We start from the raw sequence: 56,353 nt of genomic DNA, 5'->3' as shown, positions 1-56,353 counted from the left end.
TGGGGCAAGCGCCTGATCGATTGGTTGAATACCTACACCTTCCCCGAAGAGATGAAATTCGGCTCGCCCGAATATGCTTTGGAAATTGCCAAGCGCTATCTGGACCTGACAGCTGCACACGGGACAACAACGATGTGCAGCTTCTGCACCATCCATCCCGAGAGCGTTGACGCCTTCTTTACCGCAGCACAGGAGCGCGGACAGCGGGTCGTGGCAGGCAAGACCTGCATGGACCGGAACGCGCCCGAAGGCCTGCAAGACACTGCGCAAACCGGGTATGATCAGTCCAAGGCACTGCTGGAAAAGTGGCACGGTACTGGCAGAATCTCTTACGCCATCACGCCCCGCTTTTCGCCCACATCCACCCCGGACCAGTTGGAGGCAATGGGTGCACTTTGGGCGGAACATCCCGACTGTTTGATGCAGACCCATCTCAGCGAACAAACGGATGAGATCGAATGGGTCCGGTCATTGTTCCCGAATGCGCGCGATTATCTCGATACCTACGAGCAATTCGGCCTTCTGGGGGGTCGCGGCTTGTATGGTCATGTCATTCATCTGGAGGATCGTGAACGTGATCGCCTGCGCGAGGTGGACGCAGCGCTGATTCACTGCCCGACCTCCAACACGTTTATTGGTTCGGGCTTGTTTGACATGAATGGCTTGATTTCCGATGGCCATCGCGTGGGCCTGGCCACAGATACAGGTGGCGGATCCAGCTTCTCGATGCTGCGCACCATGGCCGCTGCCTACGAGATCGGACAGCTGCGTGGTCGTCCGCTGCATCCGGCACAATTGCTGTGGCTGGGTACGGTCGGATCTGCGCGTACGCTGCGCATGGATGACTGCATTGGCAACATCGCACCCGGCATGGAGGCTGATCTGGTTGTTCTGAACCTGGCCTCAACGCCTGCAATCGCCCAGCGTGAAGCCAATGCGGACGATCTGTGGGAAGCCGTATTCCCGACAATCATGATGGGCGATGACCGCGCGATTTCCGATGTCTGGATCAGCGGTCGAGCGGTCACGCACCAAACATAGTTTAGTTCTGCAAGGCCATCGCCAGCCTGTTCTGGCGTTCGATGACACGAGGCAAATCGATGGTCGTGATATGACCGTCGCGCACAATCTGCCTTCCTTCGACAAACAGGTGTTTGACCCGCATCGGTCCCGCCAACAGCAGAGCGGCGGGATCCCAGCTGCCCGCGCTCTCAATGCTTCGCATGTTCCAAATAGCGATATCCGCGCGTTTCCCACGCTGCAGCCGCCCACAATCCGGACGGCCCAGAACATCAGCGCCACCACGGGTCGCGATTTCCAGCGCTTCCCGGGAAGACATCGCATCAGCCCCGTTCGCAACACGCTGCAACAGCATGGCCTGTCGCGCCTCAAGCATCAGGTTGCCGTTGTCGTTGCTCGCTGAACCATCAGCGCCCAATCCAACATTTACTCCCTGATCCCGCATCGCACGGACAGGCGCGATACCTGAACCCAACCGACAGTTCGAACATGGGCAATGCGCAACCCCGGTCCCCGTTCTGGCGAACAGATCAATCTCAGCCCCGTCCAACTTGACGCAATGCGCATGCCAGACATCCGGACCGGTCCAGCCCAGCTCTTCGGCATATTGTCCGGGACGACATCCGAACTGCGCCTCGGAATAGGCGATGTCTTCGTCATTTTCGGCAAGGTGGGTGTGCAACATCACACCCTTGTCACGCGCCAACAAAGCGGCGTCGCGCATCAGATCCCGGCTGACCGAGAACGGAGAACAGGGTGCAAGACCCACACGGCACATGGAACCCTCAGACGGATCATGAAAGGCGTCTACCACGCGGATCATGTCTTCGAGTATGTCCGCTTCTGCTTCGACCAGACTGTCCGGGGGCAAACCACCGTCACTTTCGCCAATGCTCATTGCGCCTCGCGTAGGCTGAAAACGCAGCCCCAATTCGGACGCGGCGGCGATTGTGTCGTCAAGTCTCGATCCATTCGGGTAGAGATAAAGATGGTCTGAACTGAGGGTACAGCCGGACAAAGCCAGTTCTGCCAACCCGATCTGCGCCGAGGTGAACATCTCGGTCGGGCCAAAACGAGCCCAGATTGGATAGAGTGTTTTAAGCCACCCAAACAGCAATGCATCCTGTCCACCGGGAACCGCGCGTGTCAGAGTTTGGTAAAGATGGTGGTGCGTGTTCACGAGGCCCGGTGTGACGACGCAACCGGATGCATCGTGAACCTCTCCCGTTGTGGTAAGCCCATGGCCGATCTGGGAAATTTGACCATCCCGGATCAAAATATCTGCGCCAGTCAATTCCTGGCGTGTGTCATCCATGGTGAGGATGGTGTCAGCGTTTTTAATGAGGATTTCGGACACTCTTCGCACTCCTGCATATGCCCGTCTCATGCCAAGAATGCGAAGGCCGGTGGAAAACGGGCTTAAGAACCGGCCAGGATATGTTTAGTCGAGCGACCCCGATGCAGCAATAGAATTCAGAAGTTCCGCAAAATCTCTAAGGCAGCAGCGTGAATATCCGGATTTGCCGCTGCAAGCGCCCGCCCGCCATTATGTGCAGGCTCACCTTGCCAATCCGTCACGACACCGCCTGCTGCCTGGATCAGACCAATCGGTGCCTGAATGTCATAGGAATTCAAACCTGCTTCGATCACAAGATCCACCTGCCCCGCGGCCAGCAGTGCGTAGGCGTAACAATCCATGCCATAGCGCGTCAGCTTAACGTGTTGGGCGACGGCCCTGAATGCCTCTGCTTCGGTTGGCGTGCCGACTTCGGGAAAGGTGGTGAACAGAATCGCGTCGTTCAGATCGCGGGTGGATCGGGTACCCAAGGGAGAATTACCTTGCGGACCGATCATGTGGGCAACATCGCCGCCACCCACAAACCGTTCTCCAATATATGGCTGATCAATGACCCCGAGTATTGGTCCGTTTGCTTCGCTAAGCGCAATCAGCACACCCCATGTGGGTGTGCCGCTGATGAAGCCTCGCGTGCCGTCGATTGGGTCGAGAACCCAGGTTCGACCGCTTGTGCCATCGTTGTGACCGAACTCTTCACCCAAAATCCCGTCATTCGGGCGAAATTCAGCCAAAACTGCGCGCATCGCTTTTTCGGCTTCGCGATCCGCAACTGTGACCGGGTCGAAACCGGCAGAAAGTTTGTTGTCTGTTTCCAGATTCGATTGCCGAAAATAAGGGAGTATAGCCGCACGCGCTGCGTCGGCCATTTTATCGGCAACCTCAAGATCGCTAAGCTGAGTGTTCTGCATGCACTACCCGTGCGTTCAGATCACCCAAGTGTCAAGCGCTTGTCTCAGGCAACGTCGCTGAGCACGCGAGCGAGTTCGAACAGACGGCGGCGCTGGTTCTCAGGAATTGCGTAGTACGAACGCACCAGATCAAGCGCTTCTTTGTCGCCCATCAGGTCGGCAGGAACCGATTTCTTGTCGGCATCTTCCTTCTGAACCTCTTCCAGGCCTTCAAAGAAAAAGCTAACCGGAACGTCCAATGCCTCGGCGATATCCCAAAGGCGTGATGCGCTGATCCGGTTGGCACCCGTCTCATACTTCTGGATTTGCTGAAACTTGATACCAACTTGCTGCGCCAACTGCTGCTGGGTCATGCCAATCAGCCAGCGGCGATGCCGGACACGCTTGCCCACATGGACATCGACGGGATGGGTCATTGGTATTCTCCTCTACTACACACACAACCGTCCGGGAAACGCGACATCAGTCATGACCGCTAAGCTAGCGAGTCAGCAATTAAGAACTCCCTAATTCGGATCGTGCCCCCCGAAACAGCACTATGCGCCAATATTGCCGCTTTTGGGATTTTTTTCAAGAAGGTTGAGTCCGTAACAAAGTACAAAGGTTTGTGGTTGTGCCGCGACCGAAATTGCTATCGTCGTTTCCACAAAAGAAACAAAGGGTTTCCCCAGACGCGCGCTGCGTGGCTTTCCCGAACGATTGACAATCCGACCATCTCACCGGCCTATGTCGCCAAGACGGAGAGCATTCATGTTGGCGTATCGAATTCAATCAGCCGGCGCTAAAGCCGAGCTTTGTGATGTAGACCTCCCCACCCCGGGCGAAGGCCAGGTGCGCGTGGCCATTCGCGCCTGCGGCCTGAACTTTGCGGATCTGCTGATGCAGAAGGGAACTTATCAGGATACCCCGGCCGCTCCGTTTACGCAGGGCATGGAAATTGCGGGTGTCGTCGACGATATCGGTCCCAATGTCTCTCATCTGAAAAAAAGGGATCGCGTCGCGATCTATTCCGGGCAAGGCGGATTGGCGGAGTTTGGCGTCTTTGACGCAAGCCGCGCAATTCCCCTGCCCGAATCCACAAGCTTTGAGGACGCTGCAGCCGTTCAGATTGCATATGGGACCAGCCACATTGCGCTGGACCATCGCGCACATCTCAGACCGGGTGAAACGCTTTTGGTTACCGGGGCCGCAGGTGGAGTTGGCCTGACTGCCGTAGAAATCGGAAAACTGATGGGCGCCACTGTGATCGCACAGGCCCGGGGTGAGGATAAGCTGGCCGTTGCACAAGCCGCTGGCGCAGATCACTTGATTGATGCGGACGAAGATTTGCGTGAGCGGGTCAAGTCGCTTGGGGGCGCAGACGTGGTTTATGACGCCATCGGCGGCGATGTATTCAAGGCGGCCTTTCGCGCCACGAATCCCGAGGGGCGCCTGCTGCCCATCGGTTTCGCCGGTGGAGACGTACCGCAGATTCCGGCCAACCATCTGCTGGTCAAGAATCTGACCGTGATTGGTTTTTACATCGGCGGGTATCTGAATTTTCGCCCCGAAATTGTTCGGAACAGCTTTGACACTCTGTTCCGCTGGCACGCAGAAGGACGGATCAAACCGCATATCAGCCACACCCTTCCGCTGAAGAACGTGGCTGAAGGCATGACACTTCTGAAAGAGCGCAAATCTACCGGCAAAATCGTGATTACGCCCTGAGTTCCCTCAGCCGACAACAGCCTTGAGGGGCACTCCGCCAAGCAACCGGAAATTCTGACGAACCAACGAGGCCAACGCCTCGACAACCGCGCCGCGCCCTGCGTCACCGCCATATAAGTTGATCACATGTGCAGGCAGTTCCGGCAGCACACCTCCGGATTCGATTTTTTCCAGGTGTGCGGCCTCGGTTCCCTCGAGCATTGCGTGAACTGCAAGATCGGCACTCACAGTTGCTTCGATCGTGCGGTCATTTTCGGTCTCAACCGACAGCTCCCATGGAATACCAGCGGCATCCAGAGCCGAGATCACTTGAGGCCTGAACATGCACCGACGACCCAGCGCGAGAGGTATCGGGCGACGACGCCATGCCGAACCGCCCGGCGCGCCAATCCAGCGTAAAGGCAACTCTGCGACGGTTTCACCTCCGTCCGGGGCCGATGCCTCGGTCGTCAGGATCACGTCACATTCACCGCGCCGGAACATCTCCTTAAGTTGCAGGGTATAAGACGACACCAGTTGCACCCTGACGCGCGGAAAATCAGCGTTGAAGCGCTGCAGAACGCGAGGAATAGCCGGATACACGATGTCATGCGGCACACCCAGCACCACCTCACCCTCGAAAGCCTGATCGGTAAGCTTCGAAATCACCTCGTCATTCAAAGCCACCATACGCCGAGCGTAGGCAAGCAACTGTTCACCAGATGCGGTAAGCGCAATCGTCCGGCCACTGCGATCCAGCAGTTCCAGCCCTAACAATTCCTCCAGCCGTTTGAGCTGCATCGATACGGCCGACTGTGTCAGGTGCAGGAACCCGGCAGCACGAGTCACGCCGCCATGGTCAGCGACAGCCACGAATGACCGCAGGGTTGTTATATCCAAATTTCGCATGTTCAAGAATCCTTATGGTTCTCGTCATAAACATTCATTTTTAAAATGTGTCACGTTGCGCCATATAAATCAAGGAAGTTGATGAAAAGCAGAAAAAGCATCACAGAGCAAGGAAAGGACAAAGATTATGACCCAAGTTGCTGTTTCAAAGAAATGCGCACACCGGAAACCGTCCAAAGGCCTTGGATTGTGGACCCTTTTAGGCCTGGCTCGGCAGCGTCGCAGCCTTGCCAAACTTGACGACCGCGCCCTTGAAGACATCGGAGTTTCCCGCGCAGAGGCGGACACCGAAGCCGCCCGCCCGTTTTGGGACGCGCCTGTTAACTGGCACAAACGACTGTATTAAATGACCTGAAAGCACAATTTGGCGACTGCGACACGTCAGTCGCCAAAATTGCTGACAGATTCAGCGTGTTTTAGGCGTAAAACTCTTGAAACATGTGTCTCACTCTCCGATATTTGCAGGGAAATCGGTTCGCAATTGCGAACTGAGCAAAGACTTTCGAAGGGAGACCCTTAATGGCACAATTCGATACGATCCGGACGGCGACCGGTGCGCGCGCTGCCGAGATTGACGAGGGCCTGCGCGCCCACATGAACAAAGTCTACGGCACAATGTCCGTAGGCATGCTGATCACATTTGCGGCGGCCTGGGCGATTTCCGGCCTGGCAACCACAACTGATCCCTCGGCGGCCGCAGCGCAGTTGAGCGAGACCAAGTATCTGACTTCGCTTGGATACGCACTGTTCGCCTCGCCCCTTAAATGGGTGATCATGTTCGCCCCGCTGGCCTTCATCTTTGGCTTCAGCGCCGGGATCAACCGCCTGTCCGCAGCCGGTGCACAGACGGTGTTCTATCTGTTTGCCGCTGTCATGGGTGTATCGATCAGCTGGATTTTCCTGGTCTTCACCGGCCAGTCAATCATTCAGGTGTTCCTGATCACGGCAATCGCCTTCGCGGGCCTTTCGCTGTACGGGTATACGACCAAAAAAGACCTGTCCGCGATGGGCACGTTCCTGATCATGGGTGTAATCGGCCTGATCGTTGCAATGGTCGTGAACATCTTCCTGGCTTCTTCGGCCGTCGCCTTTGCCATCTCGGTCCTAGGCGTGCTGATCTTCGCGGGCCTGACGGCGTACGACACTCAGAACATTAAGAACACCTACCTGCAGATGGCCCATTCGGGCGATCAGGAATGGTTGGGTAAAGCCGCGATCATGGGCGCGTTGAGCCTGTATCTGGACTTTATCAACATGTTCATGTTCCTGCTGCAGCTGTTCGGCAACCGCGAATAACGCGGCACCAAATTCAAAGCGAAAGGGCGGGTCCAAAAGACCCGCCCTTTTTTGTTTGGAGCTTTCTCGATGACCATAGTCAAAATTCCGCCCTCGCAGTCTCATCGGCTTTTGCCCTTACTGCATCAGGTCCATGACTTGCATTTGATGCACCAACCAGATCGATATGCACCTCTACCCGAAGATCGAGACATGATTGCACATCTGCAAACCTGGCTTTCTCAACATGACATACATGCCTTGGGTTTTGAGAAGGGCGGCGCGTTGTTGGGATACACCATTATCGAAATCGAAAATCGCGATGCGACCCCGTTCCGTGCATCGGAAACGCGTGCAATGGTCCACCATATCTGCGTCGATTCTGAACAACGCAGACAGGGCATTGGCCTGGCACTGTTGGAGGCTGCCCGCGCCATGCTGCGTGAAGCTGGAGGGCAGGTTCTGGCGATCACCTATGCCGAGTTCAATTCGGCTTCGGCAGGATTGGTGGAACGTGCTGGTTTGCGTCCTGTCATGCATTTCGCAGAGTGGCGTTCAGACAATTGACCGCAACGAAAAGCCCCTGTCGTAGCTGACAGGGGCCATGCAAGACTAATTTTGGATTCTGCTCAGCTGCAGTTCAGCGGAACAGCGAAACCCGAACTACGTGAGGAGTTTCCTTTGCGATAGACATCGCCTGCAGGCAAGCAGCCTGTAAAGCGCTCGGTCTCGCTACCGAAGATTGAGCCGAGGGAGTTGTCTACATGACCGCTCTCTGTACGCAATACCCCGAACAAGGTACCGTTTACGCTGACCGTGCTGAGGAAAAGGTTGATTTGGTCGCCAGACAGCTGCACCGCATTGGATACGTTTTTTCCGCCATTCGTAATCGCCACACCCGCAACCTTGGACAGCTCGGTCTTATCGGTAGCGACCCTGATCGTCGGCAGCTCTGCCAGTTCGGCCGGTACGTTCGTCTCGGGTGGCAGGAAGGCGACCGCCCCATTCACATCCGCAACATCTCGCGGTTCTCCATCAATACCCGTAAAGCCGATGCCCTCACGGTTGAACGGATCCTCGCAGGCCGAAAGTGTCAGAACTGCAATAGCAGGCAATATGATTTTTTTCATGGCGGTCAACATTTTGTAGCGATTTGCTGAAGCGTAGCGGCAGGTGAACTGAAAATGCAAGCCACGCACGAACAGATTGGCTTGCATGCTGATGCGCTGTTGCAACGGCTTACGGCAGATGCGGCGACAGCACCAAAGATACCAACAAGTTCTCAGTCAATTAAAAAAGGGCTCTGCGATCACAGAGCCCTTTCCGAGAAATGTCTATGTAAGACGGCAGATTACTTGATCTTGCCTTCTTTGTACTCGACATGCTTGCGGACAACCGGGTCGTATTTACGAACGGTCATCTTTTCAGTCATGGTGCGCGCATTTTTCTTGGTCACGTAGAAGTGGCCCGTGCCCGCGGTCGAGTTCAGACGGATCTTGATTGTCGTCGGCTTCGCCATGGTTATCTCCTGCGTCCGAAAAGGCAGGGGCCTTTCGGTTGAATTCCTATGAGCGTGCGCTTTTACCCGCTGGCACGCCCGAGTCAACCAGAATCGGCCAACAAGCATCACAAATCATTTGATACGAACTGGCGCTTTCCCGCGCAGTGGTTTGGAGAGTTCACGGATCCGTGATAATCTCTGCCCACTCCACAATGCCAAGAAGCCAATTGCGGGCTCAATTTGCGAGGTATCAGAAACGGGCAACAAACTCTGTCAGCAGGGTTTTTAGGTTCGATTTTTCTTGGGGGGCTATCATGACTGAATGGACTATTCAGGGCGAAGAACTGGCCAATTGCAATTGCAACTTCGGTTGCCCATGCCAGTTCAGCGTTCTTCCAACCCATGGGAACTGTGAGGCTGTTGTGGTCTTTGACATTATGAGCGGGCGGTACGGGGACACGGATCTTGCCGGCGTTCGAGCTGCGGGTGTTTATTACTGGCCTGGCCCTATTCATGAGGGCAACGGCCAGATGCAGCTGATCATTGACGACAAGGCCAATGCTGATCAGAGGGCTGCCCTACAAGCCATAATGACGGGCGAAGACACCGATGAGATGGCGACCATGTGGTACGTTTACAGTGCGATGGCACCCACGAAGCATGAAACACTCTTTATCCCAATCGAACTCAACTGGGATCGCGAAGAGCGCAGGGGCTATGCCAGAGCTCCGGGAGTATTTGACGTCGAGGTCAACCCGATCCCGCATATTGTATCGGGCGCACCGCATCGTGCCTCAATCCAGTTGCCAAACGGATTTGAGTATCGCCATGCCGAAGCTGCGTCGGGATCCGCCAAAACCAATGGCGGAGCAATCAGCCTGACATTCGACGCTACGCATGCACATCTGGCTCACCTGAATATCTCGGGCCACGGTGTGATCGGCGCGTAGCCGGAGCGATCCTGTGTCTATCAATTCCAAGCCGCCCCAAACCGGGGCGGTCGAGAGCCTGTTAAGGCATGATCGCACAATTGTTCTGTTCAGTGTCTGCCTGATTCTGTTGGGTGCATCCTGGTACACTATCGCGGGCGTTGGCATGGAAATGTCCGCCATTCAGATGACACGCATGGCTGGCCCAATAGGCGAACCGATGTCGATGGGTGCTGCACCGCACTGGAGCGCCACCTATTGGGTGCTCATCTTTCTGATGTGGTGGGTGATGATGATCGCGATGATGACACCCAGCGCCGCGCCGACCGTCCTGCTCTATGTTGCGATCAAACGAATGGGGTCTGAAAAGGACCAGGTCGCCCTGCTCGGCCTCGTTTTCCTGTCGGGTTATCTCATAGCGTGGGCTGCCTTCAGCGCGCTTGCAACGGGCGCTCAATGGGGTTTGGAGCACATTGGGCTGTCGGATGGGCCGATGATGACAATCCGGTCCAAGACCTTTGCAGGATTCGTATTAGTTGCAGCCGGCGTCTATCAGCTTTCAAGCCTGAAAACCGCTTGTCTACGTCACTGCCAAAGCCCCGCACAATTCCTCGCAAAGCATCATCGTTCCGGCGCGACAGGAGCGCTTCGCACCGGCACGCTACACGGGCTTTATTGCCTTGGCTGCTGTTGGGCGTTGATGGCCCTTCTCTTTGTGGGTGGCATCATGAACCTGCTCTGGATCGTTGGGATAGCACTGTATGTGGCGTTGGAAAAATTGCTTCCTCGCGCCCAGTGGGTTGCCCCTGCGACAGGGATTGTCCTGATCGCTTTTGGTGTCTGGCTGATCTCTGCTCCGATCTTTTCAGCAAGCTGAGTAAATTATCCGGCCAGGGGACCGGCCCAATCAATGGTCCCAAAACCCTCTCGTTAGGAGATCGATATGCCTATTTTCATTACCTACGCGTCATATTCACATGCGGGCGTCAAAGGGATGCTGAAGAAGCCGGAAAATCGCACTGGCCCCGTAAAGGCATTGTTGGAAAAAGTCGGCGGCAGACTGATTTCGTTTTATGTCACGACCGGCAGAAACGATGTGGTTGTCATTAGCGAAGCCCCGGATGGTACGGACGCTGTCGCCGTCGGAATGGCTGTCGCTGCTTCGGGCGCAGTTTCGGATGTAGAAACCGTACGCGCCTGGACCGCAGAGGACTTTGTGGCAATCACCGAAAAGGCTGCTGAACTGACCGGTGTCTACACACCTCCGGGAGGTTGAGGAAAACTTGCGCGGAGGGCCTGTAAGCCGGATCCTGTTCAGGGGTTACCCCCTTCGATGACCATTCATCTAGGCCGTGCATTGCTGCACGGCTCCAGCTGCCAACCCGGTCCCTCTCGGCCAAGGCATGCCTAGCGGCGGTATCGGCTTACGCCGACCGGCCCGCGCGGGGACCCTATTCGGCATTGCTCCCGGTGGGGCTTGCCGTGCCATCCCTGTTGCCAAGGACGCGGTGGGCTCTTACCCCACCGTTTCATCCTTACTCTGGATTGCCGGAGGCGAACCTCTGAATCACCAAAGCGGTTTGTTTTCTGTGGCGCTTTCCGTCGGGTTTCCCCGCCCGGGCGTTACCCGGCACCGTTGCCTTGTGGAGTCCGGACTTTCCTCTCGGGTTTGCACCCCAGCGGCCATCCGGCCCTCCGCGCCGGGAGTGGGTATGCCTAAGGCGTGACAACGTCAAGTGTAGACGGTGACGAAGGGGACAGCTCCTTGTTTGCCAACAGCCAATTCAACCCTTTGGCATTTGCAGCTAAGTGAAGCGCAGTCAGGTCCGGCGAATAGTATTGCGAAGCGGGGAAAGATCAGTCGGCTCTAATGGCCCTTTCGCCCAGGGGCGGTATCTTAGCCGAACAGCGGCCAACAGAACCTCGTCATCGGCTTCGGCTGTGAACCCTGCATCATGCGCTAAAGCACGAAACGATTGCATCGCTGCAGCTTGCGGATTTTCACCAAAGCTGCGTTGTTGCGCCAGTTTCTTCCGTTCTAGTCTTTGCCAGTCAAAACGTGCTCCGGGATCGAACTTGCGACCGGGCGCCATGTCAGAATGACCAATCACCCCATCAGGAGCTATGCCCCACCTATCCATGATGTCCTGAAGCAGATTCTCCAGAGCTGCCATTTGGAGTTCGGAAAACGGGTGATCGCCACGATTGTCGAGCTCGATTCCGATTGAACGGGAGTTGATATCCTTTTGGCCTCGCCATTCCCCTGCGCCAGCGTGCCACGCGCGGTCTTCCTCACGAACCATCTGCCAAAGGCGCCCATCGCCAGCGATCAGGTAATGCGCCGACACCTCGGCGGCCGGGTCGCACAGGCGTTCAAGCGCCGCCTCGGCAGAATCCATGGCTGTATAGTGGATGACCACCAAAGACGGTTCGAGACCATCCCGGCGTGGTCCGAAATTAGGGGACGGGTGCCAGATCGGCACCAGCGACTCAGTTGTTGACCGCACTGCGGAACGGGCTTGGATCCCAGCTGCACGCAAATCCATCACCGTCGGGATCCAGACCTTTGCGATCCCGCTGCGGGCCACCATTGGACAGGAATGCGATCTGCGCCTGATCCGATGATGGGTACTGAGCACAGTTCCGTTCAGCTTTGGCCTGCAGGTTAAAACCAGCGCGGCTGTAAAGCTGCGTACCAACCGGGTTAGATGTGCTCAGCGCATATTGTACAATATTGGGCTGACCATCCTGGCTACGCTGAGGCACCGCGGTTGGCGCGACCACTTCATAGGTCTGGCGGTTCTGTTCAATCCGCGCGGCGTCAGATTCGATGCTACGCCGGTTGGATACAGCGCCGAAATCCTGTTCGTCAGATATACCGGTATTGCTCGAAGGAGCTACGGTTGTGGACGATACCGTCTGCCCCGACGTGCTCGCCAGTGCGGCGGCCGTCTGATTTGCGATGTCGCCAGCGCTGTCACCGGTGGTCGGCGGTATCGCTGTCGCCGCACCTTGCGCCGACAGCGGTTGCTGCGAGACTTCGGACGGAGGCAGAAGCGGATTTCCCGCAACACCCTGCCCTGCCAGCTGCGCTTCGCGCTGCGCCTGATACTGGGGCGTGTTGAAACCTGTCCCGGCAACTGGTGCCACGGTCTCACATCCAGCGATTAGCCCAATGGCCGAGATCAGAAGCAATTTGCGCATTTGGCTGCTCCGCTCTGCTTAGTTTTGTTGCCCTGAGGCTTACCACCATTTCCCGGGCTTGGCCACAAACCCTGCGGCCTCTTCAAGGGCGTAGGCGGTGTTAAGCAGGTCACCTTCTTCCCACGGGCGACCGATCAACTGCAGCCCCAATGGCAGACCTTGTGTGTCCAGACCAGCAGGCACCGAAATACCGGGCAGACCAGCCAGGTTTACGGTCACCGTGAACACGTCGTTCAAATACATTTGAACAGGGTCAGCCTCGGTCATTTCACCCAGACCGAAAGAGGCCGAAGGCGTGGCCGGGGTCAGGATGGCGTCGATACCTGCGGCAAAGACATCTTCAAAGTCTTTCTTGATCAGGTTCCGCACCTTACGTGCACGGTTGTAGTAGGCATCATAGAAACCAGCCGACAGAACATAGGTTCCGACCATGACACGGCGCTGAACTTCGTGGCCAAAGCCCTCGGCACGGGTCTTTTCATACATCTCGGTGATGCCATCACCCTGCGCCAGCGTGGCACGGCGGCCATAGCGCACACCGTCATAGCGGGCGAGGTTCGACGAAGCCTCGGCCGGAGCGATCACATAATATGCAGGCAGCGCATATTTCGTGTGCGGCAGAGAAATATCGACAATCTCGGCACCTGCTGCTTTCAGCATTTCAGCGCCATCGGCCCACAGCTTCTCAATCTCGGCGGGCATGCCCTCCATGCGGTATTCCTTAGGGATACCGATTTTCTTGCCCTTGATGTCACCGGTCAGCATCGCCTCAAAATTCGGGACGGCCAGTTCCGCGCTGGTGGAATCCTTCGAGTCGTGACCGCACATCGCTTCGAGCATGATTGCCGCGTCGCGCACGTTCTTGGTCATCGGACCGGCCTGATCCAGCGAAGATGCAAACGCGATGATGCCCCAGCGAGAGCAGCGTCCGTAGGTTGGCTTGATACCGGTGATGCCGGTAAAGGCAGCAGGCTGGCGGATCGAACCACCAGTATCAGTACCGGTGGCAGCAAGGCACAGATCTGCAGCCACAGCAGAGGCAGAACCACCCGATGAGCCGCCCGGCGTAAGCTGCGCGTCGTCGTTACCACGGCGCCACGGGCTGACCGCGTTGCCGTAGATCGATGTTTCGTTGGACGAACCCATGGCAAACTCGTCCATGTTCAGCTTACCCAACATTACCGCGCCTGAATCGGCCAGTTGTTGGGAGACAGTGGATTCGTATTCAGGCTTGAAACCTTCAAGAATTTTCGAAGCCGCCTGTGAGGGGACACCCTTGGTGCAGAACAGGTCCTTGATACCAATAGGCAAGCCACACATTGAAGGGGCATCACCACCCTTGATCCGCTCATCCGCCGCCTTGGCGCGCTCGAGCGCGATCTCGGGCGTTTTGTGGACAAAAGCGTTCAGCGCATCTGCGTCATCAATCGCCTTCAGGCAGGATTCTGTCAGCTCGACAGAGGTTACGTCACCAGCGCGCAACGCGTCACGAGCATCGGCCAGGCCCAGTTTGTTCAGATCGCTCATGTCTTACTCCACAACCTTGGGAACGGCGAAAAAGCCTTCGCGTGCATCGGGGGCATTGGCCAGAATCTTGTCCTGCTGATTGCCATCGGTGACCACATCCTCACGACGTTTCAGGCGCATCGGCTCGACCGAAACCATCGGCTCAACGCCTTCGACGTCTACTTCATTCAATTGCTCGATGAACCCAAGAATGGTGTTGAATTCAGATGCCAGCGCCGGCAGCGCGTCATCCTCGACCTTGATCCGGGCCAGTTTGGCCACCTTGGCGGCGGTGCTTTGGTCAATCGACATGGGAACCCTCATATGCGTTACCCGGCATTTACCTGTCTGCCGCAGCAGTCGCAAGACCACTGGCAAACACTGTGCACAATGAACTCCCTGCCTTGTTCGAGTCGTCTTAGGAGTTGACCTAATCAGATTTGAATACCTGCTATGCACAGAAGTGAACCCGTTAGTTCACTTTCTCCATTGAAGACCGGCGGTGCCAACACTTAATGAAGTGAACGGAACAGTTCAGTTTGGAGAACGGCCATGAAATCCCTGATGATCACCCTTTCACTGACACTTGCAACATTGTCTGCGCCAGCAATGGCTCTGGGCATTCCTGATACCAACTTGACCCCCTTGCTGACTTTCCCCGACCAGTCGGCCGATCAGGTAACTCAGGATAAGTCTGCCATTCGCAAATAACCGGATGATGATTGCAAGATGGCCGGGCCATTCCCTCCCCTATGGCCCGGCCCTGATACATATCTCTAAAACTCGCCCCCTAAATCCGGCCTATTTATTCTCTGCTTCGCTTCTTTTCGATTGAATGCTGCAATCCGCTCAGCCATTCATTAACGTGAACAGATCAAGCTATCGCGGCGACATGCGGCACTACGCCTGAAGCCAAGCAAGGACCGGAGCGAAAAATGAGCGCGCGGATGCAAAAAGTGCTGGACGCCATTGATGCGGCCAACTCTGCCGATCCCAACATGGATGATAACCAGCCTGAGACTCTGCTCTATGGAAAGCGGATGACTGCAGAACTGAATCGCCTGTTCCCAGGCGCCTCGGAACCTTTGCAGATCGCAGCACGCGGGCAACATGTCGAACGCTGGAAACTTGCACGATCTGAGTATCCGGTAGGTCGGACCGGATATCTTACATGGCGGCGCGCTCAAGGCGAACATCATGCTCAGGTTGTCGCATATTTGATGGCGCGGGCGGGTTACGAACCGGATCAGATTGATGCAGTGGGACGCATGCTGCGCAAGCAAGGCATCAAAAGAGACGCCGAAGTGCAGGCCCTGGAAGATGTGATCTGCTTTGTCTTCCTGAAGTGGTATTTTCAGCCCTTCGCCTCCAAGCATTCGGCTGAAAAGATTCAGAGCATTGTCGAAAAAACAGCACGCAAAATGTCTGATGAAGGTCGTGCGCGTGTCCTCAAAGAATTTGATTTGCCCGATCAGCTTGCATCGGCTTTTCGAAACTGAATAGCTCGCAAATATAGTATCATTTAGAGATTAACCTCGAATTTACCAATTGCCTGTCTTTTTGTTCAAAAGACATTTCCAAAACTGAGTCTGCCATGCCCAAAAAACTGTTTCTGCTAATTGGTCTGATCAGCTTCCTGATGGGATGCCAGGAAGTTCCGTCAAGCACGCCCGACGCAAAAGTTATTGCTGTTGGCGACTCGCTTATGGCGTGGAATTCCATGTCAGGTTCAGCCATTCCGGACGTCGTCGAAGAGAGGATCGGCGCACCAGTTCTGGACCGATCGGCCTCGGCGGCATGGATGCAAACAAGATTCACCGACGATGGAAAGCCAACCTCAGGTGTTCAGGCTCAGTTCATCGAGGGTCAGTGGGACTGGGCCATTGTAAACGGTGGCGGCAACGACCTGATGCTTGGGTGCGGTTGTTCAAGATGCGGACCCGTTCTGAACAAGATGATTTCGGCCGATGGGCAATCCGGGCAAGTTCCCAGCTTCCTGCGCGAAATCCGTAAGACTGGCACGAAAGTAATTTATGTCGGCTATCTGCGAAGCCCTGAACTGATTACTCCGATTGAGCATTGCAAAAGCGAAGGTGACGAGTTTGAAGCGCGCATAGCGAAACTTGCCGAGCATGATGACGGCATCATCTATGTCTCTGCTCAGGATGTCGCAAAACCGGGCGATGCCTCATATTTCTCGTTCGATTTGATTCATCCGTCCCGCAAGTCGAGCCGCATCATCGGTGAGCGTGTCGCGAAGATTATCAAGAGCTCCAACTCCTGACAGCCACTACATCACAGCTATGAAAATCGGCTGCGCACCACAGCTCTGCGATACACCTCGATCATCCATCCCAGCATGATGGCATTGAGAATATGCCACATAAAATGTGTACCCAGCGGCAAGCGGTTGCACATAGGCTCATCCAGTGCACGGAAAGTGATAGAGGCGATCAGGATCACTGCACCGATAGCCAATCCGTGCGCGGTTTGCGGATCTCTGCCGCGCAGCAAAGCGGCATAGATCAGGATCAAAAGAGGCACCGGCGCATAGGCCGCCGATCCACCGATCCCCGGAATAAATTGGAAAAGCGGAATTGTCAGTGCTGCGTAGGGAAAGAACAACGCGGTCAATCCCAAAGCCTGCCACGTTTTCAGTTTCCAGATGTCCCGATTTACAGCGTAGATATAGACCAGAATGAACAATAAAATTGGGGTTGTATCAGCAATCGCGGCCCAGACCCGGGCATGCGTATGGAACAAATAGCTGCCTACCCCAATGATCGCCAGCAACGCTACCAGCAGGTTCGCCAAAGGCATCCCCTGCCCGCGCACACGCAACCACATAATCAAGGCCGCAACCAGAAAAGCAGCATTTGTTACTGCGTTTACCGGCTCGGCCCAATAGGCGGGCGACAACCGTTCGCAGTATCCATCTATTTCACGCATCCATTCCATAGATTTTTACATAGTGGATGCTAGGCTGCGGCTAAACCACTTTCAGGAGGACAATTATGAATATCGTTTGGCTGGGGCATGGCAGCTTTCGTATTGAGGTCGCGGGACAGGTTCTTTTGATCGATCCATGGCTGACCGGGAACCCTTCACTTTCTGAACAACATCATGACGAAGCAGTTCAGGATGCAACTCACATTCTCCTAACCCATGCCCATTTCGATCATGTCGTCGATGTGCTGCCTTTGGCCAAACACCTGAGAATTCCAGTGGTCGGACAATACGATTTGATGGGCTACTGGAGCGAGGCCGAAGGAATTGAGACCATTGGCTTCAATAAGGGGGGGACAGTGAACCTGAACGGCATCAAGGTCACCATGGTACCCGCTTCGCACAGCTCCACGTTTTCAACACCGGACGGGGTGCGCACAGGCGGAACCGAAGTTGGATTCATGATCGCCGCAGAGGGGCACATGCTCTATGTTTCAGGCGATACTGACATCATGGCAGACATGGATTGGATGGGTGATTATTATAAACCCGACATCGCAATCCTGTCTGCAGGTGGCCACTTTACGATGGACATGAAGGGCGCGGCTTATGCAGCCAAGCGATACTTTGATTTCAAGACCGTAATCCCCTGCCACTACAAGACATTTCCGATTCTGGAACAATCTGCTGAAGACCTGATCAATGGCCTACCCGGCGTCAATGTGATCGAACCTGAAGTGATGAAGGCCATCAAGATCTGAAGTATTTACGACTAAGGTGTGCGGCGAGTCGATCGGTGCAAAGTATCAGTCGCCGCACCCAGCCTTTCGCTGCGCGAGAAAGAAACTCCTCAGCATATCGGCGGCTTCATCTGCAGCAATGCCGTCATAGATCTCAGGGGTGTGGTGCGCCTGTGGGTGCGAAAACACCCGCGCCCCATGCGCAACGCCGCCAGACTTCGGATCAGACGCCCCATAGTAAATTCGGCGTATGCGTACTGCGGCCAACGCTGCCGCGCACATGGCACAAGGTTCAAGGGTCACGTAGAGATCATGATCCGGCAGACGTTCGGAACCAGTCGCGGCGCAGGCCGCGCGCAAGGCCAGAATTTCAGCGTGTGCGGTGGGGTCTTTCATTTCCCGGGTCCGATTGCCTGCAGATGCGACGACCTGACCATCCCTCGACACAATGACCGCTCCAACCGGGACTTCCCCCCGGTCTGCCGCTGCGCGCGCTTCCTGCAGCGCAAGTTCCATATGCGATCTGAATGTCATGCCCTTGACTGCCCCAGAAACCCGGCTTTCGCAAGTCGCCGGGATGCGTTATGGCCTTAGGATGAGCAACACTCCTCCTCCCGGCGACCGGATCGCCAAAGTACTGGCCCGCGCTGGCATCGCCTCGCGCCGCGAGGCTGAACGCATGATCGAAGCCGGCCGTGTGACGGTGAATGGTAAGGCGATTGACAGCCCTGCCCTGAACGTCACAGCCCGGGACAAGATCACGGTCGATGGCAAACCCGTTTCCGAGCCCGAGCCCGCCCGGTTGTGGCTGTATCACAAGCCTGTGGGACTGGTGACAACAACACGAGATGAAAAAGGTCGAACAACGATCTTCGACGAGTTGCCCGAGGATATGCCCCGGGTGATGAGTGTCGGGCGACTGGACCTGAATTCCGAAGGCCTGTTGTTGCTGACAAACGATGGCGGCATCAAACGCAAACTGGAACTTCCGGCAACCGGCTGGCTCCGCAAATATCGGGTCCGGATCAATGGCCGCCCGAAAGATGAAGACTTTGCGCCACTTCGCAAAGGTCTTGTGATTGACGGGCAAAAGTTTCAGCCAATGACGGTTGGGCTTGATCGGCAGCAAGGTGCAAACGCCTGGCTGACTATCGGGCTGCGCGAAGGCAAAAACCGCGAAATTCGGCGCGCCATGGAAGACATCGGCTATAGCGTAAACCGCCTGCTGCGTGTGTCCTACGGACCTTTTCAGCTGGGAGATCTGAAACCGGGTGAAGTCGAAGAGATCCGGCGTCGCGTGCTGCGTGACCAGCTGGGGTTAGAAGCAGAGCCCGATAAGAAACCCAAAGCCAAACGGCCACAGCGTCCGCAAAGGAAAAAGGCCCCCGGCGGCAAGAATCCTCGCAATTGACGTTGGTTATGCAACCTTCCCCCTAGCGCCGGACCGGTGCTTCCACTAAATTTTCTATAAATGCGGCTACTAGGGGGCGCTATGTCCGGATCCGGAGTGCAAAAACTGGCCTACGCTGCGCTGCTTGTGTTGCTGTTCGGTGTATCTACCGGCTTGTTGGGGGGCTTATAGACGCATGGCTAAACGCTATGGCGGAAAATTCAGCCCCGACGGTGGAGGGTCGTCCGATAGTCAACCCGAGCGTGGACAATTCGACGGCGCCCGCGTGAATCCCGCAGGCGCCCGCGCGAACGTTTTGTTCTTGCCCGCCATCCCTCTGATCTTCTTGTCATTGAACGATGGCGCGGTCGGAATGATTATCGGCCTGATCGCAGCCGGTCTGCTAACTACCGCAGCGCTGCTGTTGAGAGAGGGGCTGAAGGCTGAAGCGGAATACAATGCACGTCGAACGGCAAGACGTCCTGCCTTTCCCCGCAAGATATTCTCCAGCGTTCTGACCGGTTTGGGTGCCGCACTGGCGTCGTATCGATCAGAGTTTGTGGATGCTGAAACCGCTTCACAGGTCAGCGTTCTGGCGCCTGTACTCTATGGGGTCGCTGCGACTGCTCTGCATTCGGTCTCGTTCGGCATCGATCCGATGAAGGACAAAGGAATGGAAGGCATCGATACCTTCCAGCAGGATCGTGTCGCTCGCGTGGTTGAAGACGCAGAAACGCATTTGACCGAGATGTCGGACGCGATCAAACGCGCAGGTGATCGCAAGATCGAAGCGCGCGTTGAGCGGTTTCAAACCACTGCGCGCGATCTGTTCAGAACCGTCGAGGAAGATCCCCGTGATCTGGCCGGTGCCCGAAAATACCTGACGGTCTATTTGCAGGGCGCGCGAGACGCCACTGTGAAATTTTCCGATGTTTATGCCCGAACCCGCGATGCGCAGGCTTTGGCGGATTACTCTTCTTTGCTGGACGATCTCGAACAGAATTTCGCTGCGCGTACCCGCAAAATGCTTTTGGATGACCGCAGTGATCTGACGGTCGAAATCGACGTGTTGCGCGAAAGACTGCAGCGCGAAGGCGTCCGGTTGGACTGACCGGCTATTATTTGAGCGAGGAACATCTTCATGTCAGATGAAATCAAAAATAAGGCGGTCGAAGCTGAAACATTGGTTCAGGAAATCACTTCCGTGACCCTGCCGGAACCCGCAGCCGAAGTAGTCCCGCTTGAAGAGGCCGACGAACCCGTCAGCGCCGAAATCCGGAAGCGGATGGATGAGATTGACATGGGCAACACGAACTCGATTGTTGCCTTCGGATCGTCTGCGCAAGCAGAGTTGCAGGAAATCAGCCAGGCAATGCTAGCAGATGTGCGTAACAAGGATGTTGGTCCGGCGGGTGACAGCCTGCGCAACATCGTGACCACGATCCGCGGGTTCTCGGTCAGTGAACTGGATGTACGGCGCGAACGCAGCTGGTGGGAAAGACTGCTGGGCAGGGCCGCACCATTCGCCAAATTTACCGCTCAGTTCGAAGCAGTCCAGGGTCAGATCGACAGGATCACGGATGACCTGCTGGGGCATGAGCATACTCTGCTTAAAGACATCAAATCTCTGGACCTGCTCTACGAAAAGACGCTGGGCTTTTATGATGAACTGGCACTGTACATTGCAGCGGGCGAAGAAAAACTGACCGAGCTAGACAGCCAGGAAATTCCAGAAAAAGAGGCCGAGGTTCAGGCCGCACCCGAAGAAGATCAGGTGATGAAAGCGCAGGAGCTGCGCGATCTGCGTGCCGCACGCGATGATCTGGAACGCCGGGTGCATGACCTGAAACTGACCCGTCAGGTGACAATGCAATCGCTTCCGTCGATCCGTCTGGTTCAGGAAAACGACAAGTCGCTGGTCACCAAGATCAACTCGACGCTGGTGAACACAGTCCCCCTGTGGGAGACTCAGCTGGCGCAGGCCGTTACCATCCAGCGCAGCGCCGAAGCTGCAGCAGCGGTACGTGACGCCAATGATCTGACCAACGAGTTGCTGACTTCGAACGCGGCCAATCTGCGTCAGTCGAACAAAATGATCCGCGAAGAAATGGAACGTGGAGTGTTCGACATTGAGGCCGTGAAGCAGGCCAACGCAGATCTGATCGGAACGATCAACGAAAGCCTTGCAATTGCCGACGAAGGCAAGGCCAAGCGTGCGGCTGCAGAAGTAGAACTTCAGAAGATGGAAACCGAATTGCGCGACACTTTGGCCTCAGCAAAGGCACGCAAGGATGGTATCGGCGACAACGCCGGAACTGCGGTTCCGGGCTAAGGCGGGTTGATCGTGCGGCGGTACATTTCGGTGAGGCGTGTTCTGGCGGGACTATCACTCTTGGCTCTGGCCAATTGTGATGCAGCGCTGACCACATCTATACCGCCGCAACCCCGGCCTGTGCAGCCACAGGTCCCGGCGAATGCATATGTTGCTCCTTCGGCCGCCAGTCTTGATCTGGCCCGCTACTATGAACGGGTGCAAAGCAACCTTCTAACGCGAGGCCTACTTAGGACCGATGGGGGTGGACCGGATACCCCATATGACGCCGAAGACCTAGCCAAGAATTTTGAGGCCATCGCGTTTTATAGCGAATATCCGGGACAGTCGGTTGCAACCAGTCGGACCCGAACCAGCGGGCAGCTCAGCCGCTGGTTCGGCCCGGTTCGTATTGGGCCGGAATTTGGTCCATCCGTCCCACCTGAGCGCCGCAAAGAAGACACTGCGCGAATTGAATCCTATTCGGCCCGCCTTGCCCGCCTGACCGGGCATTCGGTATCGACTGTCAACAGAAATGCCAATTTCCACGTCTTTGTGGCGGGCGAAGATGATACGGCTTACGTACAGGCGCGACTTAAACAGCTGATCCCGGGCATCGGTCAAAAGCAGCTGGATCTGTTCGATAAGCTGCCCAAATCGTTCTATTGCTTTGTCTTCGCATCGGCCACCAACGGCTCGCCCCACACCTACACGCGCGCGGTTGCGCTGGTGCGTGCCGAACATCCGGATCTGGTTCGGCTCAGCTGTATTCACGAAGAAATCGCACAAGGTTTGGGGCTGCCGAACGACAGCCCCTCTGCACGGCCTTCAATATTCAACGATGATGACGAGTTCGCCCTGCTGACAAGTCACGACGAAAAACTACTGACACTGCTTTATGATCCACGCCTTAAACCCGGCATGACTGCTGATGAGGCGCGGCCTGTGGTGCGGATCATTGCACGCGAATTGATGGGTCAGTCGCTCTGACCCCAAGGACAGGAGAACCCAAATGGGAATTTTCGATTTTCTGACCGGAGAATTTATTGATGTCATCCATTGGGTTGATGACACCCGGGACACTATGGTCTGGCGGTTCGAGCGTGAAGGGCATGAAATCAAATACGGCGCCAAGCTAACCGTACGCGAAGGTCAGGCCGCCGTGTTCGTGCATGAGGGGCAATTGGCAGACGTGTTCACGCCGGGCCTATACATGCTTGAAACCAACAACATGCCGATCTTAACCACGTTGCAACACTGGGATCACGGCTTCCAGTCGCCTTTCAAGTCCGAGATCTATTTCGTTAACACCACCCGTTTCAACGACCTGAAATGGGGAACCAAAAACCCGATCATGCTGCGGGACCCGGAATTCGGACCAACGCGCATTCGCGCATTCGGGACCTATACTGTTCGCGTCAAGGATCCTGCCAAGTTCCTTGTTGAAATCGTCGGGACCGATGGTGAATTCACCATGGACGAGATTAGCTATCAGATCCGCAATATCATCGTTCAGGAATTCAGCCGCGTTATTGCAGGATCAGGCATTCCGGTTCTGGACATGGCGGCGAACACTGCTGATCTTGGCAAATTGATTGCGGCCGAGGTCTCTCCGGTTCTTGAAGGCTATGGGCTGGAAATGCCTGAGTTCTATATCGAGAACATCTCGCTGCCCCCAGCGGTCGAGGCCGCCTTGGACAAGCGTACCTCGATGGGGCTGGCTGGTGATCTGGGTAAGTTCACACAGTATTCTGCGGCAGAAGCCATGACAGCTGCGGCCAACAACCCCGGCCAAGGTGGCGGCATGGGTGCAGGCCTTGGCATGGGAATGGGCATGGCGATGGCACAACAGATGTCGAACATGGCAGCGGGTCAGCCAAGCGGCCCGTGGGGATCGCCCGCCCCCGCTGCTCCGCAACCGGCAGCGCATGCGGCCCCGCCTCCTCCGCCACCGGTCGAGCATGTCTGGCATATCGCGGTCGACGGGCAAACCAGCGGGCCATTTTCCAAGGCCAAAATGGGACGCATGGCGACTGATGGGGAAATCACCCGGGACACCCATGTCTGGACCGCCGGTCAGGACGGTTGGAAGAAAGCTGGCGATGTTCAGGAATTGGCACAATTGTTCACGATCCTGCCTCCACCCCCTCCGGGAGCGTGAAGCAGGTTTGGACTGATTTAACGGCATTATCGGCTCTGACCAACAAGGCGATCTGAGGATGAGCGAAAACGAGCACCGCTTTCCCTGCGACCAATGTGGCGCAGACTATCGGTTCAACCCCGGCGATGGCACATTGACCTGCGACCATTGCGGGCATTCAGAACCGATTTCGAGCGGTCCCTGGGGTGGTGCAAGTCTTCGAGAGCTGGATTTCGATGCTGCAATCGCAGATCGTCTGCCCGAGACAGAGATCGAGGAGACCCGAGTTCTGAGTTGCCCGAATTGTGCAGCTCAGGTCGAGTTTGATCCGAATACACACGCAGCCGAGTGCCCGTTTTGTGCCACGCCGGTCGTAACCGACACGGGAGTGAACCGACATATCAAACCTCGGGGCGTTTTGCCTTTTGCGCTTGATGAAAGATCGGCGCACAAGGCGATGGGCGATTGGTTGGGCCGTTTGTGGTTTGCACCAAATGGGTTGAAAGACTACGCGCGCAAGGGACGAAAAATGCAAGGCATTTACGTGCCTTACTGGACCTTTGATGCCGATACGAAATCCAGCTATCGCGGCGAACGGGGTGTTGTTTATTATGAAACACGAACCGTTATGCGCGAAGGAAAACCAGTCCAGCAGCAGGTTCCCAAGGTACGCTGGACACCAAAATCCGGACGTGTCGCGCGCTTCTTCGACGATGTACTGGTGCTGGCCTCACGCTCGTTACCTAAAAGCTATACTGATGCCCTAGAGCCATGGGATCTTCCGGCATTGGAACCCTATCAACCGGAATACCTGGCCGGGTTTCGGGCCGAAGCCTACACTGTTGAGCTGCAGGAAGGATACAAGGAAGCCCGTCAATACATGGCGCGAGTCATTGAGCGGGATGTCCGATTCGACATCGGTGGCGACAGACAAAGGATTCACGCGCTAGAGACCGAAGTGCGGGATGTCACCTTCAAGCACATCCTGCTGCCGGTATGGATGGCAGCGTACAAGTACCGGGGCCAGACCTATCGATTTGTGGTGAACGGCCGGACCGGCCGGGTTCAGGGTGAACGCCCCTGGTCTGCGATTAAGATCACCATTGCAGTTGTTCTGGGTTTACTTGTTGCTGCTGGCGTCGGCTACCTGCTAGCCACAGGCCAACAATAACCTCCGACGACCGAAACACATCAGCTAGGGTTTCGGTCACTTAGCCCCTTGCACATCTCAAATGTCACCTCCATCCTGCCGCGCGTTGGATTGGGGGGAGGCCATCCGTGACATTCGCAGCCTTGAATTTGCTTCTGGATCAGCGCCATTCCTGTCGCGCTTTTCAGCGCGATCCGGTGCCCAAAGCTCAGATCGAACAAATCCTGTCCAGCGCGATGCGTGTTCCCAGTTGGTGTAACGCCCAGCCTTGGAAGGTCGTCGTTACCAGCGGTGATGACACGGATACATTCCGTGAAGCACTTCAGATTGAGGCCGCGACAGGCACCCCTGCCCCGGACTTGCCATTCCCCAGCTCGTATTCCGGTGTTTATCAGGATCGCCGACGTGCCTGTGGCTGGGCACTATATGAAGCCGTCGGGATCGAAAAAGGCGACCGCGCTGCATCGGCCAGGCAGATGATGGAGAATTTTTCTCTGTTCGGAGCGCCGCATTGTGCAATCATCTCGAGCCCTACCGAATTGGGCGCGTACGGCGCAATGGACTGTGGCGGGTTCGTAACAGCCTTTTCGCTTGCCGCTCAGGCACTGGGAATCGCCACAATCCCACAGGCAGCTGTCGCAGCTTATGGCCCGTTTCTGCACCGATACTTTAAGATACCGGATGATCGCCTGATCCTGTGTGCGATATCCTTTGGCTACCCGGACGCAGAGCACCCTGCCAACGCGTTTCGAACCGAGCGCGCATCAGTGGAAGAGATTGTCGATTGGCGCGGTTAATCCGCCCGTCTAACCCCCGAAGTGAGGACAAGCTATGCGGGCCTTGATTCAAAGAATCACTCAGGCATCAGTTTCAGTGGATGAGGCAGTCATCGGACGGTCAGGCCCCGGGCTGCTGATCCTTGTATGCGCGATGCAGGAAGACGATGAGACCAAGGCAGGACAGCTCGCCGCGAAAATCTCCAAGCTTCGCATTTTCAAGGACGACAACGGCAAAATGAACCGGTCGATACTTGATATCAACGGTTCCGCATTGGTGATCAGTCAATTCACCCTGGCGGCGGATACATCCCGGGGAAATCGACCGGGCTTCGCCACGGCCGCCCCGCCTGAAACCGGCAAACATCTTTACGAAACATTCGCTCGGCAACTGGCCGCCCTCGGCGTGCCCGTCGAGACCGGGGAGTTTGGTGCCGATATGGCAGTAGAACTGGTCAATGACGGGCCAGTGACAATCTGGATGGAAAGTTAATGACACAAGCAACGCAAGCCGTAGAGATCTGGAAGGCCGGTGTCGCGGCTGTCGACGGATACAACGCGACCCAAAAGGCCTTGGGTCCTGTACCGAAGCCCGATCGCATTCTGGCTGTTGGCAAACCCGCTGCGGCGATGGCCAGCGCTGCATTGGATCACTTTGGACAGGTCCCAACCTTGGTCGTCACCAAGGATGGACATGCTGATGATCTGCCTTCGCACGTCCAGTTGATTGAAGCATCCCATCCTGTGCCCGACGCACGGAGCCTTACCGGAGGTCGTGCATTGCGCGAAGCCGTTGAGGCGATGGGTCAGGAAGAGCACTTGCTGTTACTCGTCTCAGGAGGTGCTTCGTCATTGGCCGAAGATCTGGTCCCGGGCAAAACCCTTGATGATCTTGCGGCGCTGAATAAGGATCTGTTGTCCAAAGGCTTAGACATTCACGCGATGAATGCTGAAAGGCGCAAAATATCGCAGATCAAGGGAAGCGGCCTGCTGTCACGTTTCTCTGGCAAACGGGTCACTGTTCTGGCGATATCTGATGTTCCGGGCGACGACTTGTATGTGATCGGCTCCGGAATCGGAGCCCTGCCCGATACACCTGCATTTCAGGCAACCGCATCCATTATCGCCTCAAACGCCCATGCTCGGGCCGATGCGGCGGATGCGGCGCAAGAAGCTGGCTACGCGGTTCATCTGAACGAAGAAGCATTACACGACGACTATTTGGCAATTGCCGCCAAGATTGGTGCGCAAATTCGCAATATGGAACCCGGAGCAATGATCTTTGGCGGCGAACCAACAGTCACGTTGCCAGACAAACCGGGTCGCGGTGGCCGCAATCAAGCGTTGGGGCTGGCGCTGGCCCGTGAGATTGCGAGCTGCGAGGACATTACGGTCGTAATCGGAGGAACGGATGGCACCGATGGCCCAACCTCTGCTGCAGGCGCAATTATCGATGGCACCACATGGGCTGAGGGTGCTGTGAGCGCCCTGAACCGAGCGGACAGCGGGAGCTTTCTGGATCAGGCTGGCGCCCTGTTGGTGACAGGTCCGACTGGCACCAATGTTATGGACCTCATTGTCGCTATAAGGGGTTAGATTGACGTTTTTACCCTTCAAGAACATGGCAAACAACCCGAGACTGAACAAATGACGCGCGCACCGAATTCGCTCTGCGACATAAAAGAAATCCCTGACTTAGGTATCCGGCTTTCCGATGGTTGCCGCTTGTCGGCTCGTGTCTGGCGGCCAACCGATGCTGAACAGTCCCCTGTTCCCGCCATTCTTGAGTATCTGCCCTATCGAAAGCGTGATGGCACGACAGCGCGAGATGCGCTTACTCATCCCTGGTTTGCCAAACGTGGCTATGCCTGCATCCGCGTTGACATGCGTGGCAATGGCGACAGCGAAGGGCTGATGGAAGACGAGTACACCCAGCAGGAGCTGGATGATGCTGTCGAGGTCATCGAGTGGCTGTCACAACAACCCTGGTGCAGCGGATCCATCGGCATGATGGGAATCAGCTGGGGTGGCTTTAACGCATTGCAAGTGGCCGCGATGCGCCCCGACCCGCTCAAGGCTATTATTACACTCTGCTCGACGGCAGATCGGTACGCGGATGACATCCACTACAAGGGTGGATGTCTTTTGAACGAAAACCTCGGCTGGGGGGCCACCATGTGGTCCTATTCCTCACGTGCACCCGATCCGGAGCTTCGGTCGAACTGGCGCGAACTGTGGCTGGACCGTCTTGAGAATGAACCGTTCCTGCCCTCCGTCTGGTTGCGGCATCAGGCACGTGATGAGTACTGGCAGCATGGATCAGTCTGCGAGGATTTTTCGGCGATCCAGGCGGCAACGCTTGCCGTTGGTGGATGGGGTGACGCCTACAAGAACACTGTTCCGTTGCTGGTTGAGCAGTTGGAAGCCCCAGCAAAGGGGATCGTTGGCCCTTGGGTGCATAAATACCCACACTTTGCAGTACCCGAACCAAGGATTGGGTTCCTGCAGGAAGCACTTCGGTGGTGGGACCATTGGCTGAAAGGTCTGGACACCGGGGTGGCCGATGATCCGGATTACCGAGCCTACCTGATGGATGGCGTGCGCCCTGCCCGCTGGTATGCAGAACGCCCCGGCCGCTGGGTGGCCGAAGCATCGGGAGCAACGTCTCATCTGCCGAAGGTGACCATGTCTCTGACAGATGCCGGGTTGGGCGATAGTGGTTCGTTGAGTGCACGCATTCGCTCACCTCACCATTGCGGTATGGATGGCGGAGAGTATTGCGCCATCTGGCTGGGCCCGGATCTGCCGGGCGACCAGCGGGCTGATGATTCTTTGTCAGCCTGTTTTGACAGCTCGCCATTGGACAATGACATGGACATCGTCGGCGCGCCGCGTATCCGCCTCAAGGTCAGTTCAGACAAGGCGCAAGCGCAAATTGCGGTGCGGTTGAACCATGTCCATCCCGATGGGGCGTCGACAAGAATCACCTACGGTGTGTTGAATCTGTCCCATCGTGACAGCCATTCCGACCCGGCCTCGCTCACCCCGGGCGAGATATATGAAATTGAACTGGATCTGGATCAGATCGCTTATCGAGTTCCAAAGGGGCATCGTCTGCGCGTTGCCGTTTCAAGTGCCTACTGGCCACTGATATGGCCATCACCAGAGACAGCAGAGCTGCACCTGACCGAAGGCGAGATCACAATTCCGCGACGAGAAACGGCAATATCGGACGAATGTGCATTTCCGCCACCGGATGCCGAAGAGCCCTGGAAGATCAAAACACTTCGCGATTCTGCCAATTCACGCCGCGTGGAAACCGATATGAACACCGGAGAAGTCAAACTCATTATCGAGGATGACTTTGGACTGGTTGAAGATTGCGATCATGGCTTGGTCAGTGGTGGATCTGCTCAAGAAATCTGGACGATTCACCCGGATGACCCTCTTTCCGCACGAGGTGCCTGTGATTGGACTCAGGAACAGAAACGCGGCAATCTAAGCCTGAAAACCAATACCAGCTGCGAAATGTGGTCCGACACCGAGAATTTTCATCTTCGTGCAACAATAAATGCCTTTGAAAATGATGTGTTGGTGTTTTCGACAACCAAGGAGGACACCGTAGCACGTAAGCTGATGTAATTTCCGGCGACCAAAAGGCAGGACATTAAACCTTGCCCGGTCGGCCGAAATACGCCAACGTTGACTCACGCGTCAATAAAAAGCCCGCCAAGGGCATAAACACTATCAACTGGGAGATCCTTGGATGAAAGAACAACTCACTCACATGACTGGTCAGGTCACGGCAGGCAAAATGACCCGCCGCGAATTCATGGGCAAGGCCGCCGCGCTCGGCGTTTCCGCTGCCATGGCCAGCACAATGTTTGCCGACGCCGCGCGTGCGGCGGGCCCGAAAAAGGGCGGCGACCTGAAACTGGGTCTGCAAGGCGGTGAGTCGACCAACTCGCTGGACCCGGCGACTTATGCAAGCTCGGTTCCATACATGAACGGCCGCCACTTCGGCGACACGCTGGTCGAAGTTGCTCCGGACGGAACCATCGAAGCACGTCTGGCCGAAAGCGTGGAAGGCAGCGCCGACGCGAAGGTCTGGACCTTCAAGCTGCGTGACGGTGTCGAATTCCACAACGGCAAAACCATGACCAGCGAAGACGTGCTGAAAACCATGGAACGCCACTCGAACGAAGACTCCAAGTCCGGTGCCCTGGGCATCATGAAGGGCATCGAGTCGATGAAGGCCGATGGCAACAACTTCCAGGTCACATTGACCGAGCCGAACGCCGACCTGCCCTATCTGATGGCTGACTATCACCTGATCATTCAGCCTGATGGTGGCATGGACAACCCTGCTGCGGGTATCGGCACAGGCCCATACAAGCTGGAAGTTGATGAGCCGGGTGTACGTCACCTGTTCAGCAAGTTCGAAAACCATTGGAGCGACTACGGTCACTTCGACAGTGTTGAGAACGTTGTGATCAACGACACCACGGCACGTACTGCAGCTCTGCAGTCTGGTCAGGTTCAGATGGCCAACCGTATTGAACCAAAAGTTGCCGATCTGCTTTCGCGCGCACCGACACTGACCGTGCAGTCCACACCGGGCCGTGGTCACTATGTGTTCATCATGCACTGCGATACCGCACCATTCGACAACAATGAACTGCGTACCGCTCTGAAATACGCCATCAACCGTGAAGAGATGGTTGAGAAGATTCTGCGCGGCTACGGCTCGGTCGGAAACGACATGCCCATCAACGCGGCCTACCCGCTGTTTGATGAGACGATCCCGCAGCGCGAGTTCAGCATCGAAAAAGCGGCAGAGCACTATAAAAAGTCCGGCCATGACGGATCGCCGATCATCCTGCGCACCGCAGACGGTGCATTCCCGGGTGCGGTGGATGCTGCAGCCCTGTTCCAGCAGACCGCTGCTCAGGCCGGCATTCCGCTGGAAATCGAGCGCGAGCCTAACGATGGTTACTGGTCCGAAGTCTGGAACGTTCAGCCGTTCTGTGCATCGTACTGGGGTGGCCGTCCGGTTCAGGACCAGATGTACGCAACTGCCTATCTGTCGACAGCCGACTGGAACGACACTCGTTTCAAAGTCAAAGAGTTCGACGACATGCTGTTCGCTGCACGCGCCGAACTGGACTCCGACAAGCGCAAAGGCATCTACTCTCAGATGGGTATGATGTTGCGTGACAACGGTGGTCTGATCTGCCCAATGTTCAATGACTTCGTCGATGCTGTCAGCAACCAGCTGGACGGATGGGACACCGATCCCAACGGCGAACTGATGAACGGTCAGGTTTCGCGTAAGATGTGGTTCGTCTGATACGGATCCTGACATATGCATCCAATCATCAAACTGGTGTTCCAGCGCTTAGCGCTGGGACTCCTGCTCTTGTTTGGCGCTTCGGCCCTGATTTTTGGCCTGACCGAAGCCCTTCCCGGAGACGCAGCGCAAGCCGTCCTGGGCCAGTCCGCAACCCCCGAAGCCCTAGCGAACCTACGCGAAGAAATGGGCCTCAATCGTCCCGCTCTGACGCGCTATTTTGAATGGCTGGGCGGAATCGTCCAGGGTGATCTGGGCCAATCCCTCACCAACAGACTGGACATTGCCGAATCCGTTGGCAGCCGTCTGGGCAACACTCTTTTCCTGGCATTCTGGGCCGCTATCGTATCGGTTCCATTGGCCATTTTCCTTGGTCTGCTGGCCGTGCGCTATCGTAACCGCTGGCCTGACAAGCTGATCTCGGCAGTCACACTCACCACGATCTCGATCCCCGAATTTCTGATCGGCTATGTCCTGGTTTACTTCATCGCGGTGAAGCTGGGCATGTTCTCGCCTCTGGCTATGATCAACGACAGCATGTCGTTCGGACAGAAACTGAACGCGATCGCCCTGCCGGTGATCGTTCTGACCATGGTTGTTCTGGCGCATATGATGCGGATGACCCGCGCCGCGATCCTGAACGTGATGCAATCGGCTTATGTCGAAACTGCTGAACTCAAAGGTCTCAGCAATTTCAAGGTCATCTACCGTCACGCTTTCCCGAACGCGATTGCCCCGATCGTCAACGTTGTCATGCTGAACCTTGCCTATCTGGTGGTCGGCGTCGTCGTCGTCGAAGTGGTGTTCGTCTATCCCGGTATGGGACAGTATCTGGTGGACCACGTGACCAAACGTGATGTTCCGGTGGTTCTGGCCTGTGGTGTGATCTTTGCCGCCATCTATATCGGACTGAACATGATTGCAGACATCGTTGCCATTCTGGCCAACCCAAGGCTGAGGCATCCGAAATGAAGAACATACCTATCTCTGCAATGATCGGACTGGCGTTCACAGGCCTTTACTTCATCATCGCGGTATTTGCGCCTCTGCTGGCCCCTTACGGAATGGCCGAGGTCGTCGGCGATGTCTGGGAACCATCCAGTTCACAGTTCTGGCTGGGCACTGACAACATCGGACGCGATCTTCTCAGCCGCATGATCTACGGCGGACGCACAACGATCTTCATCGCCACGGCCGCAACGATCCTCAGCTTTGTAACTGGCTCGATCCTTGGCTTTCTGGCCGCGGTTCTAGGCGGTTGGGCCGATCAGGTCATGTCGCGGACGGTTGACCTGATCATGTCGATTCCGTCGCTGATTACCGCGCTGGTGGTTCTGGCGATGGTACCGGTGACCATCCCGGTACTGATCGTCGTCATGGGCCTTCTGGACGCCACGCGCGTCTATCGTCTGGCCCGCGCGGTCGCGGTGGATATCGCGGTAATGGACTATGTCGAAGCCGCTAAACTGCGTGGTGAAGGTCAGACCTGGATCATCTTCCGCGAGATCCTGCCCAACGCACTGTCGCCTCTGGTGGCTGAGCTGGGCCTGCGGTTCATCTTCATGGTTCTGTTTGTCTCCACCCTGTCGTTCCTGGGTTTGGGCGTTCAGCCGCCGCTGGCCGACTGGGGCGGTATTGTGAAGGAAAACAAGGACGGCATCGTCTACGGCATTGGCGCGGCCCTCTACCCTGCTGTCGCCATCGCAACGTTGGCGATCTCGGTCAACCTTGTGGCTGACTGGATCCTGAACCGCACCACATCGCTGAAAGGAGGTCGGGGATGAGTGATACCCTTCTCAAGGTCCGTGACCTCAAAATCGGTGCGACCGTTTATCCGCCGGGCGAGAAGCCCCATGACATCGAAATCGTGCACGGGGTCAGCTTTGACCTCGAGCGCGGCAAGGTGCTGGGACTGATCGGTGAATCCGGAGCCGGTAAATCCACCATCGGTCTGGCCTCGATGGCCTATGGCCGCGGTGGTGTGAAGATTACCGGTGGCGAAGTCTGGGTGAACGGTCGCGATATCATGAAGTCTTCTTTGGGGGATATTCGCAATCTGCGTGGCGGTGAGGTGACCTATGTCTCGCAATCCGCCGCGGCATCATTCAACCCGGCCAAGAAGATCATGGATCAGGTTGTCGAAGCGGCCGTCGAGCACAAGAAATTCTCGCGCAAGGAGGCTGAAGCCCGCGCGCGGGAACTCTTTGCCAAGCTGGGCCTGCCTGATCCGGACAATATCGGTGATCGCTACCCGCACCAGGTTTCGGGTGGTCAGCTGCAGCGTTGCATGACAGCGCTGGCTCTGTGTCCCGAGCCTGATCTGGTTGTGTTCGATGAACCCACCACAGCGTTGGACGTTACCACTCAGATCGACGTTCTGATGGCGATCAAAGAGGCTATCGCAGATACTGGTGTTGCCGCGCTCTATATCACGCATGACCTCGCGGTCGTTGCGCAGGTGAGCGATGACATCATGGTTCTGCGGATGGGTAACACCGTCGAATACGGCCACACCGATCAGATCATCAACAACCCACAGGAAGAGTATACCAAGGCACTGGTCTCGGTCCGCTCGATCGAGCACGAAGAGAAAAAGCCGACGCCTGAACCGGTGTTGAGCGTTGACGGGATCACCGCACGCTACAAAGGGCTGAACTTCGATGTGCTGCACAACGTCAATGTCGAGCTTCATCCGGGGCAGACGCTGGCGGTTGTGGGGGAATCCGGTTCGGGTAAATCAACGCTTGCACGGGTGATCACAGGGCTGCTGCCTCCACGCGATGGTGAGATCACCTTCGCCGGCCGCAAACTCTCACCCGATCTGGCCGGACGTACCCGCGAGGACCTGCGCGAGCTGCAGATGATTTACCAGATGGCTGACGTAGCGATGAATCCGCGTCAGACGGTTGGCACGATCATCGGCCGCCCGCTGGAGTTCTATTTCGGTATGCGCGGCGCTGAGAAGCGAAAGCGGATCATCGAATTGCTGGATGAGATCGAACTGGGTGAAAAGTTCATGGACCGCTATCCGGCGGAACTGTCCGGTGGCCAGAAACAGCGTGTCTGTATTGCGCGATCACTGGCGGCGAAGCCAAAGATGATCATCTGCGACGAGGTTACCTCGGCGCTCGATCCGCTGGTGGCGGACGGTATTCTCAAGCTACTGCTGGATCTGCAGAAGATTGAGGATGTCGCCTATCTGTTCATCACTCACGATCTCGCAACGGTCAAAGCAATCTCTGACTCGATTGCCGTGATGTATCAGGGCCGTGTGGTTCGCTATGGTTCCAAATCGCAGGTTCTGAGCCCGCCGTTTGATGACTATACTGACTTGCTGCTCAGCTCGGTTCCCGAGATGCATCTGGGCTGGCTGGAAGAGGTTGTTGCACATCGTAAGATGGAGAGTGCGGGGAACTGATCCCTACCCTCTCTGTAACAACCCGATGAAACTTTGAAATCCCGGCGCTTGGACTACTGACAAGCGTCGGGATTTTGCTATTCGGGGCGCGAACGGGCGACCCCGAGCAAGCGAATCCGCTAGGATCACCTGAATACAAATACTGTCAAAAGGGTCATGAGATGGACCGTAAGCTGCTACTTATAATTCTGGACGGCGTACCATGGCGCAACTTTCGCCGTCTTTTCGGAAATCTCGAAGGCTGGGTCGACAGCGGTGAAGCACAGGTCTGGAAATTGCGGGCAGTTTTGCCGTCAATTTCGGCCAGTTGTTATGCCTCGATTCATACGGGCGTTACGCCGCAGGAGCATGGTTGTACCGGCAACGGCAACGTCTTCCGACTGGATCATAAGGACATCTTCAGCCAGGTGCGCGAAGCAGATGGCGTAACCGGTGCCGTGACCCACAGCTTCTGGTCGCAATTCTTTAACCGGCATCCGTTCGATTACGTCCGTGACATCGAATATGATGAGCCGGAAAGCAAAAACATCAATCACGGCCGGTTTCACAGCATGACCGGCTATGGGAAAGCCAATCAGATGACGCCCTCGGATGTCGATCTGTTCGGAACTCTCACCAATCTTTGCCTGCGGTTCGGGTTGGATTATGGCATCCTGCACACTTGTACGCTGGATAGCATGGGACACCGCTTCTACCACGATTGCGAAGAAATGGATCATGCTTGCTTTGTCATGGACGAAATGCTGGCCCCGTTCATTCCGCGCTGGCGGCAGCTGGGCTACGAAGTGATCGTGACAGCCGATCATGGGCAAGATGAACGCGGCCATCATGGCGGGCGTGGTGCGCTGCAGCAGGAAACAGCACTCTACTACTTTGGAGACGCCAAGGGGCCTGATGCTGACTACGTGATTGACCAACTGCAGCTTGCGCCAACCATCCTGCAGCGCATGGGCGCACCTGTGGCCGACACAATGAAAGCCAAGTCTTTCCTGAGCTAAACACGAATTAAATCAATGATCAGGCTGCGTTTGACAGCCTGATCAGTCATAGTTCCAAAGCCCCTGCCCCAACGCTTCGATTGCGACCGAAATCCGCTCAAAGCTATCGGCAGCACGTTTCACGCTGGTCCGGGCCCTCAGGTAGCCATGGATCAGACCCGGCTCATTGATCCAATGAGCTTGACCACCAGCCTCAACAATCTTGTTGCAATAGTCAGGCCCGTCATCCCGCAAAGGATCACAATCGGCGGTCACTACGACGGTAGGTGGTAACTCAGAAAAGTCCGTGTCGTGCAGTGGCGCAAAGGTCGGGTCATTCTCGGGTACATTCCCGTTGCAGCGCACCTTTTCGTAGAACAGGATTTCATCCCGCGTTAGCAGTGGCGCGTGCGCGTGTTCTATATACGATCCCTTGCTTGGGTCTCCGCCAAGGCCGGGATAGATCAGAACTTGCCCGATGATACCTTCGAGTCGTCCGCGCGCGTAATGTGCAACTGCTGCAGCAAGATTTCCGCCTGCGCTGTCACCAGCCAGAACAATGGGATCACCAAATTCTCCCATCGCCCAGTTGACGGCTGACCAGGCATCCTGAAACTGCGCCGGGTGCACATGCTCGGGGCATAGGCGATAGTCAACGGCGACGACTCGGTAACCAGTCTGAGAACAGATTTCAGCGCAGACATCATCATGGCTGTCTAATCCGCCGACTACAAAACCGCCGCCATGAATATAGACGACGGTTCGCGTTGGTATCCCTGATGAATAGAGCCGAACCCCGACGCCATCAGCTGACAGATCCTGTGCTTCGACACCCGCGGGACGCGGTTGACGAAAATCCCGGCACATCTCGTCATAGACGCGGCGTTGATCTGTTATGGACAGATCAACAGCATCATCAGGATAGCTTTCAGCAGTGCGTCTTATGAACGCCCAAGTTTCTTCATCAATCAGACGCTCATAATCCATAATCCCTCCCGGTCAGGCAGCCCACTCCCACGGCCGGGTGAACGATCCCAGCACTTTGCTGACATCGTCCTCGGACGAGCCGTTCGCGTCAAGCTGTGCGACGAGTCCACGCTTCTTATCGTCGATCACCGACACGACACGTGCAGATACACCTGCGGTTTCCAGTGCTCCGTTGTAGATACGCGTGATCGCCTGCTTACGCAGTTCGGGTTTGAACACCTTACCAACCGCCGTTTTAGGCAGTTCAGAAAGAATCGTCATGTGCTTGGGCTGCGCGGCACGTTCGTGGACATGCACTTTGCAATATTCCATCAGCTCTTCTTCGGTGGCCGAGGCCCCCTCGACCAATTCGACAAAGGCACAGGGCACCTCGCCCGAATGCGCGTCGGGCTGACCAATAGCACCGGCAAAGGCGACCGCATCGTGACCCAACAAGGCCTCTTCGATCTCAGCGGGATCTATGTTGTGGCCGCCACGGATGATCAGGTCCTTCGCACGTCCGGTAATCCAAAGGTATCCGTCTTCGTCAAAACGGCCCAGATCACCCGTCCGCAGGTATTTGTCGAAGTGATAGAGATTCGTGTTCTTGTCGGTTTCGGTATAGGTGTTGCCAGCATACACACCCGGGTTCGAAATGCAGATTTCGCCGATCTGGTCAGTGCTGCATTCGGTTGGTCCGTCAGGTCCATCCTGCAGGATTTTGACATCCGTATATGGGAACGGAATACCGATCGAGCCGATCTTTTTCTCGCCATCCACAGGGTTGCACGAAACCAGACAGGTTGCTTCGGTCAGACCGTAACCTTCGACAATCGTGACACCCGTTGCTTCCTCGAAACGGCGGAACAGCTCAACAGGCAACGGAGCAGAGCCCGAAAAGGCCGTTTTCACGCTGGAGATGTCCGCGTCAACCGGACGCTGCATCTTGGCCGAGATCGCGGTTGGAACGGTGATAATGAACGATACTTTCCAGCGTTCGATCAGTTTCCAGAAATTGTCGAACACGCCATCGCCGCGATAACCGGCCGGTGTCGGGAAGATTACATGCGCGCCAGACGAAACAGCCGCCATGACGATCACATGCACAGCGAAGACGTGGAACATGGGCAGTGGGCACATGATCACGTCATTCTCATCAAACAGCAGCGTATTGCCCAGCCAGCCATTGTAGATCAGGCCGGAATACTTGTGCTGTGCCACCTTCGGCATGCCGGTGGTTCCACCGGTATGGAAATAGCATGCAACGCGATCTTCTTTACTGTCCTCGAAGGTCAGAGTGGTGGGTTGCTTGGCCAATTCCTGATTGAAGTTCTTGTAGTCCGCATGGGCCAGATGCTCTTTGTCTCCCATCTTGGGACGCAGGAACGGGACCAGCCAGGATTTCGGCGGCGTCAGGTATCGGTTCAGGTCAATCTCAAGGATCGTATTGACGTTTGGTGCATGGCGCACCGCTTCCTCGACCTTTTGGGCCACATCGGTTTTGGGGAAAGACTTCAGCGTCACTACGACTTTGGCCTTGGTCTCACGCAGGATTGCCGCGATCTGCTCAGGCTCAAGCAGCGGGTTGATCGGGTTCACGATGCCTGCGATCGCGCCACCCATCATAGTGACCAGCGTTTCATTACAGTTCGGCAGGACATAGGCCACGACATCCTTTTCCCCGACACCCAAAGAGCGGAACAGATTGGCGGCCTGATTCACCTTGCCCATTAGATCGGACCAGGTCAGCGTCTCAGCTTTGTCCTTCGGTCCCGATAGCAACTGGAAGGAGATCGCCTTGTGGTTTGGAAATTTCTCTGCCGTTCGCGACAACAACTGATGAAAGGTCACGGGGACGTCTCTGTCCTCCCATGCCATTTCCTGCTCGATCCGCGCCTTGTCGTCCAACCCCACAAATGCCATGTGGTTCCTCCCCTTTTTTCTCCCATGTCGTGCACAGGCTATTGATGGCCCCCAAGATGGAAGCAAAATCAAGCCTGCGCAAGCGACGGCTTAGCCGCCGGATGAGAGAAAATGTAGAATGACGCTGCGACGGTTCGTGATTTGCCCGTACGTCACTTCATTCGGCAGCCACGCCATCGGTGAACTGAAGACGCGCGAGACGGGCATAAAGACCGTCCTGCGCCACCAGATCCTCATGGGTACCCTGCGCCACGATCTGTCCGGCTTCCATCACGACAATACGGTCGGCTTTCTTCACCGTGGCCAGACGATGCGCCACGATCAGAGTAGTCCGGCCGGCACGCATTTGATCCACCGCACCCTGCACAGCCCGCTCACTCTCGGCATCGAGCGCCGATGTTGCTTCGTCCAGCAAGAGAACAGGAGCATCCCGCAGAATCGCACGCGCGATTGCGATACGCTGTTTCTGTCCACCTGACAGCATCACACCGCGCTCACCTACGAAACTGTCATATCCCTCAGGCAAGGCTGAAATGAAACCATGCGCCGCAGCAGCCTTTGCCGCTTCTTCAACTTCGGCATCGGTCGCGTCCAGACGACCAAACCGGATATTCTCACGCGCCGAGGCCGCGAAGATCACCGGATCCTGAGGAACCAGCGCCATATGCGTCCGGAAATCGTCGCGTTCAAGATCACGCAGATTCACACCATCCAGACTGACCTGACCCGCATCCGGATCATAGAACCTCTGGATCATCTGAATAACGGTGGTCTTACCCGCACCGGACGGGCCGACAAAGGCAACGGTTTCACCGGGCTTCACATGCAAAGTCAGATGATCAAGTGCCAGAACGTCAGGGCGGGCCGGATAACGGAATGTGACGTCATCGAACCGGATTTCACCGCATACGGGCTGTGCGAGTTTCCGGGGCTGAGAAGGATCAGTTACAGTATCTTCCGAATTCAGCAACTCGACCAGACGCTCGGTTGCCCCTGCAGCGCGCTGCAATTCGCTCCAGATCTCAGACAGGGCTGCAACTGAACCCGCCATAATGACCGAATAAATAACAAACTGAACCAGAACGCCTTCGGTCATAACACCGTTGCGGACGTCATTGGCACCCATCCACAACACGCCAACAATCCCGGAAAAGACCAAAAAGATAACGATGACGGTCAGCACAGCTCGGGTCTGAATGCGTTTGAGAGAAACCACATAAGAGGTTTCCGTCATGTCTCCGAATTGTTTCCGGCTGGCCTGTTCATGCGTAAAGGCCTGTACGGTTTGTACCGCGCCCAGCGCTTCACCCGCGTTTCCGGAGGACGCCGCTATCCAATCCTGGTTTTCACGGCTGATGACCCGCAGGCGGCGCCCCAGCACCAGAATCGGGACAACCACCGCCGGGATCAACAACAGCACAAGACCGGTCAGCTTGGCCGAAGTCAGCAACATCAGCACCAATCCACCGACGAACATCAGCATATTGCGCAACGCGATCGAGACCGAAGATCCGAGGACCGATTGGATCAGCGTCGTATCTGTGGTGATCCGGCTCAAAACTTCGCCCGTCATGATCCGTTCGTAGAACTCGGGGCTCATCCCGATGACACGATCGAACACGGCCTTCCGGATATCGGCGACGACCCGTTCGCCCAGACGCGTTACCAATGCGTAACGGATGCCGGTCCCCACCGCCAGAACGGCGGCAATGCCCAGCGCTGCCATGAAGTACCAGTCCAGCAATTCGCCATCTTCAATACGGAAATTATCGATCACACGGCGAACTGCCAATGGCAAAGCAAGCGACATCCCCGCCGTTACCGTCAGCGCCAGTGTCGCGCCGATCATCAGCATCCGATAAGGCTTCATGAATGGCCAGAGCGACGACAACACGCCCAGTTTCTTTGAGCCAGCCCTTTCTTCGCTGGCACCGGGTGCCGGGGTGGTGTCTTGGCTCGCGGACTGAGAATTTGCCATGTCTGGCCCTTGTGTCGTGATCGGGTCTAAGTCAAAGCTTCTTGGCGACAGAGGTGATCGGGGTCAAGCAATGCGCGCGATTTACTACCCTTAGCGGGCTATTTGACGCAATCGATATCGGGCTGAGCTGGAGCGGGTAGACGGAATCGAACCGACATAGCCTGCTTGGAAGGCAGGGGCTTTACCATTAAGCTATACCCGCTCAGGTCTGGGCTGAGTAGTCCATGCGTCAGCGGTCGTCAAGAACCGAAATTGCACAATCCGGTCCTTTTGTGAAAGACCCCTGAAAGTTGGTTTGGCAATGGAATGCCTGCTGTATGCGTGACTACCCTCGCCCAACATATCCGGGCCAACCGATACGTGGAAACGAGCAGTAATTCGCGTATCAAAAAGTGATGTGTTTACGGATGTCGGTCGCGACAGGGTTAATCGTGTTGTTATCAACCTGTCACAAACGCGCCCTAAATCCACTTTCAATCAAACCGATTCAGACAGCCAGGAGCCATCCATGAAAGACGTTGATCTTACCACTATCTCCGCCGATGACTGGGACGAACTGCACTTCCCCCGCCCCGTAGAAAACGACTTTGACCGCGTCGTCGAACGCGCCATATCCCGTCGGGGATTTCTGGGCGGTGTGTTGGCATTCGGTTCGGGTGCGGCTGCAATGGGCGCTGGCCTGCTAAACTCGACTTCAGCGCAGGCGCAATCCGCCTCACGTTTCGCCTTTACTCCGATCGCCGCACAAACCGACGGCACTGTCCATGTACCCGAAGGGTATGAATGGAAAATCATGACGCGCTGGGGTGATCCGCTGTTCTCGGACGCCGACGGCTATGACATCACCGATGGTGGCCCGGTTGAGAAATCGGATCGCATCTTCGGCGAAAACACAGACGGGATGGAAACCTTCGCGTTTCAGGGGCACGAGCTGATCGCGATCAACCACGAATACCCGAACCGCAAGATCAACCTGCCCGCCGCGCAGGAAGGTGTCCCAACCAACGCCGACGATGTTCTGAAGCTTCAGAACATTCAGGGCGTGACCGTGATGGAAATCACTGAAGGTCCCGATGGCTGGTCGGTCGTCAAAGACAGCCCCTTTAACCGTCGTATCCACCACAACACCCCGATGAAGATCGTCGGACCCGCTGCAGGTCACGATCTGCTGAAAACCGAAGCCGATCCAACCGGCACATCCTCGCTGGGTACCATGAACAACTGTGGCGCGGGCAAAACGCCTTGGGGTACCTACCTGACCTGCGAGGAGAACTTTAACGGTTACTTCGGATCCAGCGACGAAAACGCGACCTACGACCAGAAGGTTGCAGACGGGTTCAAGCGCTATGGCGTCAAGGCCGAAAGCTGGAACGGGTATGAGCTGTTCGATCCGCGGTTTGACACGTCGAAAAACCCGAATGAACCACACCGCGCAGGTTGGATCGTTGAGATCGACCCGACCAAGCCGGACAGCACACCGGTCAAGCACACTGGTCTGGGGCGTTTCAAGCACGAAAACGCTGAGGTAACGTTGGCTGCTGATGGCCGTGTAGTTGTCTACATGGGCGATGATGAACGTGGTGAGTATCTGTACAAGTTTGTCTCGAACGGCACCTACCAGCCGGGTGGCGAGACCGAGAGCCTGCTGAATGACGGCACGCTCTATGTTGCAAAGTTCAACGATGACGCAACCGGTGAATGGCTGGCGCTGACGCCGGAAACCACTGGCATGGACGACGCTGAGATTGCGATCTTCACCCGTATGGCCGCGTCCAAAGCTGGCGGCACTACCATGGATCGCCCCGAATGGGTGGCGTCCAGCCCGGTTGCAGTTGAAGCCTATTGCTGCCTCACCAACAACAAGAACCGTGGCGTGAAGCCGAACGCTGGCGGTGATGACACATCGGTCAACGGACCAAACCCGCGTGAGGCAAACAAATACGGGCAGATTGTACGCTGGCGCCCAGCGAATGATGACCATGCGACCGAAGCGTTCGATTGGGATCTGTACGTGATGGCTGGTAACCCGACTGTGCATTCCGACGACCGTGCCGGATCTGCCAACGTGAACGAGGGCAACCTGTTCAATTCGCCCGACGGCATGGTTATCGACTCGACCGGCCTGATCTGGATCCAGACGGACGGCAACGACGACAACGAGGAAGATTTCGCGGGTAACGGCAACAACCAGATGCTGGTTGGCGATCCGGTCACTGGCGAGATCGAGCGCTTCATGACGGGACCAACCGGTTGTGAAGTCACCGGTCTGGCGTGGTCCAGCGACCTGCGCACCATGTTTGTCGGCATTCAACACCCGGGCAGCAACTGGCCGGATGGCGGGACACCGCGTTCGTCGGTGATTGCGATCAAGCGGGCCGATAACGGTTTGGTTGGCTAACCAGACTACTAAAAAACTACGCCTCCGGAATCATGTTCCGGAGGTGTTCCTAAAACCCGACTTGCTAGATATCTTCCCCTGGCGGGGCCAGTAATCCACCCGGCGCCAGCAAATGCCGCTCTGGAAGCCATGGGTTAAGGACCAATGCTTCGGATAGGGCCTCCCTCGCTTCCTCGGTGCGCCCCAAGCCAAGCAAGGTCAGGGCTCGACCGCTCAGCGCCGCCACGTGATTTGGCGACAAGGCAATCGCAGCATCCAAATCGACCAATGCAGCGCTGAAATTCTGCCTCAGGAAGTTTACAAAGGCTCGTTGATTGTAACCCTCTGCATATCCAGGGCAAAACTCGACAAGCGTGTTGAATGTTTCCAACGCACCAAGCAAATCCCATGCTTCGCGTCTGCGCATTCCCCGATCCAGAAGCGCCTGAGCTTGCTCTCCGGGGGCGTCCGTCCACAACTCCCACATTTGATTTGAGATTGCGCGTGCTTCCTGTTCAGTCTCGGCTTTCTGGATCTGAGCAACCAATGCATCCACTTCGGCTACATGGTCAGCGGCTTCAGGGCAGGTCTGGGCACTCAGAGGATTGGACACCGCGATTGCTGCGGAAAGGATGGCTGCAAATCTGAACATTCTTCAATGATGGAGCGATTATGCATTCCGTCAACTTCAGGTGCCGACTGGTCCCGGCAATCCCACCTCCTTCACCGCCTCCATAGCAACGAAGGTTGAAGTATTCGCCACATGCGGCAAGGACGAAATCTTTTCGGCCAGAACAGCGCGATACTCTGACATCGATCCTGTCCTCACCTTAAGAAGGTAGTCAAAATTCGAAGCGATCATATGCGCCTGTTCAATCTCGGCGATCCGGCGAACGGCAGCATTGAATTCAGCCAGTGCTTTTTCGCGCGTGTCCGTCAAACGCACCTCGACAAAGGCGACATGATCCAGGCCCAGCCGGATCGGATCGAGCATGGCGCGATAGCCGGTGATGATGCCTTCAGCCTCAAGCCGCTTGAGGCGCGCCTGCGTCGGAGACTTTGAAAGCCCGATCTGCCGGGCAAGGTCTGCCACAGAAATCCGTCCATCCTCAGACAGAATCGACAGTATCGCCTGATCGAACCGATCAAGATCTGGAAAGCCCATTTGGATCGCTTCCTCTCATTTTTTAAGGCCTTTGGCCCATTAATTACCACACTTCAGTCCATTGTCCCGGGAAATCGCATGTATACTCGACAAAAGACCGGAGGATACATGTCTCACAGCCTACGTACTCATATCGACAGCCAAACTTATGCGGAACAGTCTGCTGTACTGGAGAGCCTTGTTTCTCAAGCCGCTCTCAGCCAAGCGGATCGTCACGCCATCAGTGATGCAGCGGCGCAGTTGGTCCGGGATATTCGATCCAGCACCTCTCCGGGGTTGATGGAAGTCTTTCTGGCTGAGTACGGGTTGTCGACCGACGAAGGTGTCGCACTGATGTGTCTGGCTGAGGCGTTGTTGCGCGTTCCGGATGCCGACACCATCGATGCACTGATCGAGGATAAGATCGCCCCTTCGGATTGGGGCAAGCATCTTGGGCATTCGTCATCTTCCCTTGTGAATGCCTCAACATGGGCCCTGATGCTGACCGGCAAGGTACTGGATGAAGGAAAAACCTCACCCGTCAGCGCATTGCGTGGCGCAATCAAACGACTGGGCGAACCGGTGATCCGAACTGCCGTCGGCCGGGCAATGAAGGAAATGGGTCGCCAGTTCGTACTAGGAGAGACCATTCAATCCGCCATGGACCGTGCCAGCGGGATGGAAGCAAAAGGCTACACCTACTCCTACGACATGCTGGGCGAAGCAGCGCGCACCGAGGCAGATGCGGCGCGCTATCATCTGTCGTATTCGCGGGCAATTGCTGCGATCGCCGAGGCCTGCACGCATGATGATATCCGCGCCAACCCCGGCATTTCCGTCAAGCTGTCCGCCTTGCATCCGCGCTATGAACTGGCTCAGGAAAATCGGGTGATGGAGGAGCTTGTCCCCCGCCTGCGCGCTCTGGCCTTGCTGGCCAAGGCAGCTGGTATGGGGCTGAACGTGGATGCAGAAGAAGCGGATCGCCTATCCCTGTCTTTGCAGGTGATCGAAGCCGTGATGTCAGAGCCCGCACTTGCCGGATGGGATGGATTCGGCATCGTTGTGCAGGCCTATGGCCCGCGCGCCGGTCTGGTATTGGATACGCTCTACCAAATGGCTGAAAGGCATGACCGCAAGCTGATGGTGCGGCTGGTCAAAGGGGCCTATTGGGATACCGAAATCAAGCGTGCTCAGGTCGAGGGTGTGGCTGGCTTTCCGGTCTTCACTCAAAAAGCCGCCACCGATGTTTCCTACATCGCCAATGCACGCAAGTTGCTGGGTATGACGGATCGGATTTATCCGCAGTTCGCCACTCATAACGCACATACCGTCAGCGCGATCCTTCATATGGCTGACAACCAACCGTTTGAGTTCCAGCGACTGCATGGCATGGGCGAGACGTTGCATCAGATCGTGAAGGACAAGCAAAACACGCGTTGCCGAATCTATGCTCCGGTAGGCGCGCATCGTGATCTGTTGGCCTATCTGGTGCGCCGCCTGCTTGAGAACGGGGCGAACTCCTCATTCGTAAATCAGATCGTCGACGAAAATGTTCCTCCTGAAGAAGTTGCATCCGACCCGTTTGAGGCCATTGCCGAACCCGCCAAACCGTTACCGACCGGACCGGAATTGTTCGAACCTGAACGTGTGAATTCCAAAGGCTTTGACCTTCAGCACACGCCAACACTGGACATGATTGATGCAGCGCGGGACCGATTCAGAGCACATCATTGGTACGCACAGCCATTGCTGTCGGACAACGCACAGCCAGAAGCGGATCAGACCGTGATAAACCCGGCCCATCCACAGGATAGGCCCGGTGCAGTAGCGCCCGCCAGTGCCGAGGATGTTGAACTGGCGCTGGCGACGGCCTCTCCCTGGCAGGCAACGGCAGCCGATCGCAAGCGTATCCTGAACGCAGCTGCTGACCTGTACGAAGAGAACTTTGGAGAGCTGTTCGCACTGCTTTCGCGCGAAGCCGGCAAGTCGCTGCCCGACGCCATTGCTGAGCTGCGTGAAGCGGTTGATTTTCTGCGCTACTACGCGGCGAACATCCCGGATGCCAAACCATCGGGTATTTTCACCTGCATCAGTCCCTGGAACTTTCCACTCGCGATTTTCACCGGTCAAATTTCTGCGGCCCTTGCGACCGGCAATGCCGTACTGGCAAAACCCGCCCCGCAAACTCCGCTGATCGGACACCGCGCTGTACAACTGATGCATGAAGCAGGTGTCCCCAGAGATGCACTGCAATTGCTGCCCGGAGGACCGGCAGTTGGCGCGGCGTTGACTTCGGATTCACGTGTCTCAGGAGTTGCATTCACCGGATCAACAGCGACAGCGCTGAAAATCCGTTCAGCGATGGCCGAGAACTTGCGGCCGGGCACACCGTTGATTGCCGAGACCGGTGGTCTCAACGCAATGATCGTCGACAGCACCGCCCTGCCCGAACAAGCCGTGCAATCCATCATCGAAAGCGCATTCCAATCGGCGGGCCAACGCTGTTCCGCACTGCGGTGCCTGTATCTGCAGGAAGATATCGCTGATGATGTCCTGACCATGCTGCAAGGTGCGATGGACGCGCTTAGCGTGGGGGATCCATGGCTGATTTCGACCGATTGTGGACCTGTGATTGATCAGACAGCATTGCAAGGTATCGCCGATCACGTGGCCAAAGCACGTGCCGAAGGGCGTGTTCGGAAAGAACTCTCGACGCCACCCGAAGGCACATTCATTGCCCCAGCATTGATCGAGGTTTCCGGGATCGCTGCGCTCGAGCGTGAAATCTTTGGCCCTGTGTTGCATGTCGCCCGCTTCAAAGCACAGGATATCGACAAAGTGATCGGCGATATCAACGCTACGGGCTATGGCCTGACATTCGGCCTGCACACGCGGATCGACGATCGGGTGCAGCATGTGACCGAAGCCATCCATGCCGGCAATATCTACGTGAATCGCAATCAGATCGGCGCCATCGTAGGCTCACAGCCTTTTGGCGGTGAAGGGTTGTCCGGCACAGGCCCCAAGGCCGGCGGGCCCAACTATATGGCACGTTTCTGCGCTCCTGACCGGCAGGTTGTGAGCGAGGATTGGACAGACAATGCTGACCTTCCAGAGCCCGAAGGCCAACCTGCAGGGATCACAACCCAGTCCTTGCCCGGCCCTACCGGCGAATCTAACCGGTTGAGTGAATACCCGCGTCCCCCGGTGCTTTGTCTGGGTCCGGGTCCTGTTGCCGCGCAAGCTCAGGCCGACGCGGTTAAGACCCTCGGTGGATCAGCAATCCGGGCTACCGGTGCGCTCGATCTGCACCGTCTGGAAAACCTGACGGGTTTCTCTGGTGTCATGTGGTGGGGTGACGAAACGACCGGACGAGAAATTGAACGACACCTGTCGCGTCGTGATGGTCCGATTTTGCCGTTGATTCCGGGCATGCCGGATCGTGCGCGTGTGCTGGCCGAGCGCCATGTCTGCGTCGACACAACCGCTGCCGGTGGCAATGCTGCACTTTTGGGTGGTGCGGCATAAGCTTGACTTGACGCTGGGCTGCGAAAGGCCCAGCGTCGCGCCATGTTTCCAATTCGCGATCATAACCCCTCGGGTCGAACACCTTTTGTTGTCTATGCGTTGATGGCGGCAAACATCCTGATCTTTTTCAGCTATCTCGGAATCATGGACGACGCCCGGCTGCTTAATCGGTTCTATTTCGACTATGCGATCATACCGGCACGGATATCGGATGGAGTTGCATTTGAAACCCTGCTGACATCGATGTTCCTGCACGGCGGCTGGATGCATCTGGCTGGAAACATGCTGTTTTTATGGATTTTCGGCGACAATCTGGAAGATGAGATGGGGCACCTGCCCTTTCTGCTATTCTATCTGGCAGCGGGGATTGGCGCTGGGCTGATCCATGTAGTCACGGCACCAGATTCGGTCGTGCCCACCATTGGTGCTTCGGGTGCGATCGCAGGGGTTATGGGTGGTTATTTGCTGCTGTTCCCGAAGGCGCGCGTCGATATCTTGCTGATCCTGATCGTCTACTTCCGGGTCTTTACAATTCCGGCATTCATCATGCTTGGGCTGTGGCTCGCAATGCAGTTTCTGGGTAGCCTTGCAAGCAATCCGGATGAAGGTGGCGTTGCCTATTGGGCGCATACCGGAGGATTTGCCGTCGGGCTGGTCCTGTGTATCCCGCTTTGGCTGAGGCGTGGTGGAATTGATTTCTGGGATCGCACCCATGGTCACCCGCCGCACCCCGAACATAAGTACAAGCTGACCCAATCCCGCATTCCAAAGGTTCCGCGAAAATGACCAGAATGACCGCCTCCTGCCATTGTGGTGCCGTCGAGATCGAAGCCGAGTTTCCTCAAGGCCTGGCTTCGGCTGCGCGATGCGATTGTTCGTTCTGCATTCGCCGCGGGGCTGCAGCAGTCACGGCCACAACCGAAAGTCTGCGTGTCCTCAAGGGGTCGGATAATCTGAGCCTTTACACCTGGGGTACTCAGACCGCCAAACACTACTTCTGCAAAACATGCGGCATCTACGTCTACCATCAGAGACGCTCAGACCCTGACGAGTGTGGAGTGAACCTTGGCTGTGTCGAAGGTGGAAACCCCAGAACGCATGGAACGATCCCATGGAACGATGGCGTTAATCACCCGTCAGACAGATCAGATTGATCGAGACCCCGCCCACCGCTCAGATAGGTGATCTCCTGCGCAGCCTGAACGACCAGTTCGGCCAGATCGGTCGCGCGCACATCATCAAATCTGACGGTTGGACCTGATACAGAGATACCCGCGCAGGGTTCGCCTTTGTCGTTGTAAATTGCGGCACCAATGCAGGACATTCCCTCATAGCGTTCTTCCCGGTCATGCGACCAGCCGCGCGCCCGGGTCTCAGCCAGATCCCTGAGCAGCATTTCTTCGGGTGCCAACGTACTATCCGTGAACTTCGTCAGATCCGCAGACTTCAACAGTTTACCAAGAGCAGCTTCTTTCATTGCCGCCAAAATCGCTTTGCCAGTTCCTGACGCATACATCGGTGTCCGTGCGCCGGGCGGGAAAAAAGCGCGGATCGGGTTTGAGGTTTCGACCTGACCGACAAACACAACTTCCCCGCCATCCGGAACAGCCAGATTGGCAGTTTCTCCGCTGTCCTGCATCAGCCGCCTGAGTATCGGACGCCCGATCTCAAGAACGCTGTTCCGTCGCAAGAAGGATGCGCCGGTGCGGTAGGCTTCGATCCCGATCATCCATTCCTGACGTTCGTCGTCAAAAGTGACGTACCCATGTTTCTGAAGCGTTGTCAGAATGCGATGAGTGGTGGCTGTGGGCACCCCGATTTCACGGGCAAGATCGCTGAGCGAGGCACGCTCGAACCGCGCCACCGATGTCAGAACACCTAGCGCCCTGTCCAGCGACTGCATGGTTCCGGCCGAGCTTTCCTTGAACAACGATTTGGGTCTGCCGCGTGGTCGCTTCTGAGTCTCCATACCGATCCTTTTTGCTTCTTTGACGGCCCGCTTAAAAAACCTGGCCGTGGATTGCGATTTTCAGAATATGAAAATGAGAAACTGAAAACCTTTTAATTTCAGCTTATTGCTAATTTAATTCCATAAATGAAAATATTTTTCAAGAAAATTGCACCTAATGAGGAGTCCGGCGACACTTGTTTTCAAAGTGGAGGACAGAGTGATGTCAAACCAGAACCCGGTCTTTATTCCCGGCCCGACCAACATTCCAGATCGCCTGCGCCTTGCCATGCAAGTACAGACGCAGGATCACCGTGCACCCGATTTCGTGGACACATTCGCGCCCGTTCTCGAGGACACCAAAAAGGTCTTTGGCACTGTACCAGGACAGATCGTAACCTTTCCAGCCAGTGGCACTGGCGGATGGGAGGCTGCGGTAACAAACACGCTCAGCCCCGGCGACAAGGTCCTTGTCGCGCGCTACGGCGTGTTCAGCCATCGCTGGATCGATTTGTGCCAACGGCATGGGCTAGACGTTCAGATCGTGGAATGCCCATGGGGTGAAGGTGCACCCGCAGACCGTTTTCAGGCGATCCTGGCTGCGGATACTGCGCATCAAATCAAAGCTGTGTTGGTTACACACAACGAGACCGCCACAGGCGTACGATCGGATATCGGCGCAGTACGCCGAGGCATGGATGCGGCCTCGCATCCCGCCATGTTATTTGTGGATTGTGTAAGCTCTCTGGCCTCGATGCCGTTCGAGTTCGATCGCTGGGGTGTCGATATCGCGGTCTCTGGTTCGCAGAAGGGGTTCATGCTGGCGACTGGAATGGCAATTCTCTGCGTCAGCCCTAAGGCAATTGCGGCCATGGAAACAGCCAAGCTGCCACGGACCTTCTTTGATTTCCGCGACATGATGGCGGCCAATGCCTCAGGCGGGTTTCCCTATACCCCTCCTCTGCAATTGATCTACGGCATGCGTGAAAGTCTTAAGATGCTGTTCGAAGAGGGGCTTGATAATGTCTACGCACGCCACTTCCGGCTAGCCGAAGGTGTTCGCCGCGCAACCGATGCCTGGGGGCTGAAACTGGTTGCCCATTCCCCCGAACTCTATTCGGATACAGTCAGCGCCATTTATGTCCCCGAGGGTTTTGACAGCAACGCCCTGACCGATCACGCCTTTAACGCATATGGTGTCTCCTTCGGTATCGGGCTTGGTCAGCTGAACGGCAGGGCCTTCCGCATCGGCCATTTGGGAAGCCTGACGGATGTCATGGTGCTCTCCGGCCTAGCGACTGTCGAAATGGCGATGGCCGACCTGAATTATCCTATCAAACTCGGCAGCGGTGTGGCTGCGGCCCAGGAATACTACCGCAACACTGGCGCAAATCCCGCCAAGGCTGCGGCGTGAGGAGGCCCCACATGTTAGATCAAATCGCAGCGTCCGATCTGACGATCGACGATGTGCGCGCAGCGCATGAGCGCATCAAACCTCATATCCGACGCACTCCTGTAATGACGTCAGACTATCTGAACGACCTGACCGGTGCACAATTGTTCTTCAAATGTGAGAATTTTCAGGAGGCTGGCGCTTTCAAAGTTCGCGGGGCCAGCAATGCCGTGTTTGGTCTGAGTGATGAGATGGCTACCAAGGGCGTCTGCACGCATTCCAGCGGCAACCACGCGCTCTCACTGTCTTATGCGGCGGGGCGTCGCGGTATCCCGTGCAATGTTGTGATGCCACGTACGGCACCACAAGCAAAGAAAGATGCCGTTCGCCGGTTTGGCGGCACAATCACCGAATGCGAACCCTCGACGTCTTCGCGTGAGGCAACCTTTGCCGAAGTTCAGGCCCACACAGGTGGTGAATTTGTGCATCCGTATAATGACTTGCGCGTCATCACGGGACAGGCGACCTGTTCAGCGGAACTACTTGAACAGACCAATGGTATAGATGCCGTGATCGCGCCGATCGGAGGTGGCGGCATGGTTTCAGGTACCTGTCTTACCGTGTCGAACCTGTCTTCTGAGACAGCGATTTATGCGGCAGAACCAGAGCAGGCTGACGACGCTTACCGGTCGTTCAAAGCGGGGCACATTATCGCTGACGACGCACCCAAGACGGTAGCTGATGGGTTGCTGGTGCCTCTCAAGGAAAACACGTGGCACTTCGTATCACACCACGTGACCGACATTTTCACGGCGTCGGAGGATGACATCGTCGAAGCGATGAAACTGACCTGGAAATACCTGCGCGTTGTGATGGAGCCGTCATCTGCCGTGCCATTGGCAACAATTCTCAAGAACCCCGACGTGTTCCGGGGCAAGCGCGTCGGGGTGATCATCACCGGCGGCAACGTGGATCTGGACAAGCTGCCCTGGCTCAAAGGGTAAGGAGAAACAGGATGAACAAACCCATGAATATCGATCAACTCGAAGTTGGCTATGACATCCCTGCCGCGATTGGCATGGATGAAACCGAAATTCAAACGCCTTGCCTGATCCTTGATCTGGATGCGCTAGAGCGGAACATAAAAAAGATGGGCGATTATGCCAAAGCCCACGGGATGCGTCACCGCGTGCACGGCAAGATGCACAAGTCTGTGGATGTCGCGAAACTACAGGAAAAGCTGGGCGATGCCGTTGGCGTGTGCTGTCAGAAGGTGTCTGAGGCAGAAGTATTCGCGCGCGGCGGCATCAAGGATATTCTGGTTTCAAATCAGGTTCGCGATCCTGCCAAGATCGATCGATTGGCCCAACTGCCCAAACTTGGTGCACGCACCATTGTCTGTGTCGATGACATCAACAACGTGGCCGATCTGTCTGCGGCTGCTCAAAAGCACGGCACCGAGCTGGAAGTGTTTGTAGAAATCGACTGTGGGGCGGGTCGTTGCGGCGTAACCAATACTTCGGACGTCGTTGCTATCGCCAAAGCTGTGCAAGCTGCACCCAACCTGAAATTCACCGGCATTCAGGCCTATCAGGGTGCGATGCAGCATCTGGATACCTATGAGGCGCGGCAAGAGAAACTCGATACCGCAATCGCCATGGTCAAGGACGCTGTGGATGGACTGAAAGCTGAGGGTATTGAATGTGGGTTGGTTTCCGGCGGCGGAACCGGTTCCTACTACTTCGAAAGTAACTCGGGCGTTTACAACGAGTTGCAATGCGGTTCTTACGCCTTCATGGATGCTGATTATGGTCGCATTCTTGATAAGGACGGCAAGCGGATCGATCAGGGGGAATGGGAAAACGCCCTGTTCATTCTGACGAGTGTCATGAGCCACGCCAAAGCCGACAAGGCCATCTGTGATGCGGGCCTCAAAGCGCAGTCAGTCGATAGTGGCCTGCCCTTCATCTATGGGCGGGACGACGTCGAGTATCTGAAATGCTCGGATGAACATGGGGTGATCGGCGATCCGGACGGTGTGTTGAAAGTCAACGACAAGCTGCGTCTGGTGCCCGGTCACTGTGATCCAACGTGCAATGTCCATGATTGGTATGTCGGTGTCCGCAACGGCAAGGTCGAAACCCTGTGGCCCGTGTCTGCGCGCGGGAAGGCATACTGACAATGAGGGATGGTATGACAACACAAACAGATGGCTTGCTGATCGTCGGTGAAGAGCTGTGCGAAAAACTGGTCGGTCGGCAACAGGCCTTTGACGCCGTTCAGGACGTATTCGCCGCGATGGCACGTGGTGGCGCATGGAACTTTCCCGTTATCCGTGAGGCGCTTGGCTACGCGGATGCGCTTTACGGTTTCAAATCCGGGTTTGACCGCGATGGTAAGGTTCTGGGCGTGAAGTCAGGTGGTTATTGGCCGGGAAACGCGGAACACGGTCTAACCAACCACCAGTCAACGGTGTTCCTATTTGACCCGGATACTGGACGACTGTCAGCGCTGGTTGGCGGTAACTATCTGACCGCAGTGCGCACTGCGGCGTCTTCGGCCATTTCCATCGCTCATCTGGCCCGAAAGGATGCAAAGGTGCTGGGCATGGTCGGAGCTGGTCATCAATCTGCCTTCCAATTGCGCGCGGCTGCGGAGCAACGCGATTTTGAAAAGGTTGTGGCCTGGAACCCGCACCCAGACATGCTGCCTCGGTTGGCGGCTGTCGCCGACGAGATCGGGCTGGAATTCGAAGCAGTTAGTCAACAGGAGTTGGGCGCGCAAGCGGATGTGATCATCACGATCACCTCTGCCTTTGAACCCTTGCTGCTGAAAGACTGGATCAAGCCTGGCACTCATCTGGCCTGTATGGGCACCGATACCAAGGGAAAGATGGAAGTGGATCCATCCCTGGTTGCCGCTGCCTCAGTGTTCACCGACGAGGTGGCGCAATCCGTCACGATTGGAGAGGCGCAGCACGCCGCGACAGACGGTTCGATTACCGCCGAAGCGATCACCCCGATTGGTGCGGTTATCAATGGCGACCATTCCGGGCGGACGAGTGACACCGAGATCACCTTGTTCGATGGGACCGGCGTCGGGTTGCAGGATCTGGCTGTCGCGTCGGTCGCCGCCAGATTGGCGGATGAAGCCGGATTGGCCCAGCGCGCAACTCTCTAGACAAAAAAAGCGCGCCTTGTTTCAGGGCGCGCTTTCAAAACTTCGAGTCAAAGGTCTCGCGTTAGCCGCGGATCACCTTGGCAAAGCTGTCAAAGATCGGCTCGTTGGCGCAAATCACTTCACCATCTTCCAGCACACTGCCTTCAGGGTTCAGAGCCTGAACAAAGCCGCCTGCTTCCTTGACGATGATGATGCCCGCAGCCAGATCCCAGGCGTTCAGGCGACGCTCCCAGAAACCTTCGTAGCGGCCGGCGGCGACATAGGCCATGTCCAGAGCAGCGGCGCCCCAGCGGCGAACACCTGCACATGCTGGCATCAGACGCGCCAGATCCTGCAAAGTCGCAGGCAGGTCAGAACGACCACCAAAAGGCAAACCTGTAGAAAAGATCGACTCAATCATCCGATGGCGACCTGAAACACGGATGCGGGTGTCATTCATCCACGCGCCCTCGCCTTTTTCGGCAAAGAACATTTCATCCTTGGCAGCGTCGTAGATCACACCGGCAACGATCTTGCCTTTGTGTTCCAGCGCTATCGAAATCGCCCAGTGCGGCAGGCCGTGAAGGAAATTGGTGGTGCCATCCAGAGGGTCAACAATCCAGCGGCGCGTTGGGTCTTCGCCGTCAATCGCTCCGCCCTCTTCGGCCAGCCAGCCATAGGTCGGGCGAGCGCCAAGCAATTCTTCTTTCAGGATCGCCTCGGCAGCGATGTCAGCCTTCGATACGAAGTCACCAGCGCCCTTCATCGACACCTGCAGGTTTTCGACCTCACGAAAATCCTTGACCAAAGAACGCCCCGCTTTGCGCGCGGCCTTGATCATGATGTTGAGATTTGCACTGCCAACCATTGTTCTGACGCTCCTGTCCGGTCAAACCGCGCGTATACTGGGGCAAGTCGACCTTGCCAAGAGGCATGATGTGCATATCAGCCCCGCAACCGACGCCGTAACAGACACCTATTGGGTCTGCAACTTGCGCGCCTCGACCCTTGCAAGTTTAACCAGCTCCTGAACGAACGGTTTTTCAAGGTCTTCAGAGCGTACTGCAGCGTATAGCCTACGGGTGATCCCCTCTTTGGTCAGCGGACGTGTGACGTAATCAGAGTTATACTTAACCTCTCGTACAACCCAGTCAGGCAGCACTGAAATCCCCCGGTTTGACGCCACCAGCAGCAGGATCACAGCGGTCAGTTCAACCTGCCGGATCGTTGCCGGTTCAACCCTTGCCGGGATCAGCAACTGACTGAAAACATCCAGTCGCGTCCGTTCAACCGGGTATGTGATCAGCGTTTGCCCGCGAAAGTCTTCGGCTTCGATATAGGGCTTGTCGGCCAACGGATGAGACGAGGCCGCAACAAACACAGCGTTGTAGTCGAACAATTCAACAAATTCGACACCCGGCAGGTTTTCGGGGTCGGAAGATACAACCAGATCCACCTCTTCTTTCTGCAACGCAGGCAGCGCATCAAATGCCAGGCCCGGTCGGATGTCGACGTCTACGTCTGGCCAGGTTTTCCGGAACGCTTCAAGCACCGGGAACAGCCATTCAAAACAGGCATGGCATTCAATCGCGATATGCATGCGGCCCGTTCGTCCGTCGCGAAGCGAAGAGAACTCATCCTGCATCGCTTCGACCTGAGGCAATATCTGCTCGGCAAGACGCAGCAAACGCAAACCCGCAGCTGAGAGCTTCATCGGCTTGGATCGCCGCAGGAACAACTCAACCCCCGCCTGATCTTCGAGCCCTTTGATCTGGTGACTTAACGCCGACTGCGTGATGTTCAATTGATCCGCTGCACGCGCCAGCCCACCACATTCATGAATGGCCTTGATCGTGCGGAGATGTCGGAACTCGATATGCATATTTCACTGAGCTCATGTTGTTCTTGAATAATATGAGTTTGTCTCACAATGCTTCGCATGGCACAAGGGCCGGGAACAAAAGCTGTGAGGGCCCGATGACCAAGCCTGAAATTTCATTCGAGTTTTTTCCGCCCCAAACGCTGGAGGCCTCGTTTCGTCTTTGGGATACCGTCCAGACTCTGGCGCCGCTTGACCCTCGTTTCGTTTCGGTCACCTACGGTGCAGGTGGCACAACCCGTGAATTGACGCGGGATGCAGTTGCCACACTGCATAAATCTTCGGGCCTGCCCGTTGCGGCGCACCTGACATGTGTTGATGCATCGCGTCAGGAAACGCTGGAGATTGCCGATACCTTCGCACGTGCAGGCGTTCAGGATATCGTCGCGCTGCGGGGTGACCCACCTAAGGGTCAGGATCGGTTCGTACCGCATCCTGAAGGCTTTACCAACTCGGTTGAACTGATCGAAGCGCTGGCCGAAACCGAGATGTTCAGCATCCGCGTCGGTGCGTATCCTGACAAACATCCTGAAGCCGGTGACATGGCAGCTGATGTCGAGTGGCT

Annotated in this window: 56 protein-coding genes, 1 tRNA gene and 1 other RNA gene (2 of these 58 running past the window's edge); 36 read left to right on the top strand and 22 right to left on the bottom strand. The window is 56.3% G+C overall.

All coding sequences use genetic code 11. The features are described from left to right. Nucleotides 1-1,041 carry the 3' portion of a guanine deaminase gene (guaD, locus tag GOX61_RS04530; protein ID WP_170331588.1) on the top strand. The gene continues 255 nt to the left of window position 1, outside the view, so 1,041 of the gene's 1,296 nt are visible here — the last part of the coding sequence; its start codon lies off the left edge, out of view; it ends in the stop codon at nt 1,039-1,041. 1 nt (nt 1,042) lies between these two features. On the opposite strand, the gene GOX61_RS04525 is transcribed toward guaD, so the two are convergent. The 3 genes from GOX61_RS04525 to GOX61_RS04515 form a co-directional block, all read right to left on the bottom strand. After that, a complete protein-coding gene (locus GOX61_RS04525) occupies nt 1,043-2,377 on the bottom strand; it encodes an 8-oxoguanine deaminase (protein ID WP_170331586.1) in 1,335 nt (444 codons plus the stop codon). Between the two features lie 116 nt (nt 2,378-2,493). Continuing rightward, nucleotides 2,494-3,285 carry a histidinol-phosphatase gene (hisN, locus tag GOX61_RS04520; protein ID WP_170331584.1) on the bottom strand — a complete coding sequence of 264 codons (792 nt, stop codon included), beginning with the start codon at nt 3,283-3,285 and terminating at the stop codon, nt 2,494-2,496. Nucleotides 3,286-3,329: 44 nt separating this feature from the next. Further along, nucleotides 3,330-3,701: a helix-turn-helix domain-containing protein gene (locus GOX61_RS04515; protein WP_155145353.1), complete on the bottom strand. Its 372-nt coding sequence runs from the start codon at nt 3,699-3,701 to the stop codon at nt 3,330-3,332. Between the two features lie 334 nt (nt 3,702-4,035). Here GOX61_RS04515 and GOX61_RS04510 point away from each other — a divergent pair, with 334 nt between their 5' ends. Beyond that, nucleotides 4,036-4,992 carry an NADPH:quinone oxidoreductase family protein gene (locus tag GOX61_RS04510; RefSeq protein ID WP_170331582.1) on the top strand — a complete coding sequence of 319 codons (957 nt, stop codon included), beginning with the start codon at nt 4,036-4,038 and terminating at the stop codon, nt 4,990-4,992. Nucleotides 4,993-4,998: 6 nt separating this feature from the next. On the opposite strand, the gene GOX61_RS04505 is transcribed toward GOX61_RS04510, so the two are convergent. Then, a complete protein-coding gene (locus GOX61_RS04505) occupies nt 4,999-5,880 on the bottom strand; it encodes a LysR family transcriptional regulator (protein ID WP_155145357.1) in 882 nt (293 codons plus the stop codon). A 127-nt stretch (nt 5,881-6,007) separates the two neighbouring features. Between GOX61_RS04505 and GOX61_RS04500 the strand changes: the two genes are divergently transcribed. The 3 genes from GOX61_RS04500 to GOX61_RS04490 all read left to right on the top strand — a co-directional run bounded on the left by GOX61_RS04500 (nt 6,008) and on the right by GOX61_RS04490 (nt 7,722). Continuing rightward, a complete protein-coding gene (locus GOX61_RS04500) occupies nt 6,008-6,226 on the top strand; it encodes a DUF1127 domain-containing protein (RefSeq protein WP_170331580.1) in 219 nt (72 codons plus the stop codon). Nucleotides 6,227-6,399: 173 nt separating this feature from the next. Beyond that, complete coding sequence (locus GOX61_RS04495) at nt 6,400-7,176, top strand: Bax inhibitor-1/YccA family protein (protein WP_170331578.1); 777 nt, start codon at nt 6,400-6,402, stop codon at nt 7,174-7,176. A 147-nt stretch (nt 7,177-7,323) separates the two neighbouring features. Beyond that, nucleotides 7,324-7,722, top strand: coding sequence for a GNAT family N-acetyltransferase (locus GOX61_RS04490; protein ID WP_254436743.1), 399 nt, complete (start codon nt 7,324-7,326; stop codon nt 7,720-7,722). A gap of 62 nt (nt 7,723-7,784) precedes the next feature. Here GOX61_RS04490 and GOX61_RS04485 read toward each other — a convergent pair whose 3' ends face one another. Together GOX61_RS04485 and rpmG are read right to left on the bottom strand one after the other, a co-directional pair. Next, nucleotides 7,785-8,372 carry a lipoprotein gene (locus GOX61_RS04485; RefSeq protein WP_170331575.1) on the bottom strand — a complete coding sequence of 196 codons (588 nt, stop codon included), beginning with the start codon at nt 8,370-8,372 and terminating at the stop codon, nt 7,785-7,787. A gap of 134 nt (nt 8,373-8,506) precedes the next feature. Continuing rightward, nucleotides 8,507-8,674 carry a 50S ribosomal protein L33 gene (rpmG, locus tag GOX61_RS04480; RefSeq protein WP_007799108.1) on the bottom strand — a complete coding sequence of 56 codons (168 nt, stop codon included), beginning with the start codon at nt 8,672-8,674 and terminating at the stop codon, nt 8,507-8,509. Between the two features lie 296 nt (nt 8,675-8,970). On the opposite strand from rpmG, the gene GOX61_RS04475 reads away from it, so the two are divergent. From GOX61_RS04475 to GOX61_RS04465, 3 genes are all read left to right on the top strand, one after another. Then, nucleotides 8,971-9,606 carry a DUF1326 domain-containing protein gene (locus tag GOX61_RS04475; RefSeq protein WP_170331573.1) on the top strand — a complete coding sequence of 212 codons (636 nt, stop codon included), beginning with the start codon at nt 8,971-8,973 and terminating at the stop codon, nt 9,604-9,606. A 13-nt stretch (nt 9,607-9,619) separates the two neighbouring features. Next, nucleotides 9,620-10,462 carry a DUF2182 domain-containing protein gene (locus GOX61_RS04470; RefSeq protein ID WP_170331571.1) on the top strand — a complete coding sequence of 281 codons (843 nt, stop codon included), beginning with the start codon at nt 9,620-9,622 and terminating at the stop codon, nt 10,460-10,462. Nucleotides 10,463-10,528: 66 nt separating this feature from the next. Next, entirely contained in the window at nt 10,529-10,861 is a 333-nt protein-coding gene (locus GOX61_RS04465) for a GYD domain-containing protein (protein ID WP_155145366.1), read from the top strand. A 7-nt stretch (nt 10,862-10,868) separates the two neighbouring features. Here the strand turns inward: GOX61_RS04465 and rnpB are convergent. From rnpB to gatC, 5 genes are all read right to left on the bottom strand, one after another. Continuing rightward, an RNA gene (gene rnpB / locus GOX61_RS04460) (RNase P RNA component class A) lies at nt 10,869-11,284 on the bottom strand. Between the two features lie 121 nt (nt 11,285-11,405). Beyond that, the gene (locus tag GOX61_RS04455) at nt 11,406-12,131 is read right to left on the bottom strand and encodes an N-acetylmuramoyl-L-alanine amidase (RefSeq protein WP_170331569.1); all 726 of its coding nucleotides are present in this window, start codon (nt 12,129-12,131) and stop codon (nt 11,406-11,408) included. Continuing rightward, complete coding sequence (locus tag GOX61_RS04450; RefSeq protein WP_170331567.1) at nt 12,076-12,789, bottom strand: hypothetical protein; 714 nt, start codon at nt 12,787-12,789, stop codon at nt 12,076-12,078. The genes GOX61_RS04455 and GOX61_RS04450 overlap by 56 nt, the downstream gene beginning before the upstream one ends. Nucleotides 12,790-12,828: 39 nt before the next feature. Beyond that, nucleotides 12,829-14,316, bottom strand: coding sequence for an Asp-tRNA(Asn)/Glu-tRNA(Gln) amidotransferase subunit GatA (gene gatA, locus GOX61_RS04445; RefSeq protein ID WP_170331565.1), 1,488 nt, complete (start codon nt 14,314-14,316; stop codon nt 12,829-12,831). Nucleotides 14,317-14,319: 3 nt separating this feature from the next. Beyond that, nucleotides 14,320-14,607, bottom strand: coding sequence for an Asp-tRNA(Asn)/Glu-tRNA(Gln) amidotransferase subunit GatC (gene gatC, locus GOX61_RS04440; RefSeq protein ID WP_155145374.1), 288 nt, complete (start codon nt 14,605-14,607; stop codon nt 14,320-14,322). Nucleotides 14,608-14,847: 240 nt separating this feature from the next. Here gatC and GOX61_RS04435 point away from each other — a divergent pair, with 240 nt between their 5' ends. The 3 genes from GOX61_RS04435 to GOX61_RS04425 all read left to right on the top strand — a co-directional run bounded on the left by GOX61_RS04435 (nt 14,848) and on the right by GOX61_RS04425 (nt 16,579). After that, nucleotides 14,848-15,006: a hypothetical protein gene (locus GOX61_RS04435; RefSeq protein ID WP_170331563.1), complete on the top strand. Its 159-nt coding sequence runs from the start codon at nt 14,848-14,850 to the stop codon at nt 15,004-15,006. Between the two features lie 224 nt (nt 15,007-15,230). Next, nucleotides 15,231-15,794, top strand: coding sequence for a DUF4202 domain-containing protein (locus GOX61_RS04430; protein ID WP_170331561.1), 564 nt, complete (start codon nt 15,231-15,233; stop codon nt 15,792-15,794). Nucleotides 15,795-15,889: 95 nt separating this feature from the next. Further along, nucleotides 15,890-16,579, top strand: coding sequence for an SGNH/GDSL hydrolase family protein (locus tag GOX61_RS04425; protein WP_170331559.1), 690 nt, complete (start codon nt 15,890-15,892; stop codon nt 16,577-16,579). A 17-nt stretch (nt 16,580-16,596) separates the two neighbouring features. Here GOX61_RS04425 and GOX61_RS04420 read toward each other — a convergent pair whose 3' ends face one another. After that, nucleotides 16,597-17,253, bottom strand: coding sequence for a ceramidase domain-containing protein (locus GOX61_RS04420; protein WP_170331557.1), 657 nt, complete (start codon nt 17,251-17,253; stop codon nt 16,597-16,599). A 56-nt stretch (nt 17,254-17,309) separates the two neighbouring features. Here GOX61_RS04420 and GOX61_RS04415 point away from each other — a divergent pair, with 56 nt between their 5' ends. Next, nucleotides 17,310-18,002 (top strand): metal-dependent hydrolase, encoded by a 693-nt coding sequence (locus GOX61_RS04415; RefSeq protein WP_170331555.1) that lies wholly within the window; start codon nt 17,310-17,312, stop codon nt 18,000-18,002. Nucleotides 18,003-18,047: 45 nt separating this feature from the next. Here the strand turns inward: GOX61_RS04415 and GOX61_RS04410 are convergent, their stop codons facing one another. Beyond that, on the bottom strand, nt 18,048-18,515 hold the full coding sequence (locus tag GOX61_RS04410; protein ID WP_170331553.1) for a nucleoside deaminase: 468 nt from the start codon (nt 18,513-18,515) through the stop codon (nt 18,048-18,050). 61 nt (nt 18,516-18,576) lie between these two features. Here GOX61_RS04410 and GOX61_RS04405 point away from each other — a divergent pair, with 61 nt between their 5' ends. The 15 genes from GOX61_RS04405 (at nt 18,577) to GOX61_RS04335 (ending at nt 35,514) form a co-directional block, all read left to right on the top strand. Continuing rightward, nucleotides 18,577-19,392 (top strand): pseudouridine synthase, encoded by an 816-nt coding sequence (locus tag GOX61_RS04405; RefSeq protein ID WP_254436742.1) that lies wholly within the window; start codon nt 18,577-18,579, stop codon nt 19,390-19,392. 175 nt (nt 19,393-19,567) lie between these two features. Next, on the top strand, nt 19,568-20,482 hold the full coding sequence (locus GOX61_RS04400; protein WP_170331549.1) for a 5-bromo-4-chloroindolyl phosphate hydrolysis family protein: 915 nt from the start codon (nt 19,568-19,570) through the stop codon (nt 20,480-20,482). Between the two features lie 30 nt (nt 20,483-20,512). Continuing rightward, on the top strand, nt 20,513-21,703 hold the full coding sequence (locus GOX61_RS04395; protein ID WP_170331547.1) for a toxic anion resistance protein: 1,191 nt from the start codon (nt 20,513-20,515) through the stop codon (nt 21,701-21,703). Nucleotides 21,704-21,709: 6 nt separating this feature from the next. Next, complete coding sequence (locus GOX61_RS04390) at nt 21,710-22,672, top strand: DUF2927 domain-containing protein (RefSeq protein ID WP_217353758.1); 963 nt, start codon at nt 21,710-21,712, stop codon at nt 22,670-22,672. 22 nt (nt 22,673-22,694) lie between these two features. Then, nucleotides 22,695-23,843: an SPFH domain-containing protein gene (locus tag GOX61_RS04385; RefSeq protein ID WP_155145394.1), complete on the top strand. Its 1,149-nt coding sequence runs from the start codon at nt 22,695-22,697 to the stop codon at nt 23,841-23,843. A gap of 58 nt (nt 23,844-23,901) precedes the next feature. Further along, nucleotides 23,902-24,993 carry a TFIIB-type zinc finger domain-containing protein gene (locus GOX61_RS04380; RefSeq protein ID WP_170331543.1) on the top strand — a complete coding sequence of 364 codons (1,092 nt, stop codon included), beginning with the start codon at nt 23,902-23,904 and terminating at the stop codon, nt 24,991-24,993. Nucleotides 24,994-25,100: 107 nt separating this feature from the next. Next, on the top strand, nt 25,101-25,769 hold the full coding sequence (locus GOX61_RS04375; protein WP_170331540.1) for a nitroreductase: 669 nt from the start codon (nt 25,101-25,103) through the stop codon (nt 25,767-25,769). 34 nt (nt 25,770-25,803) lie between these two features. Then, the gene (dtd, locus tag GOX61_RS04370) at nt 25,804-26,241 is read left to right on the top strand and encodes a D-aminoacyl-tRNA deacylase (protein ID WP_170331538.1); all 438 of its coding nucleotides are present in this window, start codon (nt 25,804-25,806) and stop codon (nt 26,239-26,241) included. Then, the gene (locus GOX61_RS04365; RefSeq protein WP_170331536.1) at nt 26,241-27,344 is read left to right on the top strand and encodes a glycerate kinase type-2 family protein; all 1,104 of its coding nucleotides are present in this window, start codon (nt 26,241-26,243) and stop codon (nt 27,342-27,344) included. The genes dtd and GOX61_RS04365 overlap by 1 nt, the downstream gene beginning before the upstream one ends. 51 nt (nt 27,345-27,395) lie before the next feature. Further along, nucleotides 27,396-29,390: a CocE/NonD family hydrolase gene (locus tag GOX61_RS04360; RefSeq protein ID WP_170331534.1), complete on the top strand. Its 1,995-nt coding sequence runs from the start codon at nt 27,396-27,398 to the stop codon at nt 29,388-29,390. Between the two features lie 124 nt (nt 29,391-29,514). Then, complete coding sequence (locus GOX61_RS04355) at nt 29,515-31,098, top strand: ABC transporter substrate-binding protein (RefSeq protein ID WP_155145404.1); 1,584 nt, start codon at nt 29,515-29,517, stop codon at nt 31,096-31,098. A 15-nt stretch (nt 31,099-31,113) separates the two neighbouring features. Beyond that, nucleotides 31,114-32,070, top strand: coding sequence for an ABC transporter permease (locus GOX61_RS04350; protein WP_155145406.1), 957 nt, complete (start codon nt 31,114-31,116; stop codon nt 32,068-32,070). Next, the gene (locus tag GOX61_RS04345; protein WP_155145408.1) at nt 32,067-32,882 is read left to right on the top strand and encodes an ABC transporter permease; all 816 of its coding nucleotides are present in this window, start codon (nt 32,067-32,069) and stop codon (nt 32,880-32,882) included. The genes GOX61_RS04350 and GOX61_RS04345 overlap by 4 nt, the downstream gene beginning before the upstream one ends. Continuing rightward, entirely contained in the window at nt 32,879-34,516 is a 1,638-nt protein-coding gene (locus tag GOX61_RS04340; RefSeq protein WP_155145409.1) for an ABC transporter ATP-binding protein, read from the top strand. The genes GOX61_RS04345 and GOX61_RS04340 overlap by 4 nt, the downstream gene beginning before the upstream one ends. A 161-nt stretch (nt 34,517-34,677) precedes the next feature. Continuing rightward, on the top strand, nt 34,678-35,514 hold the full coding sequence (locus GOX61_RS04335; RefSeq protein WP_170331531.1) for an alkaline phosphatase family protein: 837 nt from the start codon (nt 34,678-34,680) through the stop codon (nt 35,512-35,514). A gap of 42 nt (nt 35,515-35,556) precedes the next feature. Here the strand turns inward: GOX61_RS04335 and GOX61_RS04330 are convergent, their stop codons facing one another. The 4 genes from GOX61_RS04330 to GOX61_RS04315 all read right to left on the bottom strand — a co-directional run bounded on the left by GOX61_RS04330 (nt 35,557) and on the right by GOX61_RS04315 (nt 40,562). Further along, entirely contained in the window at nt 35,557-36,480 is a 924-nt protein-coding gene (locus GOX61_RS04330; RefSeq protein WP_170331530.1) for an alpha/beta hydrolase, read from the bottom strand. A gap of 12 nt (nt 36,481-36,492) precedes the next feature. Beyond that, nucleotides 36,493-38,382 (bottom strand): acyl-CoA synthetase, encoded by a 1,890-nt coding sequence (locus GOX61_RS04325; RefSeq protein ID WP_170331528.1) that lies wholly within the window; start codon nt 38,380-38,382, stop codon nt 36,493-36,495. 157 nt (nt 38,383-38,539) lie between these two features. Beyond that, the gene (locus GOX61_RS04320) at nt 38,540-40,360 is read right to left on the bottom strand and encodes an ABC transporter transmembrane domain-containing protein (protein ID WP_170331526.1); all 1,821 of its coding nucleotides are present in this window, start codon (nt 40,358-40,360) and stop codon (nt 38,540-38,542) included. Nucleotides 40,361-40,488: 128 nt separating this feature from the next. Further along, nucleotides 40,489-40,562: transfer RNA gene (locus GOX61_RS04315), tRNA-Gly, on the bottom strand. Between the two features lie 306 nt (nt 40,563-40,868). Here GOX61_RS04315 and GOX61_RS04310 point away from each other — a divergent pair. Then, nucleotides 40,869-42,758 (top strand): PhoX family protein, encoded by a 1,890-nt coding sequence (locus GOX61_RS04310; protein ID WP_170331524.1) that lies wholly within the window; start codon nt 40,869-40,871, stop codon nt 42,756-42,758. 64 nt (nt 42,759-42,822) lie between these two features. On the opposite strand, the gene GOX61_RS04305 is transcribed toward GOX61_RS04310, so the two are convergent. After that, nucleotides 42,823-43,389: a tetratricopeptide repeat protein gene (locus GOX61_RS04305; RefSeq protein WP_170331522.1), complete on the bottom strand. Its 567-nt coding sequence runs from the start codon at nt 43,387-43,389 to the stop codon at nt 42,823-42,825. 36 nt (nt 43,390-43,425) lie between these two features. Next, a complete protein-coding gene (locus tag GOX61_RS04300) occupies nt 43,426-43,902 on the bottom strand; it encodes an Lrp/AsnC family transcriptional regulator (RefSeq protein WP_217353757.1) in 477 nt (158 codons plus the stop codon). 108 nt (nt 43,903-44,010) lie between these two features. Between GOX61_RS04300 and putA the strand changes: the two genes are divergently transcribed. Genes putA through GOX61_RS04285 form a run of 3 tightly spaced genes read left to right on the top strand, consistent with a single transcriptional unit; the run spans nt 44,011 to nt 48,563 of the window. Beyond that, nucleotides 44,011-47,409, top strand: coding sequence for a bifunctional proline dehydrogenase/L-glutamate gamma-semialdehyde dehydrogenase PutA (gene putA, locus GOX61_RS04295; RefSeq protein WP_170331520.1), 3,399 nt, complete (start codon nt 44,011-44,013; stop codon nt 47,407-47,409). Nucleotides 47,410-47,451: 42 nt separating this feature from the next. Continuing rightward, nucleotides 47,452-48,195: a rhomboid family intramembrane serine protease gene (locus GOX61_RS04290; protein ID WP_170331518.1), complete on the top strand. Its 744-nt coding sequence runs from the start codon at nt 47,452-47,454 to the stop codon at nt 48,193-48,195. Next, entirely contained in the window at nt 48,192-48,563 is a 372-nt protein-coding gene (locus tag GOX61_RS04285; RefSeq protein ID WP_170331516.1) for a GFA family protein, read from the top strand. Before GOX61_RS04290 ends, GOX61_RS04285 begins: the two co-directional genes overlap by 4 nt. Here GOX61_RS04285 and GOX61_RS04280 read toward each other — a convergent pair. Then, on the bottom strand, nt 48,539-49,378 hold the full coding sequence (locus tag GOX61_RS04280) for an IclR family transcriptional regulator (RefSeq protein ID WP_170331514.1): 840 nt from the start codon (nt 49,376-49,378) through the stop codon (nt 48,539-48,541). The two genes, GOX61_RS04285 and GOX61_RS04280, sit on opposite strands and share 25 nt — an antisense overlap. Before the next feature lie 202 nt (nt 49,379-49,580). Between GOX61_RS04280 and bhcA the strand changes: the two genes are divergently transcribed. From bhcA to bhcD, 4 genes are read left to right on the top strand one after another with little or no spacing between them, the layout of a single operon-like run. Continuing rightward, nucleotides 49,581-50,771 carry an L-aspartate--glyoxylate aminotransferase BhcA gene (gene bhcA, locus GOX61_RS04275; RefSeq protein ID WP_170331513.1) on the top strand — a complete coding sequence of 397 codons (1,191 nt, stop codon included), beginning with the start codon at nt 49,581-49,583 and terminating at the stop codon, nt 50,769-50,771. A gap of 11 nt (nt 50,772-50,782) precedes the next feature. After that, nucleotides 50,783-51,754, top strand: a complete 972-nt coding sequence (gene bhcB / locus GOX61_RS04270; RefSeq protein WP_170331511.1) for a beta-hydroxyaspartate dehydratase BhcB — start codon at nt 50,783-50,785, stop codon at nt 51,752-51,754. Nucleotides 51,755-51,765: 11 nt separating this feature from the next. Continuing rightward, nucleotides 51,766-52,929: a 3-hydroxy-D-aspartate aldolase BhcC gene (gene bhcC / locus GOX61_RS04265; protein ID WP_170331509.1), complete on the top strand. Its 1,164-nt coding sequence runs from the start codon at nt 51,766-51,768 to the stop codon at nt 52,927-52,929. A gap of 14 nt (nt 52,930-52,943) precedes the next feature. After that, nucleotides 52,944-53,930 carry an iminosuccinate reductase BhcD gene (gene bhcD, locus GOX61_RS04260; RefSeq protein WP_254436741.1) on the top strand — a complete coding sequence of 329 codons (987 nt, stop codon included), beginning with the start codon at nt 52,944-52,946 and terminating at the stop codon, nt 53,928-53,930. Between the two features lie 61 nt (nt 53,931-53,991). Here the strand turns inward: bhcD and GOX61_RS04255 are convergent, their stop codons facing one another. After that, on the bottom strand, nt 53,992-54,777 hold the full coding sequence (locus tag GOX61_RS04255; RefSeq protein WP_155145437.1) for an inositol monophosphatase family protein: 786 nt from the start codon (nt 54,775-54,777) through the stop codon (nt 53,992-53,994). Nucleotides 54,778-54,885: 108 nt separating this feature from the next. Beyond that, nucleotides 54,886-55,791: a LysR family transcriptional regulator gene (locus GOX61_RS04250; RefSeq protein ID WP_170331505.1), complete on the bottom strand. Its 906-nt coding sequence runs from the start codon at nt 55,789-55,791 to the stop codon at nt 54,886-54,888. A gap of 95 nt (nt 55,792-55,886) precedes the next feature. Here GOX61_RS04250 and metF point away from each other — a divergent pair, with 95 nt between their 5' ends. Further along, on the top strand, nt 55,887-56,353 hold the 5' portion of the coding sequence (metF, locus tag GOX61_RS04245) for a methylenetetrahydrofolate reductase [NAD(P)H] (protein ID WP_170331502.1). 400 nt of this gene lie beyond the right edge of the window; only the first 467 of its 867 coding nucleotides appear in the window; the start codon lies at nt 55,887-55,889; the stop codon falls past the right edge of the window.

It is taken from the genome of Ruegeria arenilitoris (genome assembly GCF_013030265.1).
GTDB lineage: Bacteria > Pseudomonadota > Alphaproteobacteria > Rhodobacterales > Rhodobacteraceae > Ruegeria > Ruegeria arenilitoris_E.
This window is presented reverse-complemented; position numbering and strand designations above follow the sequence as displayed.

What these genes read in the sequence shown, in the direction of transcription:
- GOX61_RS04420 (WP_170331557.1), bottom strand. Translation starts at nt 17,253, where the DNA reads ATGGAATGGATGCGTGAAATAGATGGATACTGCGAACGGTTGTCGCCC.
- GOX61_RS04510 (WP_170331582.1), top strand. Translation starts at nt 4,036, where the DNA reads ATGTTGGCGTATCGAATTCAATCAGCCGGCGCTAAAGCCGAGCTTTGT.
- GOX61_RS04465 (WP_155145366.1), top strand. Translation starts at nt 10,529, where the DNA reads ATGCCTATTTTCATTACCTACGCGTCATATTCACATGCGGGCGTCAAA.
- GOX61_RS04380 (WP_170331543.1), top strand. Translation starts at nt 23,902, where the DNA reads ATGAGCGAAAACGAGCACCGCTTTCCCTGCGACCAATGTGGCGCAGAC.
- GOX61_RS04515 (WP_155145353.1), bottom strand. Translation starts at nt 3,701, where the DNA reads ATGACCCATCCCGTCGATGTCCATGTGGGCAAGCGTGTCCGGCATCGC.
- rpmG (WP_007799108.1), bottom strand. Translation starts at nt 8,674, where the DNA reads ATGGCGAAGCCGACGACAATCAAGATCCGTCTGAACTCGACCGCGGGC.
- bhcB (WP_170331511.1), top strand. Translation starts at nt 50,783, where the DNA reads ATGTTAGATCAAATCGCAGCGTCCGATCTGACGATCGACGATGTGCGC.
- GOX61_RS04425 (WP_170331559.1), top strand. Translation starts at nt 15,890, where the DNA reads ATGCCCAAAAAACTGTTTCTGCTAATTGGTCTGATCAGCTTCCTGATG.
- GOX61_RS04285 (WP_170331516.1), top strand. Translation starts at nt 48,192, where the DNA reads ATGACCAGAATGACCGCCTCCTGCCATTGTGGTGCCGTCGAGATCGAA.
- GOX61_RS04290 (WP_170331518.1), top strand. Translation starts at nt 47,452, where the DNA reads ATGTTTCCAATTCGCGATCATAACCCCTCGGGTCGAACACCTTTTGTT.
- GOX61_RS04320 (WP_170331526.1), bottom strand. Translation starts at nt 40,360, where the DNA reads ATGGCAAATTCTCAGTCCGCGAGCCAAGACACCACCCCGGCACCCGGT.
- bhcC (WP_170331509.1), top strand. Translation starts at nt 51,766, where the DNA reads ATGAACAAACCCATGAATATCGATCAACTCGAAGTTGGCTATGACATC.
- GOX61_RS04310 (WP_170331524.1), top strand. Translation starts at nt 40,869, where the DNA reads ATGAAAGACGTTGATCTTACCACTATCTCCGCCGATGACTGGGACGAA.
- GOX61_RS04430 (WP_170331561.1), top strand. Translation starts at nt 15,231, where the DNA reads ATGAGCGCGCGGATGCAAAAAGTGCTGGACGCCATTGATGCGGCCAAC.
- GOX61_RS04410 (WP_170331553.1), bottom strand. Translation starts at nt 18,515, where the DNA reads ATGACATTCAGATCGCATATGGAACTTGCGCTGCAGGAAGCGCGCGCA.
- GOX61_RS04485 (WP_170331575.1), bottom strand. Translation starts at nt 8,372, where the DNA reads ATGCAAGCCAATCTGTTCGTGCGTGGCTTGCATTTTCAGTTCACCTGC.
- GOX61_RS04395 (WP_170331547.1), top strand. Translation starts at nt 20,513, where the DNA reads ATGTCAGATGAAATCAAAAATAAGGCGGTCGAAGCTGAAACATTGGTT.
- GOX61_RS04385 (WP_155145394.1), top strand. Translation starts at nt 22,695, where the DNA reads ATGGGAATTTTCGATTTTCTGACCGGAGAATTTATTGATGTCATCCAT.
- GOX61_RS04365 (WP_170331536.1), top strand. Translation starts at nt 26,241, where the DNA reads ATGACACAAGCAACGCAAGCCGTAGAGATCTGGAAGGCCGGTGTCGCG.
- GOX61_RS04505 (WP_155145357.1), bottom strand. Translation starts at nt 5,880, where the DNA reads ATGCGAAATTTGGATATAACAACCCTGCGGTCATTCGTGGCTGTCGCT.
- GOX61_RS04305 (WP_170331522.1), bottom strand. Translation starts at nt 43,389, where the DNA reads ATGTTCAGATTTGCAGCCATCCTTTCCGCAGCAATCGCGGTGTCCAAT.
- GOX61_RS04335 (WP_170331531.1), top strand. Translation starts at nt 34,678, where the DNA reads ATGGACCGTAAGCTGCTACTTATAATTCTGGACGGCGTACCATGGCGC.
- gatC (WP_155145374.1), bottom strand. Translation starts at nt 14,607, where the DNA reads ATGTCGATTGACCAAAGCACCGCCGCCAAGGTGGCCAAACTGGCCCGG.
- GOX61_RS04415 (WP_170331555.1), top strand. Translation starts at nt 17,310, where the DNA reads ATGAATATCGTTTGGCTGGGGCATGGCAGCTTTCGTATTGAGGTCGCG.
- dtd (WP_170331538.1), top strand. Translation starts at nt 25,804, where the DNA reads ATGCGGGCCTTGATTCAAAGAATCACTCAGGCATCAGTTTCAGTGGAT.
- GOX61_RS04345 (WP_155145408.1), top strand. Translation starts at nt 32,067, where the DNA reads ATGAAGAACATACCTATCTCTGCAATGATCGGACTGGCGTTCACAGGC.
- GOX61_RS04250 (WP_170331505.1), bottom strand. Translation starts at nt 55,791, where the DNA reads ATGCATATCGAGTTCCGACATCTCCGCACGATCAAGGCCATTCATGAA.
- GOX61_RS04435 (WP_170331563.1), top strand. Translation starts at nt 14,848, where the DNA reads ATGAAATCCCTGATGATCACCCTTTCACTGACACTTGCAACATTGTCT.
- GOX61_RS04490 (WP_254436743.1), top strand. Translation starts at nt 7,324, where the DNA reads ATGCACCAACCAGATCGATATGCACCTCTACCCGAAGATCGAGACATG.
- GOX61_RS04455 (WP_170331569.1), bottom strand. Translation starts at nt 12,131, where the DNA reads ATGGATTTGCGTGCAGCTGGGATCCAAGCCCGTTCCGCAGTGCGGTCA.
- bhcD (WP_254436741.1), top strand. Translation starts at nt 52,944, where the DNA reads ATGACAACACAAACAGATGGCTTGCTGATCGTCGGTGAAGAGCTGTGC.
- GOX61_RS04500 (WP_170331580.1), top strand. Translation starts at nt 6,008, where the DNA reads ATGACCCAAGTTGCTGTTTCAAAGAAATGCGCACACCGGAAACCGTCC.
- GOX61_RS04405 (WP_254436742.1), top strand. Translation starts at nt 18,577, where the DNA reads ATGAGCAACACTCCTCCTCCCGGCGACCGGATCGCCAAAGTACTGGCC.
- GOX61_RS04475 (WP_170331573.1), top strand. Translation starts at nt 8,971, where the DNA reads ATGACTGAATGGACTATTCAGGGCGAAGAACTGGCCAATTGCAATTGC.
- GOX61_RS04300 (WP_217353757.1), bottom strand. Translation starts at nt 43,902, where the DNA reads ATGGGCTTTCCAGATCTTGATCGGTTCGATCAGGCGATACTGTCGATT.
- GOX61_RS04330 (WP_170331530.1), bottom strand. Translation starts at nt 36,480, where the DNA reads ATGGATTATGAGCGTCTGATTGATGAAGAAACTTGGGCGTTCATAAGA.
- GOX61_RS04280 (WP_170331514.1), bottom strand. Translation starts at nt 49,378, where the DNA reads ATGGAGACTCAGAAGCGACCACGCGGCAGACCCAAATCGTTGTTCAAG.
- putA (WP_170331520.1), top strand. Translation starts at nt 44,011, where the DNA reads ATGTCTCACAGCCTACGTACTCATATCGACAGCCAAACTTATGCGGAA.
- GOX61_RS04355 (WP_155145404.1), top strand. Translation starts at nt 29,515, where the DNA reads ATGAAAGAACAACTCACTCACATGACTGGTCAGGTCACGGCAGGCAAA.
- bhcA (WP_170331513.1), top strand. Translation starts at nt 49,581, where the DNA reads ATGTCAAACCAGAACCCGGTCTTTATTCCCGGCCCGACCAACATTCCA.
- hisN (WP_170331584.1), bottom strand. Translation starts at nt 3,285, where the DNA reads ATGCAGAACACTCAGCTTAGCGATCTTGAGGTTGCCGATAAAATGGCC.
- GOX61_RS04450 (WP_170331567.1), bottom strand. Translation starts at nt 12,789, where the DNA reads ATGCGCAAATTGCTTCTGATCTCGGCCATTGGGCTAATCGCTGGATGT.
- GOX61_RS04340 (WP_155145409.1), top strand. Translation starts at nt 32,879, where the DNA reads ATGAGTGATACCCTTCTCAAGGTCCGTGACCTCAAAATCGGTGCGACC.
- GOX61_RS04350 (WP_155145406.1), top strand. Translation starts at nt 31,114, where the DNA reads ATGCATCCAATCATCAAACTGGTGTTCCAGCGCTTAGCGCTGGGACTC.
- GOX61_RS04495 (WP_170331578.1), top strand. Translation starts at nt 6,400, where the DNA reads ATGGCACAATTCGATACGATCCGGACGGCGACCGGTGCGCGCGCTGCC.
- GOX61_RS04360 (WP_170331534.1), top strand. Translation starts at nt 27,396, where the DNA reads ATGACGCGCGCACCGAATTCGCTCTGCGACATAAAAGAAATCCCTGAC.
- GOX61_RS04400 (WP_170331549.1), top strand. Translation starts at nt 19,568, where the DNA reads ATGGCTAAACGCTATGGCGGAAAATTCAGCCCCGACGGTGGAGGGTCG.
- GOX61_RS04325 (WP_170331528.1), bottom strand. Translation starts at nt 38,382, where the DNA reads ATGGCATTTGTGGGGTTGGACGACAAGGCGCGGATCGAGCAGGAAATG.
- GOX61_RS04255 (WP_155145437.1), bottom strand. Translation starts at nt 54,777, where the DNA reads ATGGTTGGCAGTGCAAATCTCAACATCATGATCAAGGCCGCGCGCAAA.
- gatA (WP_170331565.1), bottom strand. Translation starts at nt 14,316, where the DNA reads ATGAGCGATCTGAACAAACTGGGCCTGGCCGATGCTCGTGACGCGTTG.